A 57,128-nucleotide genomic window follows, 5' to 3' on the forward strand; every position below is an offset into this window, starting at 1 on the left:
TCGCATCCGGGTCCCAGCCGCCGGTGTCGACCAGCGTGAACCGCCGGCCCCGCCAGGTCGCCTCGTAGGTGACCCGGTCGCGGGTCACGCCCGGCACGTCCTCCACGACCGCCTCACGGCGGCCGATGACGCGGTTGACCAGCGTCGACTTGCCGACGTTGGGGCGCCCGACCACGGCGACGACCGGCAGCGGGCCCGAGTCGGGCTCCCGCTCCGCCTCCTCGGCGGAAAGCTCGGCGAGCTCGGCCTCGATCCAGCCGCCCTCGTCCTCCTCGTACTCCCCCGTCACGTCCATACCCTGCCTCATCGGCTGCTCTTCCCGTTCTCCCCGGCCTCCCGTGAGGCCTCCCGGCGGACCGCTTCCGGGGCCGGGCTCGTTCGTACGTCGCACCGCGTGGCCAACCCCGGCGCGGCAGACGCGGCGCGGGAGGCGGTCAGGCGGGGCGTGCGGGCGTCAGGCCCGCTCCTTGACGAGCCGGAGCACCTCGGCGATCACCTCGTCCAGGTCCAGCGGCGTCGTGTCCAGCTCCACCGCGTCCGCGGCCATCGCCAGCGGATCGGCCTTGCGCGTCGAGTCGAGGGCGTCACGCCGGGCCATCGCGGCCTTCTGCGTTTCCACGGTCGTTCCGTCCAGCTCGGCCGTACGGCGCAGGGCGCGCGCCTCGGCGCTCGCCGTGAGGTAGATCTTGACGGGCGCGTCCGGCGCGACCACGGTGCCGATGTCGCGGCCCTCGACCACGATTCCCCCACCCGGGAGAGACTCGGCGATGATCTCCCGCTGCAGAGCCACCAGCCGACGGCGCACCTCGGGCACGGCGCTCACGGCCGACACCGCGCCGGTCACCTCGGGGCCCCGGATCGGCCCGTTGACGTCGACGCCGTCCACGGTGACGCCCGGCGCGTCGGGGTCGGTGCTCATCACCAGTGCGGGCTCGGCGGACCTCGCGGCGATCTCGGCGGCGTCCTCCAGGTTCACGCCCCGCTGGAGCATCCACCAGGTGACCGCGCGATACATGGCGCCCGTGTCGAGGTAGCGCAGGCCCAGCGCCCGCGCGACGCCCCGCGAGGCACTCGACTTGCCCGATCCCGAGGGACCGTCCATGGCGACGACCAGACCCGACACCGGCTCTCCTTCTCCCCTTCGAATCGTCGTCCCCGAGGCTACCGGGATACCGCCGGAAAGCGTGCATCGGCGGCGGGACGGGGATTCCCGCACAATGATCCCGCGTTCGCCGGCGGCGCCCGCGAGACGGCTCTCAGGCGGTCTCCTCGGCGGTCCCGCCGAGCAGCCGGGCCGCCCGCGCCTCCTGGGCCAGGCGGCGCAGGGAGGCGATCACAGGATCGCCGAGAGCGGTCCAGATCACGATCGCCTCGGCCATGGCGTGCAGGTCGCCCCGCCGGCTGATCGCCCGCACCTCGGTGTCCGCCAGGTGCTCGGCGGCCTCGGCGTAGGTCTCCAGCAGGTCCAGGTAGTCGTCCTGGCCGAGGCGGCGCAGGGTCGCCAGCGCGTCCGCCAGCGTCCGCCTGGCCGGGTTGCCGGGCTTGACCTGCCAGCCCCGCCGGGCGATCAGGTCGTCGACCTGCGCGGCGGCCTCATCCCCTGCGGCGTCCCCGGCGGCGTCCCCGGCGGCGTCGCCGGCGCGCTCCCTGGGCGGAGTCAGCGCGTACTGCGCCTTGCCCAGCACGTCGAACTCCGAGATGCCCGAGGAGAAGATCAGTGCGAGCGCCTGACGGGCCGAGGCCACCGGCAGCCCGCCGACCTCGACCAGCGCCTTGGCCAGCCGCAGCCGCCTGACGTGCTCCTCGCCGTACCGCGCCTGGTTGGGGCCGGTCCGCTCGCCCTGCGGGACCAGACCCTCTCGCATGTAGTACTTGATGGTGGGGATCGGGACCCCGGTCCGCCTGCTCAGCTCCCCGATCCGCATGTCCCTCTCCCTCGCCGCACCCTCCCAGGATAGGCCCGGGGTTTGCCCACGCCCACGGACATGGATAGCGTCGCTATCGATTAAATTAGATAGTGACACTCTCCACTATCAGAATGAGGGAAGCGCATGTTCGGCGCTCTCGGCCGCTTCGCGGCCCGTCACCGTCGCCCGATCCTGCTGGGCGCCCTGCTGTTCACCGTGGTCGCGGGCGTGTGGGGCGCCGGTGTCTTCGGCCGCCTCGGCGGCGGCGCGGGCTTCGACGACCCCGGCAGCCCGTCCTCGCACGCCGACCGCCTGCTCGCCGGACCGCTGGGCCGCCACACGGCCGACGTCGTCGTCCTGTACGAAAGCGACCGCCTCACCGTGGACGATCCCGCCTTCGCCGGACCCGTACGCCGGGCTCTCGACGCGGTCCCCCGCCAGGACGTCGCACGCCTGGAGTCGTACTGGTCGACCGGCTCGCCCGGTTTCGTGTCGCACGACCGGCACGCGACGTACGTCACCGTGCAGTTCCGCTCCCCCGACGATCAGGAGCGTGTACGGGCCCTGCGCGGCATCCGGGACAAATTCGCGACCGAGGGCCTGACCGTGCGGTTCGGCGGCCTCACGGCCATGACCGACCAGGTCAACGGCACGATCGCGCGTGACATCGGCCTGGCCGAGGCGATCTCCGTGCCGATCCTGCTGATCCTGCTTGCAGTGGTCTTCCGCAGCCTCCTGGCGGCGGCGCTTCCCCTGGCCGTCGGCGTGGTCGCCGCGCTCGGCACGATGGCGGTGCTGCGCCTGGTCACCCTGGTCACCGACGTCTCGACGTTCGCCATCCAGGTCGTCACGATGCTCGGCCTCGGCCTGGCGATCGACTACGCGCTGCTCGCGGTCACCCGGTTCAGGGAGGAGATCGGCAGGGGCGCGTCCGCCGAGACGGCGGTGGAGCGGACGACGGCCACGGCGGGCCGGACGATCGCGTTCTCCGGCGCGGTCGTGGCGCTGTCGTTCGCGGGGCTCGCGGTCTTCCCCTCGCGGTTCCTGCAGTCGATGGCGTACGCGGGCGTCGCCACGGTCGTCCTGGCCGTGCTGACCTCCCTCACCGTGCTGCCCGCGCTGCTGGCGGCCATCGGCCGGAGGGCCGGCGGAAAGGGACTCGGCCGGCGGGCCGGCCAAAGGGGGTTCGGCCGGCGGACCGGCAGCGCCGGGTCCACCGCCTCCGGCGAGCGGTGGTATCGGCTGGCTCACGCCGTCATGCGGCGGCCCCTCGCGAGCGCCCTCGCCGTCGTCGCGGTGCTCGTGGCGCTCGGCCTGCCGTTCCTCGGCGTGAACTGGGCCCGCCCCGGCGACTGGGTGCTGCCCTCCGCCGCCGACGCGCGCGTCGTGACCCGGGAACTGGCGGAGCGCTTCGCCGCCGACCCCGCCAAGGTCGTGACGGCCGTCGTCGAGTCGCCGCGCACCCTGGATCGGGCGGTGCTGGACGGCTACGCCGCCCGCCTGGACGCGGTGCCCGGTGTGGAGGGCGCGTCCGTCACCGGGACCACCGGCACCCTCGCCAGGATCACCCTCGGCTACGCGATGGACCCGATGTCCCGCGAGGCCGTGCGGATGGTCGCGGGCCTGCGGGCCGTGCCGCCTCCGGCCGGGGCCGCCGCGGCGTTCACCGGAATGCCCGCCTCGCGGGTGGACATCGTGGACATGATCGTCTCCCGCCTGCCGTGGATGGCGCTGTTCGTGGCCGTCGTGTCGCTCGCCCTGATGTTCCTGGCGTTCGGCTCGGTGATCCTGCCGATCAAGGCGGTGCTGCTGAACCTGCTGTCGCTGTCGGCGTCCTTCGGCGCCATCAAGCTGATCTTCCAGGACGGGCGCCTGGCCGGGCTGCTCGGCGTCGAACCCGTCGGGGCCGTCGACGTGAACTTCCCCGTGCTGATCGTCGCGATCGCCTTCGGGCTGGCGATGGACTACGAGATGTTCCTTTTGTCGCGGGTACGCGAGGAGCACGAGCGCGGCGCCGGTCCCGAGGAGGCGATGGCGCGCGGGCTGGCCCGGACGGCCGGGGTAGTCACCAGCGCCGCCCTCCTCGTCGCCGTGTCCGTCGCCGGCTTCGCCTTCTCCAACGTGACGATCATGAAGGTGATCGGGGTCGGCCTGGTGATCGCGGTCGCCGTGGACGCCACGATCGTGCGCGGCCTGCTGGTGCCTGCCACCATGCGGCTGCTCGGCGAACGGGCGTGGTGGGCGCCCCGGCCCCTGGCCCGCTGGTGGCGGCGGCACGGCCTGCCGGAGCACGCTGCCGCGGCGCCGTCTCCCGAGGAGGCGCTCACCGGCTCCTGATCGGAACGACGGGTCGACGAACCGCCGGACGCGGGCCCACATGTCCGGAGGAGGGCCGGGCGACCCGGCCCTCCTCCTCGATCGTCCGATCCGCGATCGCTCTAAGCGACGATCGCGATGACCGACTTGACGTATCCGACGGCGTCGAGCGCGGTCTTCACCGTGCCGTCGAGGTTGAGCTTGACGCTGTTCTGGCAGCTCCACGTGTACCCCGAGGAGGCACGCCAGGCCGTCGGCAGGGAGGAGATGGTGCCTGACTTGTTCCAGTTGTGGTCGCGGGATCCGGAGTCGAACGTCCCGTGGAGCCGCCCGAAGGTCTCGAAGACGAAAGCCGAGCCCGACGACGTGCGGACCACGCAGACGCCCGAGAAGTTGTAGCTGGTGCCGCCCGAGTCGTGCATGTGCCCGGACCACTGGTACGTCCCGTCGCGGTACACGGTCAGCGAGGTCCAGCCACCGACCGGGACCCCTCCGCTGAAGTTGACTCTGCGGTTGATGACGATCGGGGACGCGATGCCGGAGGACGAGGCCCGGCGACCGGCCGCGGCGGCGTTGTCGTTGCGCGCCTGCTGACGTACGGCCGGCGTGACGCAGACGTCGTCACCGGTGAAAGCCTCGCGCCAGACGTAGCCCGTCACGCAGGTGTGCGGGCCGTATGCTCCGTTGGTCCAGCGGGAGAACCTGACGCTGTTGTCCTTGGCGGTCTGCGTGCGGACGGCCGGGGTGACGCAGACGTGGTCGGAAGGGCGTGCCTCGCGCCAGACGTAGCCGCTCACACAGGTGTCGGGGCCGTAGTCGGCGGCGGACGCGGAAGTGGCGACGGCGGGGAGGGCGGTGAGGCCGGTGATCGCGGCGGCGGCCATGCCAAGAGCGGTGCGCTTCATGATGATCTCCTCAGGGGGCGGCTCCCGGCGTTTCCCCTGGCTGCCGGGCTTGTGCACTCAGTGAACGGCCGCCCCCTTGCAGGTCCCTTGATCTCCGCTGGCCGATCCGCGCTGCAAGCGAACGTCAAGGCGGCGGTCCGTCAGGGCGTGGCCCCACCGCGTCCGCGTGTGGCTCCCTCCGCGTGTTGACCTTGCCCCTGGGTGAAGCCGCAGCATCGTCGGCACCGGCCATGACGGCCGGGACGAGGAGGAGTGGTGCGTGAGCTGCTGACCATCGGGACATTCGCGCGGGCCGCCCGGCTGTCGCCCAAGGCGTTGCGGCTGTACGACGAACTCGGGCTGCTGCGACCGGCCGCGGTGGACGGCGAGTCGGGATACCGCTACTACGACCCCGGCCAACTGGAGCAGGCCCGCCTGATCGCCTGGTTGCGGCAGATCGGCATGCCGCTGGCGCGCATCCGGCAGGTGTGCGACCTGCCCGCGCCGGACGCCGCCGAAGAGGTCGCCGCCTACTGGCGGCAGGTCACGGCCGAGACCGAGGCCCGCGGCAGGCTCGCCGCCTTCCTCGTCGACCACCTGTCGGGAAGGGGCAGTGCCATGGAGGACATCACGGCCGTGCTGGGCATCCGTTACGCCGCCCGGTCGGAGCCGGGCCGGGTGCGGACGAGCAACGAGGACATCGCCTACGCCGGTGAGCGGTTGCTGGCGGTGGCGGACGGGATGCGCGGCCCGGGCGGCGGCCGCGCCGGTGCGGCGGCGGTCGACGCGCTCAAGCGCGTGCGGAGCCTGTCCGTGCCCACCGCCGACCTGCTCGCCGCGCTCGCCGACGCCGTCGGCGAGGCCGAGCGGGCCATCAAGGACATCGCCGCCTCGACACCGTCGGAACAGGTGGTCACCACGCTGACCGCGCTCGTCTGGTCCGGGCCGCGGCTGGCACTGGTGCACATCGGCGACACCCGGGCGTACCTGCTCCGCGACGGTGGGCTGTTCCAGATCACGCATGATCACTCGTACGTGCAGTCGCTGATCGACGAGGGCCGGCTCACTCCCGAGGAGGCCGTCTCCCACCCGCGGCGCTCGCTTCTGGTCCGCGCGCTGACCGGTACGGGAAACCACCCGCCGGATCTGTCGATGCACGACGCCGTCCCCGGCGACCGGTGGTTGCTCTGCTCGGACGGGCTGCCGAGCGTCGTGCCGGCCGCCGTGCTGCGCGAGACGCTCGCCGGTCCCGGAGACCCGCAGCAGACCGCCGACGAGCTCATCGACCTGGCGTACGCCGCCGGCGCCCCCGACAACGTCGCCTGCGTGGTCGCCGACGTGGTGGCGGATGAGGAGGAATCCGCGGGCGCCGGCGACGGCGGGGCCGCGCGATGAGCGCCACGAGCGTGCGGGCGCCCCGTTCCCGATCCTTCGCCGTCGACTGCCGGCCGCTGGCCATCCCGCCGTTCCGGCGGATGTGGGCCGCCTCGGTGATCTGTGCCGTGGGCGGATCCTTCAGCGTGGTCGCGGTGCCGACGCAACTGTTCACGGTCACCGGCTCGTCGGCGGCTGTGGGAGCCGCCGCGGCGGTGTCGTTCGCCGCGCTGGTCGTGGCGGCGCTGGGGAGCGGCGCCCTCGCCGACGTGATGGACCGGCGGACGATGCTGCTGGCCGCCGATCTCGGCCTGGCGCTGGCCTACACGACCCTGTGGGTCCAAGCCGTCCTGGGCGGCCGCTCCGTCCCCGTCCTGCTGGTTGCCGTGGCGTTGCAGGGGCTGGCCTTCGGGACGGTCATGACGACGACGGGGGCCACCGTGCCCCGCCTCGTCCCGGCCGAGCTGCTGCCGGCGGCCAACAGCCTCAGCTCACTGGTCCGCTACAGCGGGTCGATCCTGGGGCCGGTGCTCGCCGGTGCGCTGGTCCCGGTCATCGGGCTCGGCACGCTGTACCTGTTCGACGCCGTCGCGCTGCTCGCCGTGGTGTGGGCCGTCGCCATGCTGCCGCCGCTGCCGCCGCTGCCGCCGCTGCCGTCACCTCCCGCCCTGAGCCCTGCGGGCGGGGTAGGCGCAGGCCCTGCGGGCGCGGTGGCCGGGGCGGGCGCGGTAGGCCCTGCGGGCGGGGCCGACGGCGGCCCGAGCTCCTCGGCGACCGGCCGGACACTGACCGGGTTCCGATATCTGGCGGCCAACCGGCTGCTGGTGGCGGTGCTGGCCGTGGACTTCGCGGCCATGGCCTTCGGCATGCCGTCGGCGCTTTTCCCCGAACTGGCCCGCGACGCCTTCGGCGGCGCGGCCGGGGGCGGCCTGGAAACGGGACTGCTCTACGCGGCCTACCCCGCCGGGGTCTTCCTGGCCGGAATGCTGTCAGGCACGTTCACCCGTGCCCGGCGCCACGGCGCCCTCGTGGCGGGCGCCGCCATCGCCTGGGGGATCGCCGTCGTGCTTGTCGGCCTGGCCGTCGAGCTGTGGATCGCGCTGGCGGCGCTCGTGCTCGGCGGCGCGGTGAATTTCGTGCTGAGCACCTTCCGCACCACGATCATGCAGGCGCACACCGCCGACGCCATGCGCGGGCGCGTCCAGGGCGCGCTCACCGTCGTGCTGGTCGGGGGACCACAGATCGCGAACCTACTGCACGGTATTGCCGGCGCTGCGCTTCACGATGTCGCCGGCGCGCTGTACGGCCCACGCCTCGCGATCTGCGCCGGGGGGCTGCTCACCGTGGTCACCGTGGCGGCGATCGCCTGGGCGAACCCAGGCCTGCGCCACTACACTGCCCCCGCGCCGCGCGCGGCGGCTGCCCGGACGCCGCCGGGCGGCCTGCCGCGGGATCGGGTCAGCCCGGCACCTGCCAGCCACGCTCACGCAGGCCCTCGCTGAGCAGGTCCGCCGCCTCCGGCTGGACGTACAGCTCGGCCGCGCCGAGCGGCAGGCCGGGGGCGTGCTCCAGGCGGATGTCCTCGATGTTGACGCCGGTCTCGCCCGCGGCCTGGACCAGGCGGGCCAGCTCGCCGGGACGGTCGCCGATGAGCACCTGGACCACCGCGTACGTCCGCGCCGGGCCGCCGTGCTTGCCGGGGATCCTGCCGGTCCCCCGCACACCGCGCGACAGGAGCTCGGTGACCTCCCCCATGGCCGCGCCGTCACCCGCCAGCGCGCGAAGCGACCGGGCGGCGGCGCTCAAATCGTTCACGAGCGCCTCCAGCACCTCGGCGACGGGCAGCGCGTTGCCCGCGAGGATGCCGGTCCACAGCGACGGGTCGCCTGCGGCGATCCTCGTCACGTCGCGCACGCCCTGCCCCGACAGCCCGAGCGCCGTCTCCGACGCCTCGGCCAGCCGGGCGGCCACCGCGGCGGCCGTCACGTGCGGAGCGTGCGAGACGACCGCGACGGCGCGATCGTGCTCGGCCGCGGGGATCCGCACGGCGTTGCCGCCGCACAGGGAGATCAGCCGCTCCACCGCGGCCACCGCCCGCGGGGACGTCTCGTCCGTCGGGCAGTACGCCCAGGGGCGGCCGAGGAACAGGTCGGCGCGGGCCGCCGCCGGGCCGGACCGCTCACGGCCCGCGAGCGGGTGCCCCGCGACGTACGCCGACAGGTCACAGCCCAGCTGGGCGGCCTGGGCCAGCGGGAGCGCCTTCACGCTCGCCACGTCGGTGTAGAAGCGGGCGCTGTCGCGCTTTTGCAGGTCGAGGAGTTGCTGCGCCACGAACTGGGGCGGCACGGCGATGACCGCGAGGTCCGCCCGCTGCTCACCGGTCCAGTCCTCCCCCGCGCCCAGCCCACGCGCCAGCCGTACGGCTGCCGCGTCCCGGTCGGCCAGGAAGACCCGCACGTCCCGCTGCCGCAGCGCCAGTGCGATCGACGTGCCGATCAGGCCCGTCCCGATAACGACCACACTGCCGATCTCGGCGTCCTCGATGGGAGTCATCGTGCTCTTCCTGCCGTCGCCGTCCCCAGGCGCGCTGTCCTGTGACGGATGCCTTATGGGGAATTGTGGTTGTCTGCGGACCCGCCGCCTCGAACTGCCGGACGAGGGCCTACGGAGCGACGTTCATCGGGCGGTGCTCATCGGTTATCGGGGCGGTGTCCGCGCGCCGTCACTGGGCGATGTCCACGCGCAACGCCACGGCGCCGCGCAGGTACACATGCTGGATCTCCTGCCGGGGACGGTCCGTCTGCACATGGGCCATCAGCCGCACCACGCGCGGGAGCGCGCCCGGCACGTCGATCTCGGTCGCGCACAGCAGCGGCACGTCGTGGAACCCGAGCTTGCGCGCGGCCAGCGCGGGGAACTCGGCGGTCAGGTCGGGCGTGGACGTGAAGATCACGCTGATGACGTCGTCGGTCGTGAGGTTGTTGCGCCCCATCACCTCGGTCACCAGTTCCGTCGTCCCGGTGAGGATCGCGTCTCGATCGTTGCCGTCGACCTGGATGGCTCCGCGAATCGCCCGCACCATGTCGTAACCCCTCTCTGGGACGGGCCGGTCTCCTCCGGGGAGAAGCCCGGCCCATCTACGCACTTTCCGCCAATTCTTCCCGGCTTGAGGCTTTCGCCCGCCGCGCGGGAAAGGCTACAGGCCGACCGCCGCGTACAGCTCACCGATCTCCTGCACGGTGAGCGCGCGTACGGTTCCCGGCTTGAGCCGCCCGAGCTTGACCGGACCGAACTCGATGCGGGCCAGGTCGATCACCCGGTGCCCGACCGTCTCCAACAGCCGCCGGACGATGTGCTTGCGCCCTTCGTGCAGGACGACCTCGACGAGCGCCTGCTGGCCGTGCTCCTGCACGACGCGGAACTCGTCCACCTTGGCCAGGCCGTCCTCCAGTTCCACGCCCTTGCGCAGCACCTTGTGCAGGTCGCGGGCGACGGGACCGGGCACCTTGGCCCAGTACTTCTTCTGCACGCCGTAGCTCGGGTGGGTCAGCCGGTGGGCAAGCTCGCCGTCGTTGGTCAGCAGCAGCAGGCCCTCGGTCTCGGTGTCGAGACGCCCCACGTGGAACAGCCGGGGCGCGAGATCCTGCACGTAGTCGTTCAGGCACGGCCGGCCCTCGGGGTCGTCCATCGTGCTCACCACACCGATCGGCTTGTTGATCGCGTAGTAGACGGTGTCCGAGGACGTCGGGATGCGCTTGCCGTCGACGTGGATGACCTGCTTGGCGGGATCGACCCGGGCGCCGAAGCGGCGCACCGTCTGGCCGTCCACCGTCACCCGGCCGTCGCCGATCATCTCCTCGCAGGCCCGCCGGCTGGCCACCCCGGCCTGGGCGAGCACCTTCTGCAGCCGCTCACCGCCCGGCACCTCGGTCGTGTCGCGCTCGTCTGTGTAGCCCTCGTCGTAGAAGTCCGGGTCGCGCAGCGGCTGCTTGGACGTCTTGAACGGGTTGCTCGCGCCGGAACTCCTGGGACCTCCCGCCGGCCGGGCCGCGCCCCGCGAGCCCGCGCCGGCCCCCGTGCCCGTTCTCGGGCCGCCGAACCGGCCGCGCCCGCCGCCCACGCGGCCGATCGTCTGCACCTCGTCACGGCTCGCCCGGCCCCTGCCGCCACCGCTCGCGGCACGGAAGTCGCCGCGCCCGGCTCGCGCACCCCGGACCTCACGGTCACCGCGCTCGCCCCGGTCGCTCCACGCCGGACGGCCGCCGCGCTCGCCCCGGCCGTCCCGGTCGCCGCGCTCGCTCCATGCCTGACGGTCGCCGCGCTCGCCGCGGCTGTCGTACCTGTCGCGATCGCCGGTCCTGCCGCCGCGCTCCTCGTCGCGGAAGGCCGGCCGTCCGGTCGCACGCCCCGTCTCCCGGGCCGTCTGGTAGCCGCCGTCGCGGTCGCGCAGCCGGTCCCGGCCGCCCTCCGGCCTGCCATAGCGGCCGCGCGAACCGGTCCCCTCGGTACGGAACGAGGGACGGTCGGCGGAGAAGGCCTCCCGGGTGCCGCGCTCCTGGCCGGAAGCGCGGTCGCGGTCGAAGTCACGCTGGGAACCACGGCCGTTGTCCCGGTCGAAGCCACGACCGGCGTCACGGCCGCCGGAACGGCCACCCTCGGGCCTGCCGTACCGGCCGCGGGGTCCGCTCCGCTCGGCGCGGAAGGAGGACCGCTCGTCGCCGCGGTCCCGCTCGCCGCCGGAACGCGCGTCGCGGCGGCCAGAGTCGTCGTAACGACCGGTGTCACCATAGCGGCCGCGGGAACGGTCACCACGGGCGTCGCCGGTGCGGCGATCGCCGTACCGGTCGCCGCGCGGTGCGCCCTCGTCACGGAAGCGCCTGGAGTCCGGCCTGTCCGACCTGTCGGACCTGGAGTCGGACCTGTCGGACCTGGAGTCGAAACCGTACCCGGACCGGGAACCAGTGACGCGGGAGCCGCCGCGCCGGTCGCCCTGGGGGCGGAAACCGCCCGAACCCCCGCGGGATCCACGCGAGCTCGCGCCCTGCTGACCGGTGCTCCGGCTCCGACCGCGTCCCTCACCGGACGGGGTGCCACGCCTGTTGTTCACTACTTCTGCTCCTCAAGAATTTCCACGTCGTCCGGGAGGAACGGGGCGAGTTCGGGAAGCTCGTCAAGGCTCCGCAACCCCAGTCTCTCCAGGAAGTAACTCGTCGTCCGGTAGAGCACCGCCTGGCTCTCCGGGTCGGTTCCGGCCTCTTCCACGAGGCCACGTGCGACCAGCGTCCGCATGACGCCGTCGCTGCTCACGCCGCGCACCGCCGCCACCTTGGCCCGGCTGACGGGCTGCCGGTAGGCGACCACGGCGAGGGTCTCCAGCGCGGCCTGCGTCAGCCGCGCCTGCTGGCCGTCCCTGACGAACCTCTCCACCAACGGGGCGCATTCGGCCCTGGTGTAGAAGCGCCAGCCTCCGGCCACCTCTCGCAGGTCGAAACCCCGCCCGGAGGCCGTGTATTCCTCCGACAGCGCGCGGATCGCGGCGGCCACCTCCGCCGTGGGACGTTCGAGCACCTGCGCGAGGGTCACCTCGGCGACCGGCTCGTCCACCACCATGAGGATCGCCTCGAGGGCCGCGGTGAGCGCCGGCCCCACGGCCGGCGCCCCCTCCCCGGGGCTTGCGTCGCCGGAGCCGGGGGTGTCGCTCACTTCCATCGCTCCTCGCTCGTCGTGCGGGTGGTTCCGTCTCTGTCGTGCCGTCGCCGGCGCCGCTCTTCGGCGCTTCCCGTCCGGCCGCCTCGGCACGACCGGAGCCGCCCGTCTCACTCGTCCCGTACGGCGGCCGCCTCGTCGGGCCGCTCCTCGCGCCGGCCGTCGTCGTAGTCGTCGCCGACCGTGACGTCGCCGTCAGCGGTTCCCGTCCAGGTGACGTACAGGTCGCCGAGCGGTTCGACCTGCTCGAAGGAGACCGCGGCCTCCCGGAACAGCTCAAGGACGGCCAGGAAGCGGGCGACGACCTCGAACGTCCCCGCGCAGTCGGCGGTCAGCGCCCGGAAGGTCGCCGTCTGCAGCCGCCTCAGCCGCTCGACAAGGATAGCGGCTTGCTCCCGGACGCTCGCCAGGGGTTGATAGATGTGCGAGACCGACACGGACGGCGGAGCCTTCGGGGTGAAGGCCCTTGCCGCGATCTTGGCGAGCTGCTCGGGCCCGATGCCGAGCACGAGTTCCGGCAGCAGATCGGCGAAGCGCTTCTCCATCGGCACGACGCGCGGGAAGCGCAGCGCCTCCTCGGCCATCCGGCCGGAGAAGATCTTCGCGACCTCCTTGTACGCCCGGTACTGCAGCAGCCGCGCGAACAGCAGGTCGCGGGCCTCCAGCAGTGCGAGGTCCTCCTCGTCCTCCACCTCTCCGGAGGGCAGGAGCCGGGCCGCCTTGAGGTCGAGCAGGGTCGCCGCGACGAGCAGGAAGTGGCTGGTCTGGTCGAGGTCCCACTCCGGGCCTCGCGACCGGATGTACGCGATGAACTCGTCGGTGACCTTGTGCAGGGACACCTCGGTGATGTCCAGCTTGTGCTTGGAGATCAGCCCGAGCAGCAGGTCGAACGGCCCCTCGAAGACGTCCAGGTGCACCTGGAAGCCGCTCTGCGCGCTCTCCTCGCTCCCCTGGTCGGTCTCCTGGCCGGTCGTCACACCTGCCATTGTCCCCTACCGGCGTGTACGCCCGGCACCTACGCCATCACTGTCAGACGCGGGCGGGCCATCTGGCCAGCAGCTCGCGGGCCAGCTCGCGGTAGGCGGTGGCGCCCATCGAACCGGGGTCGAACTGCGTGATGGGCTCCCCCGCCAAAGTGGCGTCGGGGAAGCGCACCGTCCGGTTGATGACGGTGTGGAACACCTTGTCGCCGAAGCCCTGCATGATCGTCTGCAGCACCTCGCGGGCGTGCAGCGTCCGCGGGTCGTACATCGTGGCGAGCAGGCCGTCGATCTCCAGGTTCTTGTTGAGGCGCTCCTGGACCTTGCCGATCGACTCCATCAGCAGCGCCACGCCACGCAGCGCGAAGAACTCGCACTCCAGCGGGATCATCACGCTGTGCGCGCAGGTCAGCGCGTTGACCGTGAGCAGGCCCAGGGACGGCTGGCAGTCGATCAGGCAGATGTCGTAGTGCGGCAGCAGGGGCTCCAGGGCCCGCTGGAGGGCGTACTCCCGCGCGACCTCGTTGACGAGCCGGATCTCCGCACCGGACAGGAAGATGTTGCTCGGCAGGAGCTGCATGCCCTCGACGGTGGTGTCGATCAGCACGTCCTCGACCGTGACGTCGGGCTCCTCCATGATGAGGTCGTAGACCGTCGCCTCGAGCGGCCGGGGGTCGATGCCGAGACCGACCGACAGCGCACCCTGCGGGTCGAAGTCGACGAGCAGGACCCGCTGGCCCACCTCGGCGAGCGCCGCGCCCAGGTTGATCGTGGTCGTCGTCTTGCCGACGCCACCCTTCTGGTTCACCATCGCGACGATGCGCGCGGGCCCGTGCGACTCCGGCGGTGTCGGCTCGGGGAACACCGGACGGGGACGGCCGGTAGGCCCGATCGCGCCGGGAGCGCCCACCCACGTCCCGTCTGTGGTCGCAGTCACCTGTTGGTCCTCCCTGACGGCCCTCGAACCTGATCGAATCTAAAGGGTAGGCACGTGGTCGGCAAGGCGGCGCGCCACGGGCGTCTTTACAAATGCAACGCGCGGGGATGCGCCGCCGCGTAGACCTCCCGGAGCTTGTCGACCGTCACCAGGGTGTACACCTGCGTGGTGGTCACCGAGGCGTGGCCGAGCAACTCCTGGACAACCCTAACGTCGGCGCCCCCGTCCAGGAGGTGGGTTGCGAACGAATGGCGCAACATGTGCGGCGATACACCGGACAGTCCGGCTCGTTCCGCCGCCGCCTGAAGCACCTCCCAGGCGCCCTGCCGGGTGAGCCGCCCGCCCCGCGCGTTGAGGAACAGCGCGGGCGTCCCCCGGCCGTGCGCCGACAGACCGGGCCTGGCCCTGACCAGGTACGCGTCGAGTGCCTGGCGGGCGAAGCGGCCGAGGGGCACGATCCTGGTCCGCCCGCCCTTGCCACGTAGCCGCACCTGCTCCTCGACGTTGTCCGGGCCGGCGGGCACGTCGTCCACCGCCAGCCCGACGGCCTCGGAGATCCGGGCGCCCGTGCCGTACAGGACCTCCAGCAGCGCGCGGTTGCGCAGGGCGAGCGGCGACTCCTCGGGGCCGCAGGCGGCGATGAGCCGCTCGACCTCCGCGACGGTGATCGCCTTGGGGAGCCGCCGGAGCTGCCGCGGCGGGCGCACCTCGTGCGCGGGGTCGTGACCGGCCACGCCCTCGCGGAGGGCGAAGCGGTGCAGCCCGCGCACGGCCGACACTGCGCGGGCGGCCGAGCTGGCGACCAGCGCCGGATGGTCCTCGTCGCCCTCCCGCAACGCGGCGAGGAAGGCGACCACGTCCGACTCGTCGACCTGCGCGAACGTCTCGAGCCCGCGCGCCCGCAGATGTTCGACGTATCGGCGCAGGTCGCGGCGGTAGGACGCGAGCGTGTTGGCAGACAGCCCCCGCTCCACCGCCAGATGGGCGAGGTAGCTGGACAGCACCGCCTCGGGCTCGCTCAGGATGTCTCCCTACGGACTCATGCCTCCGGCGCGTCGGCGGGACGAAGGCCCTTGAATCCGCCGGCGGAAGCAGCGTACGCGGCGAGGATACCGGCGACGGCAGGAGAATTGTGGATCATTCCGCTCAGCGCCTTGCCGACCGCCGTGGCCAGGGGAATCCAGACCGCCGGCATGTCGGTCTCCTCGTGGTGGCGCACGTAGGTGTTCTCCTCGTCGGGGATCGGCTCCACGCCGCGGGCCAGGAAGACCCGGATGCGCTCGTCCGACATGCCCGGAGAGGTGCGCAGGTCGACCAGCGTGTGCCACGTGCGCGCCCGGTAGGCGGCCTCCTCGGCGAGCTCGCGCGCCGCGCACTCCACCAGCGGCTCGCCCGGCACGTCGCGGATGCCGGCGGGCAGCTCCCACAGCAGGCGCCGGGCGGGGTGCCGGTACTGGCGGATCAGCAGCACCCGGTCCTCGTCGTCGAGGGCGAGCACCGCGACCGAGCCGGGGTGGACGACGTAGTCGCGGTCGGCGGTCACCCCGCCGGGCATCTCGACGGTGTCGGTGCGCACCGTGATGATCCGCCCGGCGAAGCGCTCGGCGGAGGCGACGACGTTCCAGGACTCCTCGGAGTCCTCCACATTCACCGTGTTCTCCGTGGTCACTTGGCCCGCCCCGCCTTCGCCGCGTTCTCGCGCCGGCCCGCGTACTCCAGCGCGGCCTGGACCAGCCCCTTGAACAGGGGATGCGACCGGGTCGGGCGGGAGCGGAACTCGGGGTGGGCCTGCGTGCCGATGAAGAAGGGGTGCTGGTCGGTGGCCAGCTCGGCGTACTCGACGAGGCGGCCGTCGGGCGACAGGCCGGAGAACACCATGCCGACCTTCTCCAGCCGCTCCCGGTAGGAGTTGTTCACCTCGTAGCGGTGCCTGTGCCGCTCCTCCACCTTGGCCTTGCCGTACATGCGGCGGGCCAGCGAGCCCTCCACGAGCTTGGCCGGGTAGAGGCCGAGCCGCATGGTGCCGCCCATGTCGCGCTCCCCGGCGACGACGTCCTTCTGGTCGGCCATGGTGGAGATGACCGGGTTGACGGTCTCGGGGTCGAACTCCGTGCTGTCGGCGCCCTCGATGCCGGCCAGGTTGCGGGCCGCGTCGATGACGATGCACTGCATGCCCAGGCAGATGCCGAGCAGGGGGACGCGCTGTTCGCGCGCGTGCCGTACGGCGCCGACCTTGCCCTCGATGCCGCGCACGCCGAAGCCGCCGGGGATCAGCACGCCGTCGACGCCGTCCAGCTCGCGGGCCGCGCCCTCGGGGGTCTCGCAGTCGTCGCTCTTGACCCAGCGGATGTTCACCCGCGCGTCGTTGGCGAAGCCGCCCGCGCGCAGCGCCTCGGTGACCGACAGGTACGCGTCGGGCAGGTCGATGTACTTGCCGACCAGCGCGATCGTGACCTCCTTTGCCGGGCGGTGGACCCGGCGCAGGAGCTGGTCCCACTCGGTCCAGTCCACATCGCGGAACGGCAGGCCGAGCCGGCGCACCACGTACGCGTCGAGCCCCTCGGTGTGCAGGACCTTCGGGATGTCGTAGATCGAGGCGGCGTCGATCGCCGAGACGACGGCGTCCTCGTCCACGTCGCACATCAGGCTGATCTTCCGCTTGACCGCGTTGGTCACCGCGCGGTCGGAGCGGAGCACGATCGCGTCGGGCTGGATGCCGATGCTGCGCAGCGCGGCGACCGAGTGCTGCGTGGGCTTGGTCTTCAGCTCCCCGCTCGGGCCGATGTACGGCAGCAGGGAGACGTGCAGGAAGAAGACGTTGTCGCGGCCGACCTCGTGGCGGACCTGCCGGACGGCCTCCAGGAACGGCAGCGACTCGATGTCGCCGACGGTGCCGCCGACCTCGGTGATCACCACGTCGACGTCCGGTCCGGCCATGCCGCGGATGCGGTCCTTGATCTCGTTGGTGATGTGCGGGATGACCTGGACGGTGTCGCCCAGGTACTCGCCGCGGCGCTCCTTGGCGATCACGTTCGAGTAGACCTGGCCGGTGGTGACGTTCGCGGAGCCGTGCAGCTCGGTGTCGAGGAAGCGCTCGTAGTGGCCGACGTCGAGGTCCGTCTCGGCACCGTCGTCGGTGACGAACACCTCGCCGTGCTGGAAGGGGTTCATCGTGCCGGGGTCGACGTTGAGGTAGGGATCGAGCTTCTGCATCGTGACGCGGAGGCCGCGAAGCTTGAGGAGACGACCGAGGCTGGAGGCCGTGAGTCCCTTGCCGAGACTGGAGGCGACGCCGCCCGTGACGAACAGATGCTTGGTTTGTGCGGCGCTGCGCAAGAAGAGCTCCCGTGGTCGATGTCGATCCGGCCGTCCGGATTGGACGCCGCGATGCCCACGGGCTCTCAGAATATCAAACGCTGGGCAACATTGGGCTTGCCACGTGCGCTAACCCGCCATAGCCGACAAGCCGACCTAACGGTAACTTGTCGCGTTATGTCGTTCGTGAAGCGCGCCGTCGGCCGTCTGGTGCACCGAGGGTGGGCCTACGTGCGGGAGGCCGCGGCGATCAGCCCGGCCGCACCCGCGGGCTACCGGTTCCGCAGCATGGGCGAGGGAGTGTGCCTGTCCTTCCCCCAGGGCGCCATCTTCGGCGAGCAGTGGATCGAGATCGGCCCGCACACGCTCGTCGGGGAGCGGGTGTCGATCTCCGCCGGCATGGGCCCCGGCGTGGACCTCGGGCCCGCCTCGATCGTGCGGATCGGCCGGGGCTGCTCGATCGGCAGGGGCAGCCACATCGTCGGCCACCAGTCCATCGACATCGGCGACGACGTCTTCACCGGCCCCTACGTCTACATCACCGACCAGAACCACGTGTACGACGACCCGGAGACGCCCATCGGCCGGCAGTGGCCGCGCAACAAGCCGGTCTCCATCGGCTCGGGTTCCTGGATCGGGACGGGGGCGATCATCCTGCCGGGGACGCGGATCGGCCGCCAGTCGGTGGTCGCGGGCGGCGCCGTGGTGCGCGGCGAGTTCCCCGACCACTCGGTCATCGCCGGCGTCCCCGCCAAGATCGTCCGGCGGCACTCCCCCGACCTCGGCTGGCACAGTCCCCCGGCCGCCCTCCTCACCTCTCCCCTTCCCTCCGACCCCCGCCTCCGCACCGAGCACGAGTCCTGTACGGCCTGACCAAGCGTCAGTGATGATCAGCGCACACCGCATCAGGTGACAACTATGCAGAAGGGCAGTCCGCAACTACGGTTCGTGGCACGATTGTCATGTCGAGTAATCACCCTAGGGAGAGGAGGGCACCGATGACCGCGGCTTTCCCCGAGTGGTTCTATCCCGGTCCGCCGGGCGGATGGACCGCCGACATGCTCGACCATCTTCCCCCTGACGCCCCCGCGCACGTCGAGCTGATCGATGGGTCTCTCATCATGATGTCCCCCCAGACCGCGTTCCACATGTTCATGCTGCGACTGCTTGAGCGGGAGCTCACGCCTCCTCAGGACCTGTGTGTCATACGCGAGATGAGCATCACCCTTGGCCTGCGGCAGCGGCCCGAACCGGACCTCATGATCGTCAAGCGCAGCGCGCTGACCGACCTCAAGACGACTTCCTTCCGACCGGAGGACGTCCAGCTAGTGGTCGAGGTGGTCTCTCCCGAGTCGGCGGAAAGGGACAGGGTGACGAAGCCGATCAAATATTCCAATGCCGGCATCAAATACCTGTGGCGGATAGAGCCGGATGACCAGGAGCCGGTCGCGTACACGTTCGAGCTGGAGCCGAGCGTCAAGGCGTACGTGCCGACCGGAATCCATCGCAAGCGCCTCGCGACCTACGTCGGCTTCGACGTGGACATCGACCTGGATCTGAGCCCGTTCATCGGCTGAACGGCCGATTCAGAGACCGGCTCCGTCGGCAGCCGTCGACGCCGGACCCGTGGGTCAGCCGGGCGACGCGGCGGCGCGGGCGCGGCGAGCCGCCCGATAACGCCGCACCCGGCGGATGAGCCGCCAGGCCACGAACGCCAGCAGCGCCAGCGCCACCACCACCAGGACGGGCAGGAAGATCGCGATCAGGCTCATGCCGAGCGAGCCCACGTCCTCGACCGTGCTGACGACCGGCGCACCCACACCCACCGTGGTGGCGTTCACCACCGGCCGCGCGGTGGCCTTGATCGTATGCACGGTGAGGGCGACGGCGATTCCCAGCAGCCAGCCGACCGCCGGGTGTTCGGCCATCCACGCCGAGTTGTCGATCTTCGCCGCGGCCGCCGTGGCGCTGAAGACCACGCCGCCCGCGGCGGGCCGCACCGCCGTCTGGATCATGTCGTTGACGTGGTCGACCACCGGCACCTTGTCGAGCACGAACTCGGCGATCATCAGCACGGCGACGATCGCGAGGACCCAGGTGTCGGACAGCCACGCGTACTCGGCCGGCAGCCGCACGGCGTCGGTGAGCCGGGCGAGCACACCGACGAGCAGCAACGGGATGTACGCGTTGAGCCCGGCCGCGGTCGACAGTCCGAGCCCGGTGAGCGCCGCGAACATGAGCACCCTCCTCCGGTGGACGGGACGATCCCGCCTTTCCGTCAACGGACGGCCCCGGCGCCGTGTCCCCGGTTACTGCCGCGAATCGGGCCCAACGGCGCGGAAAGCCCGCAGGGCCGGCGCTCGACCGCGTTGTGCGGAACTCGCGACGTCACTGCCTGTGGGAGTCACTGCCTCCGAGGTCTCTGCATCCGAGGTCTCTGCCTCGGACGTCACTGCCTCCAAGGTCTCTGCCTCGGACGTCACTGCCTCCGAGGTCGCTGCCCTCAGCGGCCGGCGGGTTCGAGCACCAGCACGGCGGCGTCGCCCTCGACTCGTGCGAGCCGCAGGCCGACGTCGCCGATGCGGCCCGGCCTGCTCACGCTGATCGTCAGCGCTCCCCTGACCCGGCAGCGGTCGTTGTAGCAGCTCCGGCTGATGCCGATGTTCGTGCCGTCGACGACCGTCGAGGTGCCGGTGAAGGTGACCCTCACGGCGTCTTCCCGCAGCCCGATCACCGTGATCTCGTCCACACCGAGCCCCGGATCGATCGGGATCCGGTCCCCTTCGCGCACTCGTGCCTCGCAGTCGCCGTCCCGGCACCCGGTGAGGTCGCTCGGCGTCGCCGACGTGCTGGGGACCGGCGCCGGCACCGGCGTCGCGGACGGGCCGGGAGAGACGGGGGCGAGCATGACCGGCCGGCTCACCGGCGTCGTGGCGGACGACCGCACCGCACCCCCGCCGCAACCGGCGAGGAGCGCGGTCACCGACCCGGCGGTGACCGCGAGGCGAACGGCGGGGCCGGACGCGATGGTCGTCGAACGCATGATTTCCCCGATTGCCACAGACGGATTCGCCCGGCGGTAGCCGCTCCGCATGAGCCGCTCCCACAACGCGTGGAAGCGCATCCACACGCGGACGAATGCGTTCCCCGCACGAGCCCAGGTCAACCACGCTTCGAACCGTGCGCCGCTCAATTCCTCACAAACTGAACGGCGTTTCCCCCGGATGCGGCGCTGCGCTTCGGCACGACTTTTGTCGCGCGCTCATCCGTTGCCGGACGGGATATCGCGTGCTCACCGCGCCGTCACTTCACTCCGGCCTCGCGCATGTCGCGGACCTCGCGCTTGAGCTCCTTGATCTCGTCACGCAGCCGGGCCGCCACCTCGAACTGCAGATCGGCGGCGGCGTTGTGCATCTGCTCGGTCAGCGACTCGATCAGCGACTCCAGCTGAGCACGTGGCATCTCCCCCGCGATCGCCTTCGCGTGCTGGCCCGCCCCGCGCGACGCGAGGCCGGGCACCGGCGCCTTGCCACGCGACTGCTGGCGCCCGGCGCCGCCGAGAAGCTGCGCGGTGTCGGCGTCCTCCCGGACAAGGCTGTCCAGGATGTCGGCGATCTTCTTGCGCAGCGGCTGCGGGTCGATGCCGTGCGCCTCGTTGTATGCGATCTGCTTGGCCCGGCGCCGGTTGGTCTCCTCGATCGCCCGCTCCATGCTGGGCGTGATCTTGTCGGCGTACATGTGGACCTGACCGGACACGTTGCGGGCCGCGCGGCCGATCGTCTGGATGAGCGAGGTCTCCGAGCGCAGGAAGCCCTCCTTGTCGGCGTCGAGGATCGACACCAGCGACACCTCGGGCAGGTCGAGGCCCTCACGCAGCAGGTTGATGCCGACCAGCACGTCGAACTCGCCCAGCCGCAGCTCGCGCAGCAGCTCGATGCGGCGCAGCGTGTCGACCTCGCTGTGCAGGTAGCGGACCCGGATGCCGTTGTCGAGGAGATAGTCGGTGAGGTCCTCGGCCATCTTCTTGGTCAGCGTGGTGACCAGGACCCGCTCGTCCCGCTCCGCCCGTGCCCGGATCTCCTCCATGAGGTCGTCGATCTGGCCCTTGGTCGGCTTGATGATCACCTCGGGGTCCACCAGGCCGGTGGGGCGGATGACCTGCTCCACCACCTCGCCCTTGCTGCGGCCCAGCTCGTACGGCCCCGGCGTGGCGGACAGGTAGACGGTCTGCCCGATGCGCTCCAGGAACTCCTCCCACTTGAGCGGGCGGTTGTCCATCGCCGACGGCAGGCGGAACCCGTGGTCGACCAGCGTCCGCTTGCGCGAGGCGTCGCCCTCGTACATCGCGCCGATCTGCGGGACGGTCTGGTGCGACTCGTCCAGGACGAGCAGGAAGTCGTCGGGGAAGAAGTCGAGCAGCGTGTGCGGCGGGCTGCCCTGCTCGCGGCCGTCGATGTGCCGCGAGTAGTTCTCGATCCCGGCGCAGGTGCCGACCTGGCGCATCATCTCGATGTCGTAGGTGGTGCGCATGCGCAGCCGCTGGGCCTCGAGCAGCTTGCCCTGCCGCTCCAGGTCGGCGAGCCGCTCCGCCAGCTCCGCCTCGATGCCGGCGATGGCCCGCTCCATCCGCTCGGGACCGGCCACGTAGTGGGAGGCGGGGAAGATGTGCAGCTCGTCGTCCTCGGCGACGACCTCCCCGGTCAGCGGGTGCAGCGTCGCCAGCTTCTCGATCTCGTCGCCGAACATCTCGATGCGGACGGCCAGCTCCTGGTAGACCGGGATGACCTCGACCGTGTCGCCGCGCACCCGGAACGTGCCCCGGGTGAAGGCCAGGTCGTTGCGCGTGTACTGCATGTCCACCAGCCGCCGCAGCAGCTGGTCGCGCTCGATCTGCTGGCCGACCTTGAGCCCGACCATCCGGTCGACGTACTCCTGCGGAGTGCCCAGGCCGTAGATGCAGGAGACCGAGGCGACGACCACCACGTCGCGGCGTGACACCAGCGACCAGGTCGCCGAGTGGCGCAGCCGCTCGACCTCCTCGTTGATCGAGGAGTCCTTCTCGATGTAGGTGTCGCTCTGCGGGACGTACGCCTCGGGCTGGTAGTAGTCGTAGTACGACACGAAGTATTCGACGGCGTTGTTGGGCAGCATCTCGCGCAGCTCGTTGGCGAATTGGGCGGCGAGCGTCTTGTTCGGCTGCATGACCAGCGTGGGGCGCTGCACCCGCTCGATGAGCCAGGCCACCGTCGCGGTCTTGCCGGTGCCTGTCGCGCCCAGCAGGACGCTGTCCTTCTCGCCTGCCCTGACCCGGCGCTCCAGCTCCGCGATCGCCGTGGGCTGGTCGCCGGACGGCGTCATTTCGGTGACGACCTGGAAGGGCGCGACCTTCCGCTGCAGGTCCGTCATGGATGTCATCGGCCGCTCAGCTCCTCACTCGCCCCGTCCACCGGCGCGGGCGGCCGCACAGACACGCGCGCCCGCTCCGGTTCACCTCCATAACCTACGCGCGGTCACCGACAATTCCGGTCCCCGTGCCCCGCCCCGCCCGGTTCCCCGGGACAGTCGCACGTCACCCGGCGGGATCTTGGCCGAACCATGACCCTGTCGTTACGATTCGAGCCGGGGCCGACACTGACGGGATGGCGGGGCTGACCTATGGCGGGGTTGCGAAGTGCCGTCGGCCAGTCGCTCACGTGGGCGGCCAAGAACATCGACGGCGCCATCGCCCTCGTGCTGGCCGTGGCCGTGGGCGTGCTCGGCGTGCTGCCCGATGAGGTGATTCCCGAGAAGGTGAAGTCGCAGCTCGTCAGCGGCACCACGCTGGTCGTCCTGGCCCTGGTCGCGACCGCGCTGCTGCGCGACCGGGTCCGGCAGGAGCCCGTCGAGGAGGCCATGCACGCGACCTCGGGCGTCCTCACGCGGCTGCCCGAGCGCCTGGACCGGCTCGACGAGCTGGAGGACCTGGTCGCGGGCACCCGCCGGGCCCTGGAGGACATGGCGGTCATCCGCATCCTGGGCAGTCAGCACGAGATCGCGCAGGCGCACGCGGACGCGCGGCGGGGCACCGACCGCTGGACGTTCAAGGGCGGCACCGGCACCTACATGCGCGCGGTCACGCTGCCCGAGTGCGTGGCCGCCGCGCGGCGGGAGAAGCGTCACCTCACGGTCCGCCTGGAGATCATCGACCCGACGGACGAGGCGGTGTGCGAGAGCTACGCGCACTACCGCAGGTCGCTGTCGGACCGCCCGGACGGCACCGGCGAGGTGTGGACGACCGACCGGGCCAGGAAGGAGTCGTACGCGAGCGTCCTGGCCGCGTTCTGGTACCGCCAGCGGTACGGCCTGCTCGACATCGCGGTGGGACTCTCACCGGTCATGACGACCTTCCGTTGGGACATGTCGGGCCACGCCCTGATCATGACGTCCGAAGACCCCAACCGGGCCATCATCGCCTTCAGCGGCTCGTTCTTCTACGAGAGCTGCGGCACCGAGCTGCGCACGAGCTTCGAGCAGGCCCGTCGCGTGCCGGTCGACCGCTACCGCTCGGTGCCGCTGAGCGACGAGCCGACCGTCGAGGAGGTCCGGAGGCTGTTCGAGCGCGTCGACCTCCCGCTGCCCAAGTCGTTCACCGACCGCGACGTGGTCGAGGTCACCCGTAAGGCGTTGCGCGCCAAGGATCCGTACGCGCCATGAGATATCAGGACGTGCTCGACGTGCTCGCCGGCGGAAGCGCCCGCGAGTGGGCCCTCGGCGTGCTCGGCGGGATCGCGGAGGGCGGCTCGGGCGTGCGGGCCGTGCGGCACCCGCTGGGGTTCCTCTGCCTGCCGCTGGTCCGTGAGGGAGACCTCGGCGTGTGCGTGCACGTCTGGACCGCCTCGGCGCGGCGCGCCCGCAGCACCACCTCCCAGGTCCACTGCCACAGCTGGGACCTGGTCAGTCACGTCCTCTACGGTCAGGTGCGCAACGTCCACGCCGTGGTGACCGACACCACCCGCTCCCCCACGCACCGCGTCTTCGAGGTGGTCAGCACCCCTTCGGGTGACGTCATCCGCCCCACCCCGAGGACCGTCGCGTACGCGCCCGGGCGCGCCGAGCTGTTCGGCCCCGGGGACACCTACACACTCGTCGCGGGCGCCTTCCACAGCAGCGTCATCCCGGAGGACGGCGAGGCCGCGACCGTGGCGCTCGGCCGCGGCAGGCCGGGCCTGGGCGACCTCTCGCTCGGGCCGCTCGCCACGCCCCTCCACCACGTCAGGCGGGAACGCCTCGACGACGCCGAGACCGCACGTGCCGCCGAACTGGCCAGGAGAAGCCTGTGGACCTCGAACACGCCAGACGGGTAGCCGTCGAGGCCGCCCTGTCCGCCGGGGCCGTGCTGCGCGAGAGCGCGCCGGGGGCGGTCGCCGTCCACGACAAGGGCGGGGCGGGCGACGTCGTCACCGACCTCGACCTGGCCGCGGAGAAGCTGATCCTGGACCGCATCCGGGCCGACTTCCCCTCCCATCGGATCGTGGCCGAGGAGTCGGGCGTCCACGGCGGCGAATCCCCGGTCGGCGGGTGGACGTGGCTCGTCGACCCCCTCGACGGCACGAACAACGTGGCGATCGGCCTTCCGGCCTACGTTGTGGGCCTGGCGCTGTGCGAGGGCGGCCGCCCGGTGCTCGGGGTGGTCCACGAGCCGCTCTCCGGTCACACCTGGTCGGCCGTCACGGGCGCCGGGGCCCTCGGTCCTGCGGGGCCGCTGACCGGGCCGCCCCGTCGTGACCTGCCGCACGGCCCGGTGCTCGCCTGGACGCAGGGCCACGGGGTCTCCCGGCGGGATCCGGCGGCACGGTCGCTGAAGATGACGATGGACGCCCGCGCCCGGCGGGTGCTTCAGCTCTGGGCGCCGCTGCTGTGCTGGGCGATGCTCGCCCGCGGCGACATCGACGGCATGATCGGCTACTGCGCGGAGGGGCTCGACCTGCCCGCCGGTGCCCTGATCGCGCGCGAGGCCGGGGTGGAGATCCGGCGGCTCGACGGCGGTCCTTTCGAGGCGTCCGCCGAGGGCCCGCCGGAGGACCGCAGCTTCGTCGCCGCGCCGCCCGCCCTGGTCGGGGACCTGCTCGACCTGGTCGCCGAGGCCGGCCGCCTCGCGCCCGCCCTGCCGCCGCTCTGAACCTGCCGCCGCTTTGGGAGCGCGTCAGGCGCTTCAGTCGTCGAGGCCGCGCGCGGCGAGCGCCTCGCCCAGCGCGTCGGCGTGCCGCAGCGCGCCCACCACCAGCGGGACGGCGAAGGCGCGCGGGCTCCGCTCGACCCCCCTGGCGCGCTGGGCCTCCCGCACCCGGGCGACCAGATCCGCGATCACCGGCACGCTGCGCAGCGTGAGCGACAGCAGCAGCGACACGCGGAACGGATCGAGGCCGGCGAACCTGACGGGGGCGAGGCAGCGCTCCAGGCAGGCCATGAGCGCGCTGGTGCGCGTCGTGAGCGTGACCAGCCCGGCCAGGGCGACGGCGAGCACGACGCGGAGCGTGGAGGACGCCGCCGTGGACAGGTCCGCGAACACCAGCTGCAGGCCGAACAGGGCCACGGCGAACCAGCGGACGGGCCGCACCTGAGCCCAGGCGGCGGAGAGCCCGACCCCGGAGCGGGCGTACAGGAGCACCACGACGGCCGCGGCGCCCGCCAGCGTCGCGGGCGAGCGCAGCAGCAGAAGCGCGGTGCAGGACAGGGCGAGCCCGGCGAGCTTGGCCCCGGCGGGCAGCCGGTGCAGAAGCGATCCGCCGGGCACGTAGGCGCCGGTGAGCCCGCTCACCGAGACCTCCGGAGGAAGCCCGGTCCTTCAGGGCCGGGAGGAATCCGGACCCCGCAAGGGGTGGCCCGGCGGAGCCGGGACAACCCAGAGCGCGAAGCGCTCATGATTTGCTCCTTTCGCTGACCGGTCAGGCAAAGCGCCTGTGAAATGCGAACATGCGTACGGCTTACAAGGTGCGGGTCTACCCCGCCGCCGAACAAGCCGCGGTGCTGAACCGCACGTTCGGTTGCGTACGCCTGGTCTGGAACATGGTCCTGGCGTGGCGGCAGGCCCGCTACCGCGCCGAGGGCGTGACACCTCCTATGCGCAGACCGACCGGTATCTGACCGAGCTGAAACGCGACGGCGGCCATGACTTCCTGTACGAGGTCTCCAGCGTCCCGTTGCAGCAGGCGTTGCGGCACCAGCACACGGCGTTCGTGAACTTCTTCGCCGGCCGCTCCCGCTATCCGCGGTTCAAGTCGCGGCATGGCAGGCAATCAGCGACCTACACCCGGTCGGCGTTCCGCTGGCGCGACGGGCGACTGCACCTGGCGAAGATGGACGGCCCGATCGCGTTCGTGTGGTCCTGGCCCGAGATCGACCCCGCCACGATCACCCCGACCACGGTGACCGTCTCCCGCGAACCCGACGGCCGCTGGTACGCCTCCCTGGCCGCGGAGACCGCGACCGGACCTGAGCCGCTGCCTGCCACCGGCGATGAAGCAGGGATCGACCTCGGCGTGAGCGACTTCGCCGTCCTGTCCACCGGTGAGAAGATCCCCAACCCGCGCCACCTGGAGCGCAAGGCGCGCAACCTGGCCCGCTACCAGCGCAGGATGGCCCGCAAGCAGCGCGGCAGCGCGAACCGGGCCAAGGCCAAGGCGAAGGTCGCCCGCACCCACACCAAGGTGCGGGACGCCCGCGCCGACTTCCTGCACCGCACCAGCACGCGGCTGGTCCGCGACCACGACCTGATCGTGATCGAGGACCTCAACGTGCGCGGCATGGTCCGCAACCGCAGCCTGGCCAGGGCGATCTCCGACTGCGGGTGGGGGGAGTTCCGCCGCCAGCTGGAGTACAAGACCCAGCGATACGGGCGGCGCCTGGTCGTGATCGACCGCTGGTATCCCAGCTCGAAGACGTGCAGTGCGTGCGGGCACCTGCTCGCTCAGCTCTCGCTCGGCACTCGGACGTGGCAGTGCCCGTCCTGCGGCACCCGGCATGACCGGGACGTGAACGCCGCGAAGAACATCCTGGCCGCTGGTCGAGCGGTGTCCGCCTGTGGAGCTGACGTGAGTCCGCAAGGGTCCTCCCTTCGGCGGTCGGCGGTGAAGCAGGAAGCCCAGCCCGTGAGGGTGGGAATCCCCCGCCTTTAGGCGGCGGAGGAAGTCAAGCCATCATCTTCCTGTAGTGGCCGATCGCGGCGGCGGGCTCGGCGTCGGCGACGACTCGCCCCTCGTCGATCACGAGCACGCGGTCGAAGTCCTCCAGCAGCGGGAGGTCGTGGGTCACCACGACCACCTGCTGCGGAAGAGCCCGGAGCAGCGCGGCGACCTGCCGGGAGTGGCGCAGGTCGAGCAGCGTGGTGGGCTCGTCCATGACCAGGATCTCGGGTTCGAGCACCAGGACCGAGCAGAGGGCGAGCAGTTGCTTCTGGCCTCCGGACAGGTGATGGGCGGGGTGATCGGCGTGCTCCGCCAGGCCGTACCGCTCCAGGACCTCCCGCACCCGGCGCTCGATCTCCCCGCGCGCCAGTCTCTTGCGGCGCAGCGAGAAGGCGACGTCCTCGGCCACCGTGGGCATCACGATCTGCGCGTCCGGGTCGGTGAACACGAACCCCACGCCGCGCCTGATGCGGGCCGCGTCGCGGCGGGTGTCGAGCCCCGACACCGTGACGGTGCCCGAGGACGGCAGGACCAGGCCGTTGACGAGGCGGGCAAGCGTGCTCTTGCCCGACCCGTTGGCCCCGACCACGCCCACGCGGCGCTCGGTGAGCGAGGCGGTCACGCCGCGCAGCACTTCACGCTGCCCGAGCCGCACATGGACATCCTGCAGCCGGATCACTCACACCACCTCGAAAAGGGCGGCGATCCCGAGTCCGCCGCCGACCGCGACCGCCGCCAGGCCCAGCGTCCCCGGTGGCGCCCCGGCCCCGTCCCCGGCGCCGAGGAGCCGGCTGAACAGCCGGGTCACCACCACCGCGCCGCTCGCGCCCCAGGGGTGGCCGAGGGCGAGCGCGCCGCCGTCGGCGCACACCCGATCGGTGTCCGCGCCGAGGGGGTCGAGACCGAGCGCGTCGGTGACCGCGAGCACCTGTGCCGCGAACGCCTCCACGATCTCCACCGCCGCCACCCTCTCCAGGTCCGCTCCGGCCCGCCGCAGCACGCGCCGTACGGCGGGCACCGGTCCCCACCCGGGGAGCGCGGGGTCGCAGCCGGCGACGGCGCCGGCCAGCAGGCGCAGACCGGGCAGGCCGGCCGCCGCGCGCAGCCGCTCGGGCACGACCGCGACGGCCGCGGCCCCGTCGCTCACCGGGGAGGAGTTGCCGGCCGTCACCGTACCGCCCGGCACGAACGCGGCGGGCAGCCGGGCCAGCGACTCCGGCCGCAGCACGCGCGGGCGCTGGTCGTCCGTCCGGCCGCCGATCGGCACGATCTCGCGCGTGAACCGGCCCGCCTCCCGGGCGGCCAGCGCCCGCGCGTGGCTCCGGCGGGCGTACGCGTCCTGGCGTTCGCGGGTCACGCCGCGCGCGGCGGCGAGCGCCTCGGCGGCCGGGCCCATGTCGGGGTCGGGGTGCCCCTGCGGGGCGAACGGCGCCCGCTCGTACGGCACGCCCGGTCCGTCCCCGCGCCGGTCGAGCCGCAGCGGCGCGGTCGAGGCGCTCTCGACGCCCCCGGCCACGACCAGGTCCGCGTCGCCGCTGCGCACCGCCTGGGCGGCCAGCAGGATCGCGGCGAGGCCGCTGCCGCACTGCCGGTCGACGGTGACGCCGGGCACCTCGTGCCCCATCCCGGCGGCCAGCGCGCAGACCCGGGCGAGGTTGCCCCCGGGTCCCGTGCAGTTGCCCAGCACCACGTCGTCCACCGGGACGCCGAGGGGCGCCACGTCGCGGGTGACCGCCTCGATGACGGGCGCGGCGAGCCGCTCGGCCGTCATCGTCCGGAACGCGTGACCGGCCGTGCCGACAGGGGTGCGGCGGGCGGCGACGACGACCGCGTGCTCGCCCATCTCAGCCGAGCCTTCGCAGGCCGGGGTCGCCGCCGGCGGCGAGGCGGGCGGCGACGAGGCCGCGGGCCGGCTTCCCCGTGGGAGTCCGGGGCAGGGAGCGGGCCGCGTACCAGCGCCGGGGCCGCTGCGCCGGGTCGAGCTCCGCGCGCGCCACCGACTCCAGCCCGGCCCTCGTGACGCCCTCCCCCTCGACGACCGCGGTGACCACGGCGCCCAGGTGCGCGTGCGGCGTGCCGACCACGACCACGTCGTCCACCCCCGGCACCTTCCTGAGCACCTCCTCGACGTCCTCGGGGACCACCGTGGCGCCGCCGGTCTGGATCGCGCCGTCGCCCCGGCCGCGCAGCCGCAGGACCTCGCCGGGCCGGTGCGGCTCCGCCAGGTCGCCGACCGTCATCCAGCCGCCGTCGTCCCGCCGCAGCGGGCCGGTGGCACCGGCGAGGTAGCCCTCGCAGAGCCAGGGTGAGCGCACCCACACCTCGCCCAGTGTCTGCCCGGGCGGCACCCTGACGTCGATCTCGACGCCCGGGAAGGGCCGCAGCCCGGCGCCGTCGGCGTCCAGTGCGACGAACGACAGCTCAGTGGCGCCGTAATAGGACACCACACGCACTCCGGCCGCGGCGGCCCGGGTGCGGGCTCCGGCGTCCAGGGCCGCCCCGCCGACCACGGCCGTACGCGCCCGGCCTCCGGCCTCGCCGCCGTCGTCTTCTAGGGCGTCGAGCACGGCGGGCAGCCGGTGGGGCACCACGTGGACCACGGTGGCCCGCCGCACCTGCCCGGCCAGCGCGCCCGGCGACCACCGGCCGGGGACCACGGCGGTCGCGCCCGCCGCCAGCGCGTGCACGGCCGCGAAGCCGTACAGGGAGGAGACCAGCGGGCCGGGGATCAGCACGACGTCGTCGGGTCCGATCCCGGTCAGCGTGTCCAGGTGCGCGAACGATCCGGTCCAGGAGGCGCGGGTGCGCACCACGGCACGGGGCCTGCCGGTGCTGCCCGAGCTGAAGCAGGCCCAGGTCAGGTCGCCCGGCGCCGGGCGGTGCCGTACGGGCGGGCCGTCCGCCTCCGGCAGCGGGACGTCGAAGCGGGCGGCGACCGGCACCGCGGCCATGACCTGCGCCCGCCGTTCCTCGCTCCAGGCGTGGTCGCACAGCAGCGGCGTGGCCCCCGCGAGGTCGGCGGCGAGCACGGCGACGAGCAGGGCCACCGGATCGGCCTGGCCGGCCGCGACGAGCGCGCCGCAGCCGATGCCCTCGTCGGCGAGCCGGCGGGCGGCGCGGCCGGCCCGGGCCGCGAGCTCCGCGTAGCTCAGGTCGCCCCCGGGCCCGGACACCGCGATCCGGTGCGGGCGGACGGCGGCGTGCCGCAGGACCTGCGCGGCTACCGGCACGGGCGGCTCACCGCCCGCCGGCCTTCAGCCGCTCGCGGTGCACCGCCGGGACCGCGTCGGGGTAGGCCCGCTGAGTGCCCCGCGCCACCATCGACGCCAGCACCGCCTTGGCCAGGTCGCCCGGCAGGAAGGTGGCGCTGATCAGCGCGGTCTCGCCCAGGGACAGCCCGGTGACCAGTGCCTGCACGGGGATGCCGAACAGGTAGACCACACCGACGCCGCCGGCGAGGCAGGCGGTCACCAGCCGCACCGTGCCCGGCGCGCGGCCGCCGCGTTCGACGATCCATCCGGTCAGGGCCGCGCCGGGAAGCCAGCCGATCAGGAAACCGGCCGAGGGACCGGTGAAGACGCCGAGCCCGCCGCGGCCGCCGGCCAGCAGCGGAAGCCCCGCGGCGACCAGCACGAGCAGGACCACCACGGCGAGGGCGGACCGCCACGTCCCCAGGATCACCCCCGCCAGCATGACACCGAGTGTCTGCAACGTGATCGGCACCGCGTCGCCGAAGATGTTCAGCGCCCCCGGCAGGCCGAGCACGGCGATCAGCGCGGCGAAGACGCTGACTCTGGCGATGTCCGCCGCGGGGAAGCGCCTCCGCGGCGTGCTCTGTTCGTCAGTCACGGATCGATCCCATACCAAGACCCTCCGCACGGCGAATGAGGATTCCGACAACATTTCGCCGTGTCGTTCTCAGCGGCGCCCATAGCGGCCGGCCGCCCCGTGACCGGGGCGCCGGAGGCGACCTTGTCGCTGTCTACCGGAAGGCTTCGGCGTTGCGGCGGGCCCACTCGGCGAACGAGCGGGGCGCCCGGCCCAGCACGTGCTCGACGTCCGGGCTGAGCCGCAGTTCGGCGGCGTTGGGCTCGCCGAGGACGGCCAGCGAGGTCTCAACGGCCGGTTCCGGTATGGACGCGGCCATCCAGGCGTGCGCCTCGGCCCGGGTCAGCTCCACGAACCGCACCGGCTCACCGAGGGCCGCGCCGATCGCCTCGGCCTGCTGCCGGGGCGTGACGGCCGCCGGCCCGTTCAACTCGTAGGCATGACCCTCGTGTTCGTCCTTGCGCAGGGCCACGGCCGCGACCTCCGCGATGTCCGCCGGATCGATCACCGGGATCCCGACGTCACCGAACGGCGCGGCGACCGTCCGCTCGGCGCGTACCGACTCCGCCCAGGCGTAGGCGTTGGACGCGAAGACGCCGGGCCGCAGGATCGTCCAGGCCAGGCCCGACTCGCGCACCGCTTCCTCGGTCGCCCGCATGACGCCTCCGTGCGACGCCGACTCCGGCCTGGTCACCACGCCTTGCGAGGAGAGCAGCACCACTCGCCGGACCCCGGCGGTCCGGGCTACGTCCAGGATGGCTCTCGGGTCGAGCCCGACGCCGCCCGTGCCGCCGTCGTGCAGGAACAGAGCCTCGGCACCGTCGAAGGCGGGCCGCAGGGTCTCCGGCGCGGCCAGGTCGGCCCGCACGTGCCTGGTCCCCCTCGGCAGGTTCACCAGGGCTGTCCCCCTCGACACCGCCGTCAGCCGCTCCCCCGCCTCCGCCAAGGCCCGCATCAGCGACCGACCGACGTTCCCGGTCGCACCCGTCACCACAATCATGATCAACTCCCGCGTATTTCCCTGTGGCTTCTCGCGATGACGGCGACGCTAACACCCTGGGTATAGTAGGTACCTAGAGGAAAGTAACTACCTCAGAGGGGCGCGAGCCATGACGACCGAGACGAGTCGGCCCGATGCCGCCGCCGACCCCGAGCTGGCCTGCCCGATCTCCCCGGTCGTCGACATCGTGTTCAGCCGGTGGACCTCGCCCATCCTCTGGTCGCTCCACGCCTTCGGCCGCCAGCGGTTCGTCGAGCTGGAGCGGCGCATCGAGAACATCACCCCCAAGGTGCTCACCCAGCGCCTGCGCCAACTGGAGCGCGACGGACTGGTCGTCCGCACGTACCATCCCGAGGTGCCGCCGCGCGTCGAATACGAGATCAGCGAGCTCGGCCGCACTCTCTCCCCCCTCTTCGCCCAGATCGCCGAGTGGGGCGCCGCCAACCTCGAGCACGTCGAACGGGCACGGCGACGCTACGACGACGCGGGGGCGTGATCTGCGAGCGTCGTGGCCCGCCCGGCCGGAGCGGCGGCTCAGGCCGTGAGGACCAGAACGGTCACCGTCGCGGCGAGGCCGGTCACGGCGAGACCCGCGCCGGTGGCGACGAACTTGGCCAGCGGCACCCGCACGTCCCCCCGCCGGCACCACTCGAACCACAGCAGCGTCGCGAGCGAGCCCCAGGGCGTGATCACCGGGCCGAGATTGGTGCCCGCGAGCAGCGACAGCAGCTGGGTGTGGTTCGCCGCGGGGATCACCTGCTCACCCGCGACGTACGCCGGGAGGTTGTTGAGCACGTTGGACAGGCCGGCCCCGGCGGCGGCGGCGCGGTAGGCGCCGTCCCCGTCGCCGCCCGCGCCGACGAGCGCGCGCATCACGTCCGCCAGGCCGAGGCGGCTGAGCGTCGGGACCACGAGGAACAGCCCGGCGACGAAGACCAGCAGCCGCCATGGGAGGAGGCCCCACACGAGCTTGGCGCGGTCGCGCCAGGCGAAGGCGCCGACCACCGCCACCGCCGCGACGAGGGCCGCGACCTCGATCTTCACCCCCGCCAGGAGCGCGGCGATGAACAGCAGGCACGCCACCCCCGCGACGCCGAACAGCACCCGGTCGGCCACCGGCACCGGAGGCGGCGGCACGTAGCGGTCCTCGCCCCGCTCGCCGCGCCGCCAGTAGAACGCCCACAGGAACGCCATCGTCACCGCGATCGACACGACCTGGGGCGCCCACATCCGCGCGGCGAACTCCTGCGTGGTCAGCGCGACCCGGTCCATGGCGAGCAGGTTGGTGAGGTTGGAGACCGGCAGCAGCAGGCTCGCGGTGTTCGCCAGCCAGACCGTGGTCATCACGAGCGGCAGCGGCGCGATCTTCGCACGCGGCGCCAGGGCCAGCATGACCGGCGTCAGCAGGACGGCCGTGGTGTCCAGGTTCAGGAAGATCGTGACCAGCGAGGCGAAAGCCGTACAGAACAGGAAGAGAACGGCGTAGCTGCCCCGGCCGCCGATCGCGATGCGGGTCGCGATGACGTCGAAGACCTGCGCCTCCTTGGTCAGCTCCGCCAGCACGATCACCGCGCCGAGGAACAACAGCAGAGGGGCGATGCGCTCGATGCTGTCCCTGGCCTCCTCGGCCGGCAGCAGGCCGGTGGCCACGAAGACCAGCCCCGCCGCGAGCAGCCCGAATCTGATCCAGTCGAGAACGCTCAGTCTCCGCAGCCCGGTCGCCACGCGCACACCCTATATCGCCGCCCGCCGAGATGATCGAACCCCTCCAAACCGTCGGTGGCAGCGGTAATACTGGGCCTCATGACGCACAGCGGGCGGGGGGACGCGCGGACCGAGATCTTCGTCAGCTACTCCCCCGCCGACGAGCGGTGGGCGACGTGGATCGCCTGGCAGCTCGAAGCCGCGGGCTACCGCACGATGCTGCAGGCGTGGGACTTCGTGCCGGGCACCAACTTCATCGACTTCATGGACCGTGGGGTCAGCGAGGCCGACCTGGTCGTCGCGGTGCTCACCCGCAACTACCTGGGTTCCCGGTACGGCAGGCTCGAATGGCAGGCGGCGCTGCGCGCCGATCCCGACAACCCGTCCAACAAGCTCGTGACGGTCCGGCTGGAGGACTGCCCGCTCGACGGCCTGCTGTCCACGATCACGTGGGTGGACCTCCTCGGCGTGACCGACCCCACCGAGGCGCGGCGGCTGCTGCTGACCCGGATCCGGCAGGCGCTCGCCGGGCGCGCCAAGCCGGCCGAGCCGCCCCGCTTCCCCGCGGGGCCGGGTGCGCATGCCCTCCAGCCGCCCGCCGACCCCGCGCCCCCCGCCGTACGGGTGCCCCGGGCCCGGCGCACCCCGGCCGCCGAGCCGGCGTTCCCGACGGCCGAGCGCGCGGGCGGCGCCTCCTCGGTGACCGTGCTGCACGTCGCCGGGCCCCGGTTCGGGCGCGGGCTCGCCGAGGCGGACGAGCCGCTCGACGCGGGCGAGCTGCAGGCGAGCGTGTGGGCCGACCTGACCCGCCTCGCCGACGCGGGGGTCCCCCGGCCCGACCTGCTGATGGTGACCGGCGACCTCACCGAGTCGGGCAGCATCCGCGAGTGCGAGCAGGCGCTGGCGTTCCTCACCGGGCTGCGCGTGCTGCTGGGGCTGGAACCCGGGCGGCTGGTCGTCGTCCCCGGGCCGCGCGACGTCACCAAGGCGGCCTGCCGGGCCTACTTCGCGACCTGCGAGGCCGACGACGTGCGCCCGCAGCCGCCGTACTGGCCGAAGTGGCGGCACTTCTCCACCTTGTTCGCGGAGCTGTACCAGGGCCTCGACGGCCCGGCCTTCGACAGCGCGCAGCCCTGGACGCTGTTCGAGCTGCCCGAGCTGCGCGCCGTCGTCGCCGGGATCAACTCCACGATCGCGATGAGCCACCGCGAGGAGGACGATTACGGCTTCGTCGGCGAGGCCCAGGCGGCGTGGTTCGCCGAGCGGCTGCGGCCGTTCGAGGGCTGGCTGCGGATCGGCGTCGTCGCCCACCCCCCGCGCCCCGGGCTGCGGGACTCCGCCACCCTCGAGCGGCTGCTCGGCTCCCGGCTCGACCTGCTGGTGCACGGGCGGGACCCCCGGCGCGGCGGTCCTGAGGAGGTCTGGGACCTGGAGGGGCTGCCGTGCGTGCCCGCGCTCGCCCCGGGCCGTCATCAGATCCTCCAGCTCACCCCCGAGGGGCTGCGCCGGTGGACCCGGGACAGGCCGGAGCTGGGCGACCCCGAGGTCGTGCCGTACGGCTGGCGCGGCTGGCGCCCGCGGCCCCCCGCCGCGGCGGCTCCCGAGCCGGTGCCCGATCCGGCGCGGGAGCCCGAGGAGCCCGCCGGCCCGGCCGACCTGCTGCTGGACCGGATCGCCGAGGTCTGCGAGACCCGATTCGAGCGGGCCAAGATCCGCCGCGTCGCGGGCGGCCCCCCTCGCCTGCTCGTCACCCACCCCGAGGACGGGTTCGTCCGCCAGGTCCTGATCGGCGCGCACGCCGGGGAGCTGAGCCAGGATCGGGTCGAGGCGTTCCTCGGTCACGTCCACGCCGCGGGGCTGGAGCACGCCGCCGAGCTGGTCTACCAGGGCCCGCAGCCGTCCCGCGCGTTACGCGACGACGCCCTGCGCCGCGGGCTGCGGCTGCGCAGCTTCACCGAGTTCCAGGGCCTGCTCGACCTGTCGTCCTACGTGGCCGGGCAGACGGCCAGGCTGCGGGGCGACCGCCGCTACCCGCCCGAGCTGTACGTGCCTCAGCGGTTCCGCGAGCTCGACCGGGCCGGCGGCGAGGTGCGCGACGACCTGACCGACGAGCTGATGCGGCTGCTCGCGGCCGACCACGGACGGTTCGTGCTCGTGCTCGGCGACTTCGGCCGGGGCAAGACGTTCTCGCTGCGCGAGGTGGCCAGGCGCATCCCCGCCGAGCTGCCGCACCTCACGCCGATCCTGATCGAGCTGCGGGCCCTCGACAAGGCGCACTCGGTCGCCGGGCTGGTCGCGGCGCACCTCGCGAACCACGGCGAGGAGCTGATCGACCTCAAGGCGTTCCACTACATGCTGCGCCAGGGCCGGATCGTGCTGCTGTTCGACGGCTTCGACGAACTGGTCACCCGGGTGACGTACGAGCGGGCGGCCGACCACCTCGACACGCTGCTGCGCGCGGCGGAGGACAAGGCGAAGATCGTCGTCGCAGGGCGCACCCAGCACTTCAAGTCGCGCAGCCAGGTGATGACCGCCCTCGGGGAGAAGGTCGGCCTGCTGCCGAATCGCCGGGTGCTCAGCATCGAGGAGTTCACCGAGGAGCAGATCCGGGCGTACCTGGTCAACCGGTACGGCTCGCGGCAGGCGGCCGACGACCGGATGGCCCTGCTCACGGGCATCGCCGACCTGCTCGGCCTGGCGCACAACCCCCGCATGCTCAGCTTCATCGCCGACCTGCCCGCCGAAAGGCTGAGCGCCGTCGCCCAGGCCGGGGAGACGATCAGCGCCGCCGGTCTCTACCAGGAGATCCTCGACACCTGGCTGGCCTTCGAGGAGGAGCGCGTACGCGGCGTGGCCGGAGCCCCCGGCGGGCTGACCCGCGAGGAGTTGTGGCGGGCCGCGACCACACTCGCACTGCGGCTGTGGGAGACCGGCGAGGCCTACCTGCGGCCTGCGGAGCTGGCGGAGGTCGCCGACACGCTCACCGGCCTGGCCGCCGACGCCCGCAATCCCGTGCCGTACGAACCGGGCGGCGGCCGGGGCACGCCGGACGGGGGCCCCGGGAAGGCTGAGCCCGGGCAGGCGGAGCGGACCGAGCCGGTGACGTCGCGTCCGTCCGGTGCGGGAGCCCCGGGAGAAGCGGCCGCGAGGTCCGGCGCGCGGTCTCCCGGAGGGCCGCCCGGCGCGGAGACATGGCGGGCGCAGGGAAACACGCGGCTGACGCCCGAGCAGGCCGTGCACGCCGTCGGAGCCGGCAGCCTGCTGGTCCGCACGGACGAGGGACTGTTCGGCTTCATCCACGCCTCTGTCGTGGAATGGCTGGTGGCCCGGCACCTGGCGGAGTCGCTCGGCACCGGTCTCGTGCCGGGGCTGGGCCTGCGGCCCTTGTCGGCGCTGGCCGTCGACTTCCTGTGCGACCTGGCCGACGCCTCGCGACTGCAGGCGTGGGCGGCCCGCACGCTCGCCTTCCCCGGGGCGGGCGACGTGGCGCGGGCCAACGCCATCAAGGTGACCACCCGGCTGCGCACCTCGGCCAGGACCGACCTGCGCGGAGCCCGGCTCAGCGGCGAGGACCTGTCCTATCGGGAACTGCAGGGCGTGGACCTCACCGGCGCCGACCTGACCGACACCCGGCTCGTCGGAGCCGACCTGTCCCACGCCGTGCTCAGGGACGCCCGCCTGGCCGGTGCCCGCCTCGACGAGGCCGTCCTCGTCGGCGCCGACCTGCGCGGGGCCGACCTCACCCGGGCCAGGCTCGCCCGTGCCGACCTGCGGGACGCCGTCATCGAGGGCAGTCGCTGGGACCGGGCGGCGCTCATCGACGTCACCGGTGTCCCCCGGGGAGCTCCGGAGCTGCGCGGCGCCGCCGTGGCGCCCGCCGTACCCGAAACCGACGGTGTCCCGCAGGGTGTCCCCGGCACGCACGACGGACGGGTCGGCGCCGAACTGGCCCCCGCCGTCGTCGGCGTGCCCTACGGCTACCACTTCGAAAGCAGCCGCCTGCCCGAGCCGGTCGCCTACCATCCCGACGGCGGCGTGCTCGCCCTCGGCGGAGAGGACGGCGGCGTCCTGATCTGCGACAGCGTCACCGGGTCCGCCCTGCGTACGCTGCAGGGCCACCGGGGCCGCGTCTACAAGGTCGCCTACGGCGAGGCCGGGCTGGTGACCGGCGCGAGCGACGGGACCGTCCGGGTGTGGGATCCGGCCACCGGAGAGCCGGTGCACGTCCTGCCCGGCCATCCCGAGGGCGTGTGGCCCGTGGTGACCTCCGGCGACCTGATCGCGGCCGGCGGCGCGGACGGGGTCATGCGGGTCTGGGCGTCCGGGGAGCTCGTGTGCGAGCTGCCGGGCCACACCGTCCCGATCTACACGGCCGTGTTCCTCCCGGGGCTGCTGGTGACCGGTGACAGCGCGGGGGCGATCCGCGTGTGGGACCTCGCCACCGGGCAGGTGCGCCACCACCTCCAGGGCCACAGCGGAGCCGTCTACCGCCTGGCCGTCAGCCCCGACGGCACCCGTCTGGCCGCCGGAGACGGCCAGGGCGTGCTGCGGATCTGGGATCCCCGCACCGGGGCCGCGCTGCACGAGCTGACCGGTCACCCCGGCCGGATCTACTCCCTCGCCTTCCACCCGGAGGGCCTGCTGCTCGCCTCCGGCGACACGGAGGGAGCCGTACGCCTGTGGGACCCGGTCACGGGCGCGGCCGCCGGGAGCCTCGCCGGGCATCGCGGCGCCGTCTACCAGGTCCTGTTCGATCCCACCGGCGAGCTGCTCGCGACCGGTGACAGCGACGGCGTCGTGCGGTTCTGGGACCACCGGACCGGTCAGGCGCGTGCCGAGCTGACCGGGCACCGGGGCTCGGTGTGGCCGTTCGCGTTCCGCCCGGACGGCCGCCAGCTCGCGACCGGCAGCAACGACGGCACCGCCCGGCTGTGGGACCCGCGTACCGGTCAGTGCGTCCAGACGCTGCGCGGCCACGGCCGCCGCATCACGTCGGTCCGCTTCTCCGCCGACGGCGGCATGCTCGCCGCCTGCGGCAACGACGGCTACGTACGGTTGTGGGACCCGGTCACGGGACGGCGCCTGCGGTCGCTCACGGGGACCGCGGACCGGCTGGTGTCGGCCGTCTTCAGTCCGGCCGGCCCGCTGCTGGCGACCGCGAGCAACGACGGCGGCGTCTACCTGTGGAACCCGGTGGCCGGGACGTACGAGCGCGAGCTCAACGTGGAGACCGACCATGTGTGGGCCGAGGCGTTCAGCCCCGACGGGCAGCTGCTGGCCACCGCGAACGACGACGACAGCGTCCGGCTGTGGTATCGCCCCTCCGGACGGCAGGTCGCCAACCTCACCGGGCACCGGGGGCGGGTCAGGTCGATCGCCTTCAGCCCCGGCGGCGAGCTCGTGGCGACCGGGTGCGACGACCGCGACGTCCGGCTGTGGGACGTGGCGAGCGGCCAGTGGGCGGCGACGCTGAGCGGCCACGACGACCGGGTGTACGCGGTGGCCTTCTCCCCGTCGGGCGACCTGCTGGTGAGCGCGAGCAACGACGGGACGGCCCGCCTGTGGGAGGTCGCCACCGGCGAGTGCCAGCACGTGCTCGCGGGGGGCGGGCGGCTGTGGACGGCCGAGTTCAGCCCGTCGGGCGACCTGCTGGCCACCGCCGGGGACGACCTCGCCGTCCATCTGTGGGACCCGGCCTCCGGCGCGCGCGTCGGCGTCCTCGCCGGGCACGGCCGCCGCGTCTGGTCGGTCGCGTTCCATCCCTCCGGTGACCTGCTCGCCAGCGCCGGAGACGACGGTGTCGTGATCCTGTGGGACGTCCCGCGGCGTGAACGCCGCGCGACTCTGCTCGGCCTGCCGGAGGGATGGGCCGCGTTCTCGCCCGGCGGGCTGTACAAGCTGGAGGGCGACGTGACGGGCCAGTTCTGGTTCGTGATCGCCATGTGCCGGTTCGAGCCCGGCGAGCTGGACGAATACCTGCCCGAGGTCAGGCGGCTGGCCCTCGACGAGCCGTTCTAGCGTGACGCGTGGAGCCCTGAGAGGACCATGTGCGCCAGCAGGGCGTGGCTCTCGTCGAGGTTCTCGGCGAGCTGGAACGCGCCCGCGGCCTCCAGGACGGCGAAGCCGTGCATGGCGGCGCGCAGGCAGCGGACCGCGTGGATCGCGGCCGAGCCCTCCAGCCCGTACGCCCGCAGCGCGGCGACCATGATGCCGACCAGCCGGTCGCCCGCCTCGGCCGTCTCGGGCTGCGGCGCCTGGATCAGCGCCGAGTAGCGGTGCGGATGCCGGGCGGCGTAGGAGCGCCAGCCGTCCATCAGGGCACGAAGCGCCTCGTCACCGGACCTGCCGAGCACGGCCTCGCTCGCGACCTCCGTCAGCTCGCCCAGCACCCGCCCGGAGACCAGGACGCGCAGCTCGGCGAGGTTGCGTACGTGCTTGTAGAGCGAAGGCGTGGCGACGCCCGCCCGCCCGGCGACCGCGGACAGGGTGAGCGCGTCGGGGCCCTCCTCGTCCACGATTCGCAGCGCGAGGTCGACGACGGCGTCCGGGGACAGCGGCGCCCTAGCCACGGGCTCGCTCTCCGAGGAAGGCGAGCATCGCGGCGACGACCTCGTCGGGGTACTGCGCGTGCGGGTAGTGCCCGGCGCCCTCGATCATCACCACTTTCCCGAGCCCGGCCGGCATGCCGGCGACGATCCCGTCCGCCTCGGCGCGGGGGTCGGCCCAGTCGGGGTCGCGGGTGCCCATCACCACCAGGGCCGGACACCGGATGCCGTCGAGGTGGGCGCCGGCGTCCGTGGGCGCGGACGCGCCCATCACGCTCACCACGGCCATGCGGCCGGGCCTGCGCAGGTCCTTGTCCAGGGCGGCCATGTAGTCCGCCCAGTCGGCGGGCTTGACACCGGGATAGGCGAGGTCGAGGTAGCTCTTCCAGAGCCCGATGCTGCGCAGGAGCGCCACGCCCATCAGCCGCGTCATGCCCTTGCGGTAGCGGCCGTTGCTCAGCAGGCCGCCCAGGTCGGGCTTCTGTGCGCGGGTGAAGGGGCCGATCTCCACAATGGCGGTGACCAGTTCGGGCCGCTGCGCCGCCGCGATGGTGGCCGATCCCCCGGCGAAGGAGTGCCCGACGACGACGGCGGGCCCGCCCAGGTGCACGATCAGGGCGATGATGTCGTCGGCGGTGTCGGTGCGGGTGTAGGAGTCCCAGCCGAGGCTCGACTCGCCGTGCCCGCGCAGGTCCATGGTCGCCACGCGATACCCGGCGGCGGCCAGCGCCGGGGCGAGGAATCGGTAGGTGTTCCGGGTGATCCCCATGCCGGGGACCATCACGACCAGCGGGCCCTCCCCGGTCACGTCGTACGCGATCTCGCCTTCACCGATCTTCAGGAACTCGGTCACGCGGCCCTCCAGGCTCATGTTCATAGCCTACAGGCTAATTCTATTAGCCATGAAGCGCAAGACGGATGCCTGCTCGCGGCCCGGCGGACCGCTCAGTGGCTCAGGTCCTGAAGGCCGACCACCCGAAGCAGCTCCAGCCGATCGTGGGACTCGCTGCCGGGGCGGGCGGTGTAGACGACCAGCCGCTGGTCGTGCTCCGGGCTTAGCAGCACCTCGCAGTCCAGCTCCAGCAGGCCGACGACCGGATGCAGGAAGCGTTTGACGTCGGCGCGGCGCACGGCGACGTCGTGGGTGTCCCACAGCGCCGAGAACTCCTCACTGCGGGCGCGGAGCCGGCGTACGAGCCCTGCCAGCCGCGCGTCGTCCGGACGGCGGGCGAGTGTGGCGCGCAGATCCGCCACCGCCGTGCGGGCGGCGCGGTCACGGTCCTCGGCCGGGAAGAGTTCCCGCGCGGACGGGTCCGTGAAGTAGCGCCAGACGACGTTGTGCTCCGCCTCGGGGAGGGCGGACACGTCACCGTGAAGCGCCTTGTCCATCGCGTTCTGTGCGAGGACGTTGCCGCGGTCGCTCACCACCCGGGCGGGGGTGTCGATCAGCCGGTCGAGGACGAGCAGCAGGCCTGGACGGACATGCTCAGTGGCCCTCCGGTCCCGCGGTGGCTCCTCGCCGGCCAGGTGGAACAGATGATCCCGTTCGTCGCCGGTCAGCCGCAGCGCGCGGGCGACGGCGGCGAGCATCTGGCGGGACGGGCGCGAGCCCCTGGCCTGCTCCAGCCGCGTGTAGTGGTCGGTGGACATGCCTGCCAGCTGCGCCACCTCCTCGCGGCGCAGTCCGGGGGTGCGCCGCCGCGCGCCCTGCGACAACCCCACGTCGGCGGGGCCGAGCCGGGCACGGGAGCGGCGCAGGAAGTCGGCCAGTTCGGTTCTGTCCACGTCCCCACCATGCCCCGGGACTCCGGACACAGCCAGGGATCGCCCGTCCCCGGATAAGGGCGTCTCTCCCGCCGAGGCCCGCGGCGCCCCACGCTGAAGACCGGCTCGGCGGACCGGCGGCCACCGCGAGGGGCGGCGAGACGAGCCCCGGAGAGGGGCCGCGCCACGCCCGGCACTCCGGCTGTTCCGCGGGTTCGCCATCACTACGAACGACCCGCATCTTCGACAAGGAAGGCGTGATTCGCATGCGGTACCGCACACTCGGCCGGACCGGTATCAAGGTCAGCCCCTATGCGCTCGGCACACTGATGTTCGCCACGGCCGTCGGCAACCCCGACCCGGACGACTCGATCCGCATCATCCACAAGGCGCTGGACGCGGGGATCAACGTCGTCGACACCGCCGACGTCTACGGCGATTCCGAGGAGATCGTCGGCAGAGCGCTCGAGGGGCGTCGTGACAGCGTGGTCCTCGCGACCAAGTTCAGCCGTCCGATGGGTGACGATCCCAACCGGCAGGGCGCCTCGCGACGCTGGATCATGACCGCGGTCGAGAACTCGCTGCGCCGCCTGCGGACCGACCACATCGACCTCTACCAGGTCCACCGGCCGGACCCCACAACGGACATCGAGGAGACGCTTTCCGCGCTCTCGGACCTGATCCGCAGCGGCAAGGTCCGCGCGATCGGGACGTCCGCGATGCCCGTCTCCGACATCGTCGAAGCCCAGTGGATCGCCGAGCGGCGCGGTCTGGAGCGGTTCCGCGCCGAGCAGCCGCCCTACTCGCTCCTCAACCGCGGCATCGAACGCGAGGTGCTGCCGGTCGCGCAGCGCTACGGGATGGGCACGCTCGTGTGGGGTCCGCTCGGACAGGGACTGCTCACGGGACGCGTCCGCCAGGGGCGGCAGAACGAACTCCGCCGCGCCGGCATCCTCAGGCACCTCAACGACGAGCACCGTCTCGACGCCGTCGAGCGGTTCATCGCGCTCGCCCAGGAGGCAGGTCTGCCGCCGACCCACCTCGCCATGGCGTTCGCCATCGCTCATCCCTGCGTGACCAGCGCGATCATCGGGCCGCGCACCATGGGCCACCTCGACGACCTGCTCGCCGGTGTCGAGGTCGCGCTCACCGACGACATCCTCGACCGGATCGACGAGATCGTCCCGCCCGGCACCGACGTCGGCACCCTCGACCAGGCCCACGTGCCTCCGGCCTTCCAGCGCGCGGATCTCCGCCGCCGCCCCGCCGGCGAACGCCCCGCCGCCTGACGTCCCCGCCACCGGCGCCTTCGGCAGCCGCCGCACGCCGTACCTCGGAGCGTGCGAGGGTGGGGGGCGTCGGCACGCTCGGCCTGACCATCGTCCTTTACGTTGTAGATTCACAAGGGGGTGGACAGCCGCGCGACTTCCCGCGCGTGGACAGCCGGGTCAGCCTCCTGCGGAGACCCGGGCGCTCAGGTCCTGCCAGATCTTGTCGACCTGGGCGTCCAGGTCGTCCAGGGATCCCTCGTTGCTGATCACGATGTCGGCGATCCTCAGCCGGTCCTCGCGCGAGGCCTGCGCGACGATCCGCGCGCGGGCGTCCGCCTCCGGCATGTGCCGGAACCGCAGCAGGCGCTCCAGCCGCACATCGTCCGGCGTGTCCACGACGATCACCACGTCATAGAGCGCGGCCAGGTCGTTCTCCACCAGCAGCGGCACGTCGTAGACGACGACCGCGTCGTCCGGGGCCTCCCGCTGGAGCTGCTGAGTGCGCTCGCCCACCTTCGGGTGGACGATGCCGTTGAGGACCTTCAGCTTCTCGGCGTCGGCGAAGACGACGGCGCCGAGCCGTCCCCGGTCCAGCGTGCCGTCCGGGCGGAGCACGTGCTCGCCGAACGCCTCGACGATCTCCGCGAGCCCGGGGGTGCCCGGCTCCACGACCTCCCTGGCGATCTTGTCCGCGTCGATGACGACGGCGCCCAGGGCCGCGAGCCTGCGCGACACCTCGCTCTTGCCCGAACCGATGCCGCCTGTGAGCCCAACCTTCAGCACGTCCCGCAGCCTATCGGGCCGATCGCGGTATGCCCGACTCGGTCCTTCGCGGCCGGAGGCGCGGCGCCGGGCGCGGAGGCGACGCACTATCGCCGGTCCGCGAGCCGATTTTCCGGCGCGCGAATCACGGCCGGCCCTGCCACCGCCAGCGCGTACGCGCACGACACGGCGACGCCGGCCCAGCCGGGGAGCGGGAAGTAACCGGCGGACGGCGCGTAGTGGGCGACCACCTGCGGATACTCCACCGCCGTCTGCTGGACGGCGAAGCCCGCGGCCGGGGTGAGCCGCAGCAGCCATCGCGACACGTCATCGGGCAGGAACGGGAACGCGGTCACCGCGAAGGGCACGGCGACGAGCGACAACGCGAGGGTGATCGCCGCCCAGCCGCGCCGCAGCAGGACGCCCAGCCCGCACGCGAGGACGGCGCAGAGAGCGAGCACCGTCGCGGTCCCGGCCACGACCCGGACGCCGGTCAGTCCGGAGACCGGCTGCACGGGGACGCCGTTGCCGTGCAGGATCGCGACACCGACCGGCAGGACCACGCCGACGGCGGCGAGCCCGGCCGCGATGGTCGCGGCGCCGACCACCACGCCCCTGGCGGCCAGGACCCGGCGACCTGCCGCCGTGTCCGGCCGGGCGCCGTATCGGGCGGCGAGGACGATGACGATGATCAACATGATCACCAGGCCGGGCAGCGTCCTCTCGACGGGGACGGTTCCCTCGCTCCCGCTCGGGCCGATGTCGCCGGTCCCGCTCACGGTGACGACGCCGTCCTTCTCTACCGCGCCGGAGGCGTTGTGGTGCTTCTCCCAGTCGGTCTGGTTCATCTCGCCGACGGCCTCGCCGCGCCACGCGCCGGCGGCCGCGCCCACGACGGTGACGTGGTCGAAGACCCCGGTGGCCTGCGTGAAGCGGCTCTCTTCGACCGCTCCGCCGAGTCCGACCTTCCGCAGGGTGAGATCGCCGGGAGAGGTGGCGAACAGCCCGACCTGCACCGTTTCCGGGAGACCGGCCGGTTTCACCGTCCCGACCGCCTGCCAGCGCCGGCCGTCGGCCGATTGGAAACCGGTGACGGTGTCGCCGGAGCGCGTCAGGCGCAACCAGCGCGGGAACGGTGGCGTGAGGTCGCCCTCACCCGCGGCGATGTCGTGCCGGTAGTCGTACTGCATCCGCACGCCGTGCCCGCCGGTCATCATGAGTGCCGCGTAGGAGGAGCCCTGCCGGACGCCGTCCTTGACGATGATCCCGGCCTTCGCCCACGGCACCAGGCCGGAGACGATCCGGTCGTGGCGGGGCGGCGGATAGGTGATGGTGCCGGTCATCGAGGTCATCCGCACGGTGATGGAGCCCTCCCGGCCGAGATCGCGGTGCAGGAACCAGAACCGGTCGCCGACGATCGAGCCGTCCGCGGCGGTCGCGTCGGCCGGGCAGGGTCCCGCGCAGGACACCCGGCTTCCGAGGGCGTAGAGCAGGCCGGCGACGATCACGATCAGGGCCGCCGCGGCCAGGGCGATCAGCCGGGCGGGGCGGCGGAAGGCCGTCCACTCCTGTTTGAGAAGTTCTCCGATGAGCATGCCGTCGTTCTACGGGCGCCGGCCCAACACCGCCCGAACCGCCGCTGTCACCCCGTTGTTAGGTCCGGCCCGGCATGCTGGAGGCGTGATCAGGCTGCGCAACCGGACCGTGGGACTCCGCTTCACGATCCTGTACGCCGGAGTGTTTCTCGTCTCCGGAATCGGACTGCTGTCGCTCACCTTCCTGCTCGCCGGCGAGGGAAGACACAGCGTCCCCGTCGACCGGCGACCGACACCCCTGGGCGGCCCGGACGAGCTGCGCCAGCACGTTCGCCGTCTACAGGAGCAATTGGCCGAGGTGAACGCGCAGCACTCCCGGCAGTTGCTGGCCGGCTCCCTGCTGGCGCTGACGGTGATGGCGGTCGTCTCCGTGCTGGCCGGCCGGGCGCTCGCCCGCCGGGTGCTGCGCCCGCTGCGGACGATCACCGCCGCGACCCGGCGTATCACCGCCGACGACCTGCACCGGCGGCTGAGCGTCAGCGGCCCGGCGGACGAGGTGAAGGACCTGGCCGACACCGTCGACGACCTGCTGGGGCGGCTGGAGGCGTCGTTCGCCGCCCAGCGCCGGTTCGTCGCCAACGCCTCGCACGAGCTGCGGACTCCGTTGGCGACCATGCGGGCGTCACTCGACGTCGCCGTGGCCAAGCCCGGCGTGACGCGGCAGACGCTCGTCCTGGGCGACCGGCTGCGTACGCAGCTGGACCAGGTGGACCGGCTGCTCGACGGTCTCCTCGTGCTGGCGAGGGCTCAGCACGGCGCGCTGACCGGTGCCGCCGACGTCGATCTGGCCCGGCTGGCCGCGCGGGCGATCGCCGATCACACCGGCGGGATCGCGGCGAAACGGCTCAACGTGACCGAGGATCTGCGGGCAGGCATGGTCACGCGGGGCGACGCCGCGCTGCTTTCCCGCATGGTGGAGAACGTGGTCGACAACGCCGTGACGCACAACGAGGACGACGGCTTCATCCGGCTCGAGACCTTCCGGGAGGACGCCGGCGTCCGGCTCGTCGTGGAGACCGGGGGGCGCGTCCTCGATCAGCGGGATGTGGACCGGCTCGCCCAGCCGTTCGAGCGGCTCGGCGAGGAGCGCACCGGGTCCGAGAACGGCTCCGGCCTCGGGCTGTCCATCGTCGCGGCGATCGCGGCCGCCCACGGCGGGCGGCTCGAACTGCTCGCGCGGCCGCGGGGAGGCCTGCGTGTGTCGATCGCGCTGCCGTCCGTCCCGGTTCCGGCCGAGGTGGGGGCATGAGGGTCCTGGTCGTCGAAGACGCACGGTCGCTCGCCGAGGTCGTCGCCGAGGGCCTGCGCGATCAGGGGATGGCCGTCGACATCAGTCACGACGGGCTGTCCGCCGCCGCCAAGCTCGACCTCACGGCGTACGACGTGGTGGTCCTGGATCGTGATCTGCCCGGCCTGCACGGCGACACGCTGTGCCAAATGATCACCGAGCGGCCGGACCGCCCGATGGTGCTGATGCTGACGGCCGCCGGGACACCCGGTGACCGCGTCACCGGCCTGACCCTCGGGGCGGACGACTACCTCACCAAGCCGTTCCACTTCCCCGAGCTGGTCCTGCGTGTCCAGGCGCTGGCCCGTCGTAAACCGGACGCGCGCCCGCGGATTCTGCGCGCGGCCGGGATCGAGCTGGACCCGGTGCGCCGGACCGTCGTGCGGGACGGCCGGCGGCTCGACCTGTCCGTGAAGGAGTTCGCCCTGCTACAGGCGCTGATGCGGGCGAGCCCCGGCTTCCTGAGCGCGGAGGCGCTGCTGGAGCGGGTCTGGGACGAGAACGCCGACCCCTTCACCAATACGGTGACGGTGACGATCGGCCGGTTGCGCCGCAAGCTCGGCGAACCACCGGTCGTCACGACGAAACCCGGCGTGGGGTATCGGCTCGCCTGAGCCTCTCCTCGCCCGCGTCGCACGGGTGTGGGACATCCAGGGGCGGCGTCGGGAGCACCGTGACGCCCCGTTGCCGGCCGCCTAACGGCTCAGGGCGTGCTCGCCTCGGGCGTCCGGCGCAGGTGGATCAGGGTCAGGTGGTCCTGCACCCGCTCCCGCCGGGTCTCGCGATAGCCGAGGCGGCGATAGAGCCGCAGGTTCCCCTCCGACAGGTGCCCCGTGAACAGGTCGAACGCCGTCGCCTCCGGCACGGCCTCGTGCATCGCGGCCAGCAGCGCGCTGCCGACCCCCCGCCCCTGCCGGTCCGGCGCGACCACGAGGCGCCCCACCAGGCAGGTCGAGCCGGACAGCCGGCCCCGGGCCGCGCCGACGATGCGCCCGCCGTCCTCGGCCTTCAGCACGATCCCCGTCTCGATCACCGTACGCACCTGGTCGAGCGACTCCACCAACGGCGCGAGGAACGGGTCGCCGTAGAGCTGTGCCTCGGTCACGTACGCGGCCCGCTGCAGGGTGAGGATCTCCCCGGCGTCCCCGGGCAGGGCCCTCGTGATCTCCACCACGAGGGCCACCCTATCGGCGCATCCGCCCCCGCCACGCGCGAGCCGGGCGCGGGGACGTCATTCGCCGCGGCCGGTCACCGCGTACCGCAGGATCACGTTCTCCGAGCCGTCCCTGCGACGGGTCTCCAGGAGCCGCAGCGGCGGGACCGGCCCGGCGAAGGCCGCGGTGCCCCCACCGAGGACGGCGGCGCCGACCATGAGGTGCAGTTCGTCGACGAGCCCGGCGACCAGCAGGTCGTTCCAAAGCGTCCGGCTGCCGAACATGAGGATGTCCCTGCCCGGCCGGCTCTTCAGCTCCGCGACGACCTTGTGCGCGCCGGCCCGCCGCACGATGGTCGTGCTGTCCGTCCACGGCGCCGTGTCCTGCTCGGTCAGGGAGTCGGACACGACGACCTTCCGCAGTTCGTTGTTCCGCCGGCCGATCTCCCGGTGCACGTCGGCCACGGCGGGGTTGTTCACCACCGCCGGCGACAGGGCGGGGTTGTCCGCCACGGCCGGCCAGTACGCCTTGAGGCCCATGTACGTCGTCGCGCCGAGCAGCAGCGTGTCGGCCGCCCGCTGCCGCTCGAGGTTGTGCGCGTCGAAGAAGTCGTCCATCGGCAGGGCCATGACGTCACCGCCCGGTCCCTCGACGTACCCGTCCAGGGACATGATGGCGGAAACGATCAGCTTGCGCATGGTGTGCGTCCTTCGGGTCGAGTGGTGGAAACCGTCACCCGATCAGAGACACCTGCCGTGGCGAATTCATCGGTCCGGCGGAAAAATCTCCGCGGCCGCCTCGACTTCGGCGGGCACGGGGAAACGGCGGGTCACCTCGGGGTCGACGAAGCCGGCGATCCACGAGACCCGGCCGTCCCGCAGGCTCAGCACGTTGACCGCGCCCAGGCGGAACCGTTCCCCGTCGTACTGGTAGCAGGCGAACGCGGGCTGCCCGTTCGCCGCGATCGGCAGCAGACGCCACGGCGTGGCGAACACCCGCTCGGCCAGGAACCGGCCGACGTCCTCGCGGCCGTCGAACCAGGCGGGCAGCGGCGGCATGGTGAAGCGGGCGTCCTCGGACAGCAGGTCGAGCAGCGCCGGCACGTCGGCCCGCTCCCACGCCGCCACGAACGCGTCCACCAGCGCGCGGCGTCCGGACGGGCCCACCGCGGTCAGCTCGGCCTGCTGCGTACGGCCCGGCATGCGCTGCCGTACGACCGTCCGGGCGCGCTGCAGCGCGCTGTTCACCGACGCGGGCGTGGTGCCGAGGATCTCGGCGGCCTCCGCCGCCGCGAACCCGAGCACCTCGCGCAGGATCAGTACCGCACGCTGGAGGCCCGGCAGGTGTTGCAGCGTGGCGACGAAGGCGAGCTCGACGCTCTCCCGCCTGAGGTATGCCGCCGCCGGGTCGGGCTCGTCGTCGGCGGGCAGGTCGTCGGGCCACGGCTCGATCCAGACGGGCCCCGCCACCGGCTCCCCGAGATCTCGAGTGCCGGAGCGAGCCGGGCCGTGATCGAACGACAGCATCCGGCGGGGGCGTCGCGAGGACAGCCTCAGGCAGACGTTGGTGGCGACGCGGAAGAGCCAGGTGCGCAGTGAGCTGCGGCCCTCGAAACCGGGCAGCCCCCGCCACGCCGCGAGCAGCGACTCCTGGAGCGCGTCCTCGGCGTCCTGGACCGAGCCGAGCATCCGGTAGCAGTGCGTGTAGATCTCCCCGCGATGCCGCTCGACCAGCGACTCGAACGCCGCCTCGTCCGCGGACGGCTCTTGCGGTGATCCGGCGCCTTCGATCATGGACCCATCATGCCGTCCGGCCGGTGGCACGCGCCGCCGCATTCGCCACCTATCGCCACCCTGGACAGCGGAAAGGCCCCGCCGAAGCGGGGCCTTTCGTGGTGCTGTGGAGGGCTCTGCCGCGACCTCCGGTCAGGAGACCGGATGTCAGCTCTGGCCGCCCGCCAGCTTCTCGCGCAGGGCGGCGAGGGCCTCGTCGGAGGCCAGGGCGCCGCCGCCACCACTCGTCTGCGCGCTGGTCTCGCCGGTGTAGGACGACGGAGCGGCCTCGCTGGCCGCCGCCTCCTCCTGGCGGGCCTTCTCGATCTGCGAGCGGTGCGCCTCGAAGCGGGCCTGGGCCTCGGCGTACTGCCGCTCCCACTCCTCACGCTGCTTGTCGAAGCCCTCGAGCCACTCGCCGGTCTCGGCGTCGAAGCCCTCGGGGTAGATGTAGTTGCCCTGGTCGTCGTAGGTCGCCGCCATGCCGTACAGCGTCGGGTCGAACTCGACCTCGGCGCCCTCGTTGGCCTGCTTGAGGGACAGCGAGATACGGCGGCGGTCCAGGTCGATGTCGATGATCTTCACGAAGATCTCGTCGCCGACCTGCACGACCTGCTCCGGAATCTCCACGTGGCGCTCGGCCAGCTCGGAGATGTGGACCAGGCCCTCGATGCCCTCCTCGACCCGGACGAACGCACCGAACGGCACCAGCTTGGTGACGCGGCCCGGCACGACCTGGCCGATCTGGTGGGTGCGGGCGAACTGCTGCCAGGGGTCCTCCTGCGTCGCCTTGAGCGACAGCGAGACCCGCTCGCGCTCCATGTCGACGTCGAGAACCTCGACGGTGACCTCCTGGCCCACCTCGACGACCTCGGACGGGTGGTCGATGTGCTTCCAGGACAGCTCCGACACGTGCACCAGACCGTCGACGCCGCCGAGGTCCACGAACGCACCGAAGTTGACGATCGAGGACACGACGCCCTTGCGGACCTGGCCCTTCTGCAGGGTGTTGAGGAAGGTCTGGCGAACCTCGGACTGGGTCTGCTCCAGCCAGGCGCGGCGGGACAGGACCACGTTGTTGCGGTTCTTGTCCAGCTCGATGATCTTGGCCTCGAGCTCACGGCCGACGTACGGCTGCAGGTCGCGCACGCGGCGCATCTCCACCAGGGAGGCGGGGAGGAAGCCGCGCAGGCCGATGTCGAGGATCAGGCCGCCCTTGACGACCTCGATGACCGTGCCGGTGACGATGCCGTCCTCGTCCTTGATCTTCTCGATCGTGCCCCAGGCGCGCTCGTACTGGGCGCGCTTCTTGGACAGGATGAGGCGGCCTTCCTTGTCCTCCTTCTGGAGAACCAGGGCCTCGACGTGCTCTCCGACCTCGACGACCTCAGCGGGGTCGACGTCGTGCTTGATGGAGAGCTCGCGGGACGGGATGACGCCCTCGGTCTTGTAGCCAATGTCGAGCAAGACCTCGTCTCGATCGACCTTGACAACGGTGCCCTCAACGATGTCGCCGTCGTTGAAGTACTTGATGGTCTCGTCGATCGCGGCGAGGAAGGCCTCCTCGGAACCGATGTCGTTGACCGCTACCTGCGGGGTGCTCGAGGTGGCCTCAGTGCTGCTCGTCATGTGTGGAATTGCTCCGAACCGGACAGATGTCGTTGTGACAGGAGCGTGGCGGGCCATTTTTCGTTCACCGGATGATCTGCTTCCTGGTAGCCACCAGATGACCGAGCGCGAGCCGCATCCGTCCGTGACGCGCGCGAGCCCACAACGCAGCGATCAGCATATGAGACGGAGCGAGCCGGGTCAATCCGAGGCAACCGGACGGGCGCCTAGTACGTGATCACGGTCGTGGCCCTGGCCGGCGAAAGCGTTGCCCGGAGTTTGCGCGGCACGGACACCCGGGCCGGATCCCCATCCGACGTATAACGCTCTCCTGGGTGTTTGTCGAGCCAGTCGAGCCAGTAGGTCGTGCACCAGCGCCGGCAGTCACCGTGTTTCCCGTTGGACTGCACTCTCGGGATCGCGTAACGCGGGAAACTTTTCGCGTAGGGCGAAACCGCGGGCTGCGCGCCCGCCAGGAAGACGGCGTCGAAGTGGTAGCGGGTGCCGTCCCACGTGCCGTCGTGAGCCCTGCCGAGCTTCCTCGGCCGCGACCCGTACGGCAGCGCGAAGGTCGTCGAGGCCGGCACGCCGATTTTCTTCAGCAGCCGCTCCTGCCGGACGATCTGCTCACTGACCCCGTTGTTGGACAGCCGGCGCAGGTCGGGGTGGGAATAGGTGTGGTTGGCCACCTCAAAGCCGTGATCGAGCAGCCACTTCACCGCCTGCTTCTGCCGGTTCCGGTCGCGGAGGCCGAACGGGTCGCGGTTGACCCAGAAGGTCGCGGTGGGGCGGAAGTTCGGGTATTTCGCCGCGACCTCGTAGATGATGCCGACGGCCGTGTCGTTCTTCGGCATGCCGTTCTCGTCCACCGCGAAGTGGCTGGGGTGGCCGTCGTCGAAGGTCAGGACGACGGGATGGGTCCCGGCCGGAATGTCGATCTTCCTGGCGACCAGTTCGGCCGCGGTGATCGGCACGTAGCCGCTCCTGGCCAGGCGCTCCAGTTCCTTGCGCAACTGGCCGGGAGTCCGGTCGATGGACGCCATCCGCTTGTGCAGGATGCGGTGGTACATGATCACGGGCACCAGGCCGGCCTCGTTCGCCTTGGCCTTCCTGGCCGACTCGGCGGTCGCCTTCGGCGGGGCCGCACTGGGCTCGGGCGACGGCGGCCGCGCCTGCGCCCGCACCTGCGAGCGCCCGTCTCCCCCCGTCCGGGGCAGGAGCACGAGCGCGACAAGACCGATCACAACAACGACGACATTGGCGATTGCAGTCATTCGGGCAAGATTGCGCACAGTCATTTGACCTTACTGCCCGGCGTGTCCGCATTCACATGTGTTGCAATTTTCCTGTGGACTGGAGCCTTCGTGCCTGCGGACGGCACGGGCACGTCACCTACGCCCCGGACGAGGAGGCGCTGCGCAACCGCCTGCGCGCCGAGACCGCACTGGGCGAGGCATGGCGCTGTCTGCGCTGCGGCGACTTCACCCTGGGCCCGCCGCACGGCGCCGGACCGGCCGGCGACGCGCCCGTCGTGCTGCGGGGCCGGGCGCTGCGGGACGCGGCCGTGCTACGGCTGATCGCCGTCTTCCGCTGGGCCAAGGTCGTGCTCCTGGTCGCGGGCGCGTACGGCGTGTGGCGGTTCCGGGCCCATCACGACGCCGTACGACGGGCGTTCGACCAAGACCTCCCCTTGATCAGGCCGCTGGCGCACAAGCTCGGGTGGAACCTCGATCAGTCGGGTGTGGTGCACACGCTGCGCACCGCGCTGGCGGCGCGGACGACGACCCTCGCCTGGATCTTCCTCGCCCTGCTCGCCCTCGCGGCCCTGCTGCTGACCGAGGGAATCGGCCTGTGGCTGTTGAAGCGGTGGGGCGAGTACTTCTCGGTGATCGTCACCTCGGTGTTCATCCCGGTGGAGATCTACGAGATCGCCGAGAAGGTCAGCCCGTTCCGGATCACGGTCCTCCTGATCAACATCGCCGCCGTGCTGTACATCGCGCTGAGCAAGCGCCTGTTCGGGCTGCGCGGCGGACGGGCGGCGTACGACGCGGAGCGGCATGAGGCGAGCCTGCTGGAGGTCGAGGAGGCGGGCCTGACCGCGGCCGGGCGGGGCCACCACACAGCGCGCCCAGCGCGCCCCTCGCGCCACCCCTGACCCCTCGCCCGGCGGGCCCCGGCGGCCGGTCCGGGCACGCCCGCGCCGCGCTCAGTGGCCGGCGTCCTCCCAGGTGGTGCCGACGCCCACGCTGACCTCCAGCGGCACGCTCAGGTCGTAGGCCCGGCCCATCTGCGTGCGCACGACCTCGGTCAGCTCCTCCAGCTCGCCCGGCGCGACCTCGAACACCAGCTCGTCGTGGACCTGGAGCAGCATGCGGGAGCGCATGCCCTCGATCGCCTTCTGCACGTTCAGCATCGCGACCTTGATGATGTCGGCGGCCGAGCCCTGGATGGGCGCGTTGAGCGCCATCCGCTCGGCCATCTCCCGGCGCTGCCGGTTGTCGCTGGTCAGGTCGGGCAGGTAGCGGCGGCGGCCGAGGATGGTCTCGGTGTAGCCGTCCGTGCGGGCCTGGGCGACGATCGACTCCAGGTAATCGCGGACGCCGCCGAACTCCTCGAAGTACTCCTCCTTGAGCGCCCTGGCCTCCGCGACGGGGATGTTGAGCTGCCCCGACAGGCCGAAGTCGGACAGGCCGTAGGCCAGGCCGTAGTTCATGGCCTTGATCCGGGCGCGCAGGTCGGCGTCCACCTGCTCGGGCGGCAGGTCGAAGACGCGGGACGCGGTGGCCTGGTGGAAGTCGTGGCCCGACTCGAAGGCTGCGATCAACGACTCGTCCCGGGACAGGTGCGCCATGATCCGCAGCTCGATCTGGCTGTAGTCGGCCGTCAGCAGCGTGTCGTAGCCCTCTCCCACCACGAAGCCCTTGCGGATGCGCCGGCCTTCGACGGTGCGGATGGGGATGTTCTGCAGGTTGGGCTTCTCGCTCGACAGCCGCCCGGTGGCCGCCACGATCTGGTTGAAGGTGGTATGGATCCGCCCGTCGTCGGCGATCTCCTTGATCAGGCCCTCGACGGTGGTGCGCAACTTGGTCTGGTCGCGGTGGCGCAGCAGGATCACCGGCAGCTCGTTGTCGGTCTGCTGGGCGAGCCAGGCCAGCGCGTCGGCGTCGGTCGTGTAGCCCGTCTTGATCTTCTTGGTCTTGGGCAGGCCGAGCTTGCCGAACAGGATCTCCTGCAACTGCTTGGGCGAGCCGAGGTTGAACTGCTCCCCCACCGCCTGGTGAGCGGCCTCGACCGCCTGCTTGACGGCCGCGCCGAACTCGGCCTCCAGCGCCGCGAAATACTGCCGGTCGGCGGCGATACCCGCCCGCTCCATCTCGGCCAGCACCCGCACCAGCGGAAGCTCCACCTCGGTCACCAGCCGGGTGCCGCCGCGCTTGGACAGGTGCGCCTCCAGCGCGTCGGCCAGATCGCGCACGGCATGGGCCCGCAGGGCCAGATCCCGGGCCACGCCCTCGTCGGCGTCGTCGAACAGCGAGGTCTGCCCGCCGGGCGCGGACTCGGCCCGCAGCTCGCGGTGGAGGTAGCGCAGGACCAGGTCGTCGAGCGGGAACGACCGCTGCCCCGGCATCGCGAGATACGCGGCGAGCGCCGTGTCGCAGGTGAGGCCGCGCAGGTCGTGCCCGTGCGCCCACAGCGCCAGCAGCGACCCCTTGGCGTCGTGCACGGCCTTCGGCCTGTTCTCGTCGGCCAGCCAGGCGCTCAGCGCCGCCTCGTCCTCCTCGGTGAGACGCGTCGGGTCGAGGTGGGCGGCGCCGTCCGGTCCCGCGATCGCGATGCCCTCGAGCCGCCCGGTGCCGCTGCCGGACGTGCCCTGGAAGGCCAGTCCCGCGCGGCCCTCGGGGAGCGCGGCGAGCCAGCCGGCCACCTGACCCGGCTGCAGCACCGTCACCTCGAGCTCGAAGCCCTCGCCGGCCTCCGGCTCGGTGGTGCCGAGGACCTTGAACAGGCGCTCGCGCAGCTCGCCGCGGATCTGTACCGCGTCGAGGAGCTTGTTGACCTCCTCGCGGTCCCACAGGCCCATCGTGAGCGCGGACACCTCCGCGTCGACCGGGGCGTCGCGCTTCAGCTCGGTCAGCATCCGGTTGTGGATCACCTGTCCGAGGTGCTCGCGCAGCTTGTCGCCGACCTTGCCCTTGACCTCGTCGGCCCGCCGGACCAGCTCGTCCAGCGAGCCGTACTCCACGATCCACTTGGTGGCGGTCTTCTCCCCCACGCTCGGGATGCTCGGCAGGTTGTCGCTCGGGTCGCCGCGCAGGGCCGCGAAGTCCGGATACTGCGCCGGGGTGAGGCCGTACTTCTCCCTGACGGCCTCGGGGGTGAAGCGGGTCATGTCGCTGATGCCCCGCCTGGTCATCAGCACGGTGACGTTGTCGTCCACGAGCTGGAGCGCGTCGCGGTCGCCGGTCACGATGAGCACGCTCATGTCCTCGCCGGAGGCCCGCGTCGCCAGCGTCGCGATCAGGTCGTCCGCCTCGAAGCCGGGCACGGACAGGTGGGGGATCCGCAGCGCGTCGAGCAGCTCGAAGATGAGCTGCATCTGGCCGCGGAAGTCCTCGGGGGTCTCCGCCCGGTTGGCCTTGTAGCCGTCGTACGCCTCGTGCCTGAAGGTGGGCTCGCTCCGGTCGAAGCAGACCGCGACGTGGCTCGGCTGCTCGTCGCGCAGGATGTTGGCCAGCATGGAGGTGAAGCCGTAAACGGCCTCGGTGTGCTGACCGTCGGTGGTCATGAGGTTCGCGTCCTTCAACGCGTAGAAGGCGCGATAAGCAAGAGAATGCCCGTCCAGGAGCAGCAGACACGGACGGGTGGGGGTCGCTTCACTCTTCGGCACACCCGCAGCCTAGTCTCCCTGTACGACAGAAAACCCGTGCTCTTCCCACAGGAGGCGTCCCCTTGACCTTGACGAATCCCGAGGAGTTCGTGGCGTTCATGAACGCGCCCGGGGACCACCTGCACCGGCGGATGGGCATCGAGATCCTGGAGGCGAGCGCGGAGCGGGTCGTCGGCCGCATGCCCGTCGGGGGCAACACCCAGCCGTACGGCCTGCTGCACGGCGGCGCCTCCTGCGTGCTGGCCGAGACGCTCGGCTCGACCGGCGCCGCCCTGCACGCCGGCGCGGGCAGGATCGCCGTCGGCATCGAGATCAACGCCACCCACCACCGCTCCGCCACCTCGGGGTACGTCACCGCCGTCGCGAC

Annotated in this window: 49 protein-coding genes and 1 pseudogene (2 of these 50 running past the window's edge); 16 read left to right on the forward strand and 34 right to left on the reverse strand. The window is 72.3% G+C overall.

Annotated features, from left to right (window positions below):
• From der to AB0O28_RS05265, 3 genes are all read right to left on the reverse strand, one after another.
• A protein-coding gene (der, locus tag AB0O28_RS05255; RefSeq protein ID WP_363636504.1) for a ribosome biogenesis GTPase Der crosses the window boundary here: on the reverse strand, positions 1-307 show its 5' portion. It extends 1,124 nt beyond the left edge of the window; the window shows 307 of its 1,431 coding nt (coding positions 1-307); it begins with the start codon at positions 305-307; the stop codon falls past the left edge of the window.
• Between the two features lie 147 nt (positions 308-454).
• The gene (gene cmk, locus AB0O28_RS05260; protein ID WP_363637242.1) at positions 455-1,102 is read right to left on the reverse strand and encodes a (d)CMP kinase; all 648 of its coding nucleotides are present in this window, start codon (positions 1,100-1,102) and stop codon (positions 455-457) included.
• 154 nt (positions 1,103-1,256) lie between these two features.
• Entirely contained in the window at positions 1,257-1,925 is a 669-nt protein-coding gene (locus AB0O28_RS05265; RefSeq protein WP_363636506.1) for a MerR family transcriptional regulator, read from the reverse strand.
• A 126-nt stretch (positions 1,926-2,051) separates the two neighbouring features.
• On the opposite strand from AB0O28_RS05265, the gene AB0O28_RS05270 reads away from it, so the two are divergent.
• The gene (locus AB0O28_RS05270) at positions 2,052-4,244 is read left to right on the forward strand and encodes an MMPL family transporter (RefSeq protein WP_363636508.1); all 2,193 of its coding nucleotides are present in this window, start codon (positions 2,052-2,054) and stop codon (positions 4,242-4,244) included.
• 101 nt (positions 4,245-4,345) lie between these two features.
• Here AB0O28_RS05270 and AB0O28_RS05275 read toward each other — a convergent pair whose 3' ends face one another.
• Positions 4,346-5,128 carry a hypothetical protein gene (locus tag AB0O28_RS05275; RefSeq protein ID WP_363636510.1) on the reverse strand — a complete coding sequence of 261 codons (783 nt, stop codon included), beginning with the start codon at positions 5,126-5,128 and terminating at the stop codon, positions 4,346-4,348.
• 255 nt (positions 5,129-5,383) lie between these two features.
• Between AB0O28_RS05275 and AB0O28_RS05280 the strand changes: the two genes are divergently transcribed.
• Together AB0O28_RS05280 and AB0O28_RS05285 are read left to right on the forward strand one after the other, a co-directional pair.
• Positions 5,384-6,502: a MerR family transcriptional regulator gene (locus AB0O28_RS05280; RefSeq protein WP_363636512.1), complete on the forward strand. Its 1,119-nt coding sequence runs from the start codon at positions 5,384-5,386 to the stop codon at positions 6,500-6,502.
• Positions 6,499-7,983: an MFS transporter gene (locus AB0O28_RS05285; RefSeq protein ID WP_363636514.1), complete on the forward strand. Its 1,485-nt coding sequence runs from the start codon at positions 6,499-6,501 to the stop codon at positions 7,981-7,983. Before AB0O28_RS05280 ends, AB0O28_RS05285 begins: the two co-directional genes overlap by 4 nt.
• Here AB0O28_RS05285 and AB0O28_RS05290 read toward each other — a convergent pair.
• The 9 genes from AB0O28_RS05290 to AB0O28_RS05330 all read right to left on the reverse strand — a co-directional run bounded on the left by AB0O28_RS05290 (position 7,940) and on the right by AB0O28_RS05330 (position 17,440).
• Positions 7,940-9,034, reverse strand: coding sequence for a prephenate dehydrogenase (locus AB0O28_RS05290; RefSeq protein ID WP_363636516.1), 1,095 nt, complete (start codon positions 9,032-9,034; stop codon positions 7,940-7,942). The two genes, AB0O28_RS05285 and AB0O28_RS05290, sit on opposite strands and share 44 nt — an antisense overlap.
• Positions 9,035-9,203: 169 nt before the next feature.
• Positions 9,204-9,563, reverse strand: coding sequence for a chorismate mutase (gene aroH / locus AB0O28_RS05295; protein ID WP_363636518.1), 360 nt, complete (start codon positions 9,561-9,563; stop codon positions 9,204-9,206).
• A gap of 114 nt (positions 9,564-9,677) precedes the next feature.
• Positions 9,678-11,588 carry a pseudouridine synthase gene (locus tag AB0O28_RS05300; RefSeq protein WP_363636520.1) on the reverse strand — a complete coding sequence of 637 codons (1,911 nt, stop codon included), beginning with the start codon at positions 11,586-11,588 and terminating at the stop codon, positions 9,678-9,680.
• On the reverse strand, positions 11,588-12,130 hold the full coding sequence (gene scpB / locus AB0O28_RS05305; RefSeq protein WP_363637244.1) for an SMC-Scp complex subunit ScpB: 543 nt from the start codon (positions 12,128-12,130) through the stop codon (positions 11,588-11,590). The genes AB0O28_RS05300 and scpB overlap by 1 nt, the downstream gene beginning before the upstream one ends.
• Positions 12,131-12,297: 167 nt before the next feature.
• A complete protein-coding gene (locus AB0O28_RS05310; RefSeq protein WP_363636522.1) occupies positions 12,298-13,173 on the reverse strand; it encodes a segregation/condensation protein A in 876 nt (291 codons plus the stop codon).
• Between the two features lie 43 nt (positions 13,174-13,216).
• Positions 13,217-14,077 carry an AAA family ATPase gene (locus AB0O28_RS05315; RefSeq protein ID WP_310738894.1) on the reverse strand — a complete coding sequence of 287 codons (861 nt, stop codon included), beginning with the start codon at positions 14,075-14,077 and terminating at the stop codon, positions 13,217-13,219.
• Positions 14,078-14,190: 113 nt separating this feature from the next.
• A complete protein-coding gene (locus AB0O28_RS05320; RefSeq protein WP_363636524.1) occupies positions 14,191-15,108 on the reverse strand; it encodes a site-specific tyrosine recombinase XerD in 918 nt (305 codons plus the stop codon).
• Between the two features lie 35 nt (positions 15,109-15,143).
• Positions 15,144-15,773, reverse strand: coding sequence for an NUDIX hydrolase (locus AB0O28_RS05325; RefSeq protein WP_363636526.1), 630 nt, complete (start codon positions 15,771-15,773; stop codon positions 15,144-15,146).
• A complete protein-coding gene (locus AB0O28_RS05330; protein ID WP_363636528.1) occupies positions 15,770-17,440 on the reverse strand; it encodes a CTP synthase in 1,671 nt (556 codons plus the stop codon). Before AB0O28_RS05330 ends, AB0O28_RS05325 begins: the two co-directional genes overlap by 4 nt.
• Positions 17,441-17,596: 156 nt before the next feature.
• On the opposite strand from AB0O28_RS05330, the gene AB0O28_RS05335 reads away from it, so the two are divergent.
• Together AB0O28_RS05335 and AB0O28_RS05340 are read left to right on the forward strand one after the other, a co-directional pair.
• Positions 17,597-18,292, forward strand: a complete 696-nt coding sequence (locus AB0O28_RS05335) for an acyltransferase (protein WP_363636530.1) — start codon at positions 17,597-17,599, stop codon at positions 18,290-18,292.
• 125 nt (positions 18,293-18,417) lie between these two features.
• Positions 18,418-18,996, forward strand: a complete 579-nt coding sequence (locus AB0O28_RS05340; protein WP_363636532.1) for a Uma2 family endonuclease — start codon at positions 18,418-18,420, stop codon at positions 18,994-18,996.
• Between the two features lie 54 nt (positions 18,997-19,050).
• On the opposite strand, the gene AB0O28_RS05345 is transcribed toward AB0O28_RS05340, so the two are convergent.
• From AB0O28_RS05345 to uvrB, 3 genes are all read right to left on the reverse strand, one after another.
• Positions 19,051-19,656, reverse strand: a complete 606-nt coding sequence (locus tag AB0O28_RS05345; protein ID WP_363636534.1) for a DUF4126 domain-containing protein — start codon at positions 19,654-19,656, stop codon at positions 19,051-19,053.
• Positions 19,657-19,922: 266 nt separating this feature from the next.
• Positions 19,923-20,462 (reverse strand): hypothetical protein, encoded by a 540-nt coding sequence (locus AB0O28_RS05350; RefSeq protein WP_363636536.1) that lies wholly within the window; start codon positions 20,460-20,462, stop codon positions 19,923-19,925.
• A 260-nt stretch (positions 20,463-20,722) separates the two neighbouring features.
• Positions 20,723-22,834 (reverse strand): excinuclease ABC subunit UvrB, encoded by a 2,112-nt coding sequence (gene uvrB / locus AB0O28_RS05355; RefSeq protein ID WP_363636538.1) that lies wholly within the window; start codon positions 22,832-22,834, stop codon positions 20,723-20,725.
• Between the two features lie 240 nt (positions 22,835-23,074).
• Here uvrB and AB0O28_RS05360 point away from each other — a divergent pair, with 240 nt between their 5' ends.
• Genes AB0O28_RS05360 through AB0O28_RS05370 form a run of 3 tightly spaced genes read left to right on the forward strand, consistent with a single transcriptional unit; the run spans position 23,075 to position 25,577 of the window.
• Positions 23,075-24,112 carry a hypothetical protein gene (locus tag AB0O28_RS05360; RefSeq protein ID WP_363636540.1) on the forward strand — a complete coding sequence of 346 codons (1,038 nt, stop codon included), beginning with the start codon at positions 23,075-23,077 and terminating at the stop codon, positions 24,110-24,112.
• The gene (locus tag AB0O28_RS05365) at positions 24,109-24,762 is read left to right on the forward strand and encodes a hypothetical protein (protein ID WP_363636542.1); all 654 of its coding nucleotides are present in this window, start codon (positions 24,109-24,111) and stop codon (positions 24,760-24,762) included. The genes AB0O28_RS05360 and AB0O28_RS05365 overlap by 4 nt, the downstream gene beginning before the upstream one ends.
• The gene (locus tag AB0O28_RS05370; protein ID WP_363636544.1) at positions 24,735-25,577 is read left to right on the forward strand and encodes an inositol monophosphatase family protein; all 843 of its coding nucleotides are present in this window, start codon (positions 24,735-24,737) and stop codon (positions 25,575-25,577) included. Before AB0O28_RS05365 ends, AB0O28_RS05370 begins: the two co-directional genes overlap by 28 nt.
• A gap of 33 nt (positions 25,578-25,610) precedes the next feature.
• Here AB0O28_RS05370 and AB0O28_RS05375 read toward each other — a convergent pair whose 3' ends face one another.
• Positions 25,611-26,216: an energy-coupling factor transporter transmembrane protein EcfT gene (locus AB0O28_RS05375; protein ID WP_363636546.1), complete on the reverse strand. Its 606-nt coding sequence runs from the start codon at positions 26,214-26,216 to the stop codon at positions 25,611-25,613.
• A 155-nt stretch (positions 26,217-26,371) separates the two neighbouring features.
• Here AB0O28_RS05375 and AB0O28_RS05380 point away from each other — a divergent pair.
• Positions 26,372-27,573: pseudogene (locus AB0O28_RS05380) on the forward strand (RNA-guided endonuclease TnpB family protein).
• Positions 27,574-27,586: 13 nt separating this feature from the next.
• On the opposite strand, the gene AB0O28_RS05385 reads toward AB0O28_RS05380, so the two are convergent.
• From AB0O28_RS05385 to AB0O28_RS05405, 5 genes are all read right to left on the reverse strand, one after another.
• The gene (locus tag AB0O28_RS05385; RefSeq protein WP_363636548.1) at positions 27,587-28,261 is read right to left on the reverse strand and encodes an ABC transporter ATP-binding protein; all 675 of its coding nucleotides are present in this window, start codon (positions 28,259-28,261) and stop codon (positions 27,587-27,589) included.
• A complete protein-coding gene (locus tag AB0O28_RS05390; RefSeq protein WP_363636550.1) occupies positions 28,262-29,425 on the reverse strand; it encodes a thiolase family protein in 1,164 nt (387 codons plus the stop codon).
• A gap of 1 nt (position 29,426) precedes the next feature.
• A complete protein-coding gene (locus AB0O28_RS05395; protein WP_363636552.1) occupies positions 29,427-30,812 on the reverse strand; it encodes an AMP-binding protein in 1,386 nt (461 codons plus the stop codon).
• A 7-nt stretch (positions 30,813-30,819) separates the two neighbouring features.
• Positions 30,820-31,431, reverse strand: coding sequence for a biotin transporter BioY (locus AB0O28_RS05400; protein ID WP_363636554.1), 612 nt, complete (start codon positions 31,429-31,431; stop codon positions 30,820-30,822).
• A 133-nt stretch (positions 31,432-31,564) separates the two neighbouring features.
• Positions 31,565-32,410 (reverse strand): NAD(P)H-binding protein, encoded by an 846-nt coding sequence (locus AB0O28_RS05405; RefSeq protein ID WP_363636556.1) that lies wholly within the window; start codon positions 32,408-32,410, stop codon positions 31,565-31,567.
• 109 nt (positions 32,411-32,519) lie between these two features.
• On the opposite strand from AB0O28_RS05405, the gene AB0O28_RS05410 reads away from it, so the two are divergent.
• Complete coding sequence (locus AB0O28_RS05410; RefSeq protein WP_363636558.1) at positions 32,520-32,906, forward strand: helix-turn-helix domain-containing protein; 387 nt, start codon at positions 32,520-32,522, stop codon at positions 32,904-32,906.
• Positions 32,907-32,944: 38 nt separating this feature from the next.
• Here AB0O28_RS05410 and AB0O28_RS05415 read toward each other — a convergent pair whose 3' ends face one another.
• Positions 32,945-34,135, reverse strand: coding sequence for an SLC13 family permease (locus AB0O28_RS05415; protein WP_363636560.1), 1,191 nt, complete (start codon positions 34,133-34,135; stop codon positions 32,945-32,947).
• Between the two features lie 78 nt (positions 34,136-34,213).
• Here AB0O28_RS05415 and AB0O28_RS05420 point away from each other — a divergent pair, with 78 nt between their 5' ends.
• Positions 34,214-40,132 (forward strand): TIR domain-containing protein, encoded by a 5,919-nt coding sequence (locus AB0O28_RS05420; protein ID WP_363636562.1) that lies wholly within the window; start codon positions 34,214-34,216, stop codon positions 40,130-40,132.
• On the opposite strand, the gene AB0O28_RS05425 is transcribed toward AB0O28_RS05420, so the two are convergent.
• The 3 genes from AB0O28_RS05425 to AB0O28_RS05435 form a co-directional block, all read right to left on the reverse strand.
• Positions 40,129-40,683 (reverse strand): TetR/AcrR family transcriptional regulator, encoded by a 555-nt coding sequence (locus AB0O28_RS05425; RefSeq protein WP_363636564.1) that lies wholly within the window; start codon positions 40,681-40,683, stop codon positions 40,129-40,131. The two genes, AB0O28_RS05420 and AB0O28_RS05425, sit on opposite strands and share 4 nt — an antisense overlap.
• Positions 40,676-41,536, reverse strand: coding sequence for an alpha/beta hydrolase (locus tag AB0O28_RS05430; RefSeq protein WP_363636566.1), 861 nt, complete (start codon positions 41,534-41,536; stop codon positions 40,676-40,678). Before AB0O28_RS05430 ends, AB0O28_RS05425 begins: the two co-directional genes overlap by 8 nt.
• A gap of 68 nt (positions 41,537-41,604) precedes the next feature.
• On the reverse strand, positions 41,605-42,444 hold the full coding sequence (locus AB0O28_RS05435) for a helix-turn-helix transcriptional regulator (RefSeq protein ID WP_363636568.1): 840 nt from the start codon (positions 42,442-42,444) through the stop codon (positions 41,605-41,607).
• Between the two features lie 245 nt (positions 42,445-42,689).
• On the opposite strand from AB0O28_RS05435, the gene AB0O28_RS05440 reads away from it, so the two are divergent.
• Positions 42,690-43,712, forward strand: coding sequence for an aldo/keto reductase (locus tag AB0O28_RS05440; RefSeq protein WP_363636570.1), 1,023 nt, complete (start codon positions 42,690-42,692; stop codon positions 43,710-43,712).
• Positions 43,713-43,871: 159 nt separating this feature from the next.
• On the opposite strand, the gene coaE is transcribed toward AB0O28_RS05440, so the two are convergent.
• Positions 43,872-44,477 (reverse strand): dephospho-CoA kinase, encoded by a 606-nt coding sequence (coaE, locus tag AB0O28_RS05445; protein ID WP_363636572.1) that lies wholly within the window; start codon positions 44,475-44,477, stop codon positions 43,872-43,874.
• Between the two features lie 86 nt (positions 44,478-44,563).
• Entirely contained in the window at positions 44,564-46,051 is a 1,488-nt protein-coding gene (locus AB0O28_RS05450; protein ID WP_363636574.1) for a hypothetical protein, read from the reverse strand.
• Between the two features lie 85 nt (positions 46,052-46,136).
• Between AB0O28_RS05450 and AB0O28_RS05455 the strand changes: the two genes are divergently transcribed.
• Together AB0O28_RS05455 and AB0O28_RS05460 are read left to right on the forward strand one after the other, a co-directional pair.
• Positions 46,137-47,300 (forward strand): HAMP domain-containing sensor histidine kinase, encoded by a 1,164-nt coding sequence (locus AB0O28_RS05455; RefSeq protein ID WP_363636576.1) that lies wholly within the window; start codon positions 46,137-46,139, stop codon positions 47,298-47,300.
• A complete protein-coding gene (locus tag AB0O28_RS05460; RefSeq protein ID WP_363636578.1) occupies positions 47,297-47,953 on the forward strand; it encodes a response regulator transcription factor in 657 nt (218 codons plus the stop codon). The genes AB0O28_RS05455 and AB0O28_RS05460 overlap by 4 nt, the downstream gene beginning before the upstream one ends.
• 89 nt (positions 47,954-48,042) lie before the next feature.
• Here AB0O28_RS05460 and AB0O28_RS05465 read toward each other — a convergent pair whose 3' ends face one another.
• From AB0O28_RS05465 to AB0O28_RS05485, 5 genes are all read right to left on the reverse strand, one after another.
• The gene (locus AB0O28_RS05465; protein ID WP_363636580.1) at positions 48,043-48,513 is read right to left on the reverse strand and encodes a GNAT family N-acetyltransferase; all 471 of its coding nucleotides are present in this window, start codon (positions 48,511-48,513) and stop codon (positions 48,043-48,045) included.
• A 57-nt stretch (positions 48,514-48,570) separates the two neighbouring features.
• Entirely contained in the window at positions 48,571-49,191 is a 621-nt protein-coding gene (locus AB0O28_RS05470; RefSeq protein ID WP_363636582.1) for a dihydrofolate reductase family protein, read from the reverse strand.
• A 66-nt stretch (positions 49,192-49,257) separates the two neighbouring features.
• The gene (locus AB0O28_RS05475) at positions 49,258-50,286 is read right to left on the reverse strand and encodes an RNA polymerase subunit sigma-70 (RefSeq protein ID WP_363636584.1); all 1,029 of its coding nucleotides are present in this window, start codon (positions 50,284-50,286) and stop codon (positions 49,258-49,260) included.
• Between the two features lie 147 nt (positions 50,287-50,433).
• Positions 50,434-51,894, reverse strand: a complete 1,461-nt coding sequence (gene rpsA, locus AB0O28_RS05480) for a 30S ribosomal protein S1 (protein ID WP_363636586.1) — start codon at positions 51,892-51,894, stop codon at positions 50,434-50,436.
• Positions 51,895-52,100: 206 nt separating this feature from the next.
• Positions 52,101-53,147 (reverse strand): polysaccharide deacetylase family protein, encoded by a 1,047-nt coding sequence (locus AB0O28_RS05485; RefSeq protein WP_363636588.1) that lies wholly within the window; start codon positions 53,145-53,147, stop codon positions 52,101-52,103.
• Between the two features lie 74 nt (positions 53,148-53,221).
• Here AB0O28_RS05485 and AB0O28_RS05490 point away from each other — a divergent pair, with 74 nt between their 5' ends.
• Positions 53,222-54,028 (forward strand): DUF2127 domain-containing protein, encoded by an 807-nt coding sequence (locus tag AB0O28_RS05490; protein WP_363636590.1) that lies wholly within the window; start codon positions 53,222-53,224, stop codon positions 54,026-54,028.
• 51 nt (positions 54,029-54,079) lie between these two features.
• On the opposite strand, the gene polA is transcribed toward AB0O28_RS05490, so the two are convergent.
• Positions 54,080-56,761, reverse strand: coding sequence for a DNA polymerase I (polA, locus tag AB0O28_RS05495; protein ID WP_363636592.1), 2,682 nt, complete (start codon positions 56,759-56,761; stop codon positions 54,080-54,082).
• Positions 56,762-56,859: 98 nt separating this feature from the next.
• On the opposite strand from polA, the gene AB0O28_RS05500 reads away from it, so the two are divergent.
• Positions 56,860-57,128: the 5' portion of a hotdog fold thioesterase gene (locus AB0O28_RS05500; RefSeq protein WP_363637246.1), read on the forward strand. 112 nt of this gene lie beyond the right edge of the window; the window shows 269 of its 381 coding nt (coding positions 1-269); its start codon is at positions 56,860-56,862; its stop codon lies beyond the right edge, outside the window.

The organism is Microbispora sp. NPDC088329 (assembly GCF_040685655.1).
Classification (GTDB): domain Bacteria; phylum Actinomycetota; class Actinomycetes; order Streptosporangiales; family Streptosporangiaceae; genus Microbispora.

What these genes read in the sequence shown, in the direction of transcription:
- cmk (WP_363637242.1), bottom strand. Translation starts at nt 1,102, where the DNA reads ATGGACGGTCCCTCGGGATCGGGCAAGTCGAGTGCCTCGCGGGGCGTC.
- AB0O28_RS05265 (WP_363636506.1), bottom strand. Translation starts at nt 1,925, where the DNA reads ATGCGGATCGGGGAGCTGAGCAGGCGGACCGGGGTCCCGATCCCCACC.
- AB0O28_RS05270 (WP_363636508.1), top strand. Translation starts at nt 2,052, where the DNA reads ATGTTCGGCGCTCTCGGCCGCTTCGCGGCCCGTCACCGTCGCCCGATC.
- AB0O28_RS05275 (WP_363636510.1), bottom strand. Translation starts at nt 5,128, where the DNA reads ATGAAGCGCACCGCTCTTGGCATGGCCGCCGCCGCGATCACCGGCCTC.
- AB0O28_RS05285 (WP_363636514.1), top strand. Translation starts at nt 6,499, where the DNA reads ATGAGCGCCACGAGCGTGCGGGCGCCCCGTTCCCGATCCTTCGCCGTC.
- AB0O28_RS05290 (WP_363636516.1), bottom strand. Translation starts at nt 9,034, where the DNA reads ATGACTCCCATCGAGGACGCCGAGATCGGCAGTGTGGTCGTTATCGGG.
- aroH (WP_363636518.1), bottom strand. Translation starts at nt 9,563, where the DNA reads ATGGTGCGGGCGATTCGCGGAGCCATCCAGGTCGACGGCAACGATCGA.
- AB0O28_RS05310 (WP_363636522.1), bottom strand. Translation starts at nt 13,173, where the DNA reads ATGGCAGGTGTGACGACCGGCCAGGAGACCGACCAGGGGAGCGAGGAG.
- AB0O28_RS05335 (WP_363636530.1), top strand. Translation starts at nt 17,597, where the DNA reads ATGTCGTTCGTGAAGCGCGCCGTCGGCCGTCTGGTGCACCGAGGGTGG.
- AB0O28_RS05340 (WP_363636532.1), top strand. Translation starts at nt 18,418, where the DNA reads ATGACCGCGGCTTTCCCCGAGTGGTTCTATCCCGGTCCGCCGGGCGGA.
- AB0O28_RS05345 (WP_363636534.1), bottom strand. Translation starts at nt 19,656, where the DNA reads ATGTTCGCGGCGCTCACCGGGCTCGGACTGTCGACCGCGGCCGGGCTC.
- AB0O28_RS05350 (WP_363636536.1), bottom strand. Translation starts at nt 20,462, where the DNA reads ATGCGTTCGACGACCATCGCGTCCGGCCCCGCCGTTCGCCTCGCGGTC.
- uvrB (WP_363636538.1), bottom strand. Translation starts at nt 22,834, where the DNA reads ATGACATCCATGACGGACCTGCAGCGGAAGGTCGCGCCCTTCCAGGTC.
- AB0O28_RS05360 (WP_363636540.1), top strand. Translation starts at nt 23,075, where the DNA reads ATGGCGGGGTTGCGAAGTGCCGTCGGCCAGTCGCTCACGTGGGCGGCC.
- AB0O28_RS05365 (WP_363636542.1), top strand. Translation starts at nt 24,109, where the DNA reads ATGAGATATCAGGACGTGCTCGACGTGCTCGCCGGCGGAAGCGCCCGC.
- AB0O28_RS05390 (WP_363636550.1), bottom strand. Translation starts at nt 29,425, where the DNA reads ATGGGCGAGCACGCGGTCGTCGTCGCCGCCCGCCGCACCCCTGTCGGC.
- AB0O28_RS05405 (WP_363636556.1), bottom strand. Translation starts at nt 32,410, where the DNA reads ATGATTGTGGTGACGGGTGCGACCGGGAACGTCGGTCGGTCGCTGATG.
- AB0O28_RS05410 (WP_363636558.1), top strand. Translation starts at nt 32,520, where the DNA reads ATGACGACCGAGACGAGTCGGCCCGATGCCGCCGCCGACCCCGAGCTG.
- AB0O28_RS05420 (WP_363636562.1), top strand. Translation starts at nt 34,214, where the DNA reads ATGACGCACAGCGGGCGGGGGGACGCGCGGACCGAGATCTTCGTCAGC.
- AB0O28_RS05430 (WP_363636566.1), bottom strand. Translation starts at nt 41,536, where the DNA reads ATGAACATGAGCCTGGAGGGCCGCGTGACCGAGTTCCTGAAGATCGGT.
- AB0O28_RS05440 (WP_363636570.1), top strand. Translation starts at nt 42,690, where the DNA reads ATGCGGTACCGCACACTCGGCCGGACCGGTATCAAGGTCAGCCCCTAT.
- AB0O28_RS05450 (WP_363636574.1), bottom strand. Translation starts at nt 46,051, where the DNA reads ATGCTCATCGGAGAACTTCTCAAACAGGAGTGGACGGCCTTCCGCCGC.
- AB0O28_RS05460 (WP_363636578.1), top strand. Translation starts at nt 47,297, where the DNA reads ATGAGGGTCCTGGTCGTCGAAGACGCACGGTCGCTCGCCGAGGTCGTC.
- AB0O28_RS05470 (WP_363636582.1), bottom strand. Translation starts at nt 49,191, where the DNA reads ATGCGCAAGCTGATCGTTTCCGCCATCATGTCCCTGGACGGGTACGTC.
- AB0O28_RS05475 (WP_363636584.1), bottom strand. Translation starts at nt 50,286, where the DNA reads ATGATCGAAGGCGCCGGATCACCGCAAGAGCCGTCCGCGGACGAGGCG.
- rpsA (WP_363636586.1), bottom strand. Translation starts at nt 51,894, where the DNA reads ATGACGAGCAGCACTGAGGCCACCTCGAGCACCCCGCAGGTAGCGGTC.
- AB0O28_RS05485 (WP_363636588.1), bottom strand. Translation starts at nt 53,147, where the DNA reads ATGACTGCAATCGCCAATGTCGTCGTTGTTGTGATCGGTCTTGTCGCG.